The 55,261-nt window shown below is 60.4% G+C and carries 56 protein-coding genes and 1 tRNA gene (2 of these 57 cut by a window edge); 22 read left to right on the forward strand and 35 right to left on the reverse strand.

From position 1 onward, the window contains the following. The 3 genes from PAF17_RS10040 to PAF17_RS10050 form a co-directional block, all read left to right on the forward strand. A protein-coding gene (locus PAF17_RS10040; protein ID WP_408636401.1) for a Do family serine endopeptidase crosses the window boundary here: on the forward strand, positions 1 to 1,336 show its 3' portion. 221 nt of this gene lie to the left of the window's left edge; 1,336 of the gene's 1,557 nt are visible here — the last part of the coding sequence; the start codon falls outside the window, past its left edge; its stop codon occupies positions 1,334 to 1,336. Positions 1,337 to 1,439: 103 nt separating this feature from the next. After that, on the forward strand, positions 1,440 to 1,763 hold the full coding sequence (locus PAF17_RS10045; RefSeq protein WP_271888958.1) for a 2Fe-2S iron-sulfur cluster-binding protein: 324 nt from the start codon (positions 1,440 to 1,442) through the stop codon (positions 1,761 to 1,763). A gap of 485 nt (positions 1,764 to 2,248) precedes the next feature. Further along, positions 2,249 to 2,908, forward strand: coding sequence for a sugar transferase (locus PAF17_RS10050; protein WP_271888959.1), 660 nt, complete (start codon positions 2,249 to 2,251; stop codon positions 2,906 to 2,908). Positions 2,909 to 3,223: 315 nt separating this feature from the next. Here PAF17_RS10050 and PAF17_RS10055 read toward each other — a convergent pair whose 3' ends face one another. From PAF17_RS10055 to PAF17_RS10065, 3 genes are all read right to left on the reverse strand, one after another. Further along, complete coding sequence (locus tag PAF17_RS10055; RefSeq protein ID WP_271888960.1) at positions 3,224 to 4,405, reverse strand: vWA domain-containing protein; 1,182 nt, start codon at positions 4,403 to 4,405, stop codon at positions 3,224 to 3,226. Continuing rightward, positions 4,405 to 4,569, reverse strand: a complete 165-nt coding sequence (locus PAF17_RS10060) for a hypothetical protein (protein ID WP_271888961.1) — start codon at positions 4,567 to 4,569, stop codon at positions 4,405 to 4,407. The genes PAF17_RS10055 and PAF17_RS10060 overlap by 1 nt, the downstream gene beginning before the upstream one ends. 72 nt (positions 4,570 to 4,641) lie before the next feature. Next, on the reverse strand, positions 4,642 to 5,952 hold the full coding sequence (locus tag PAF17_RS10065; RefSeq protein WP_271888962.1) for a GH1 family beta-glucosidase: 1,311 nt from the start codon (positions 5,950 to 5,952) through the stop codon (positions 4,642 to 4,644). 136 nt (positions 5,953 to 6,088) lie between these two features. On the opposite strand from PAF17_RS10065, the gene PAF17_RS10070 reads away from it, so the two are divergent. Continuing rightward, entirely contained in the window at positions 6,089 to 6,454 is a 366-nt protein-coding gene (locus PAF17_RS10070; RefSeq protein WP_271888963.1) for a YigZ family protein, read from the forward strand. Between the two features lie 6 nt (positions 6,455 to 6,460). On the opposite strand, the gene PAF17_RS10075 is transcribed toward PAF17_RS10070, so the two are convergent. From PAF17_RS10075 to PAF17_RS10120, 10 genes are all read right to left on the reverse strand, one after another. Further along, complete coding sequence (locus tag PAF17_RS10075; protein WP_271888964.1) at positions 6,461 to 7,030, reverse strand: thioredoxin family protein; 570 nt, start codon at positions 7,028 to 7,030, stop codon at positions 6,461 to 6,463. Positions 7,031 to 7,042: 12 nt separating this feature from the next. Continuing rightward, positions 7,043 to 7,780: a cytochrome c biogenesis CcdA family protein gene (locus PAF17_RS10080; protein WP_271888965.1), complete on the reverse strand. Its 738-nt coding sequence runs from the start codon at positions 7,778 to 7,780 to the stop codon at positions 7,043 to 7,045. Positions 7,781 to 7,879: 99 nt separating this feature from the next. Further along, positions 7,880 to 9,370, reverse strand: a complete 1,491-nt coding sequence (locus PAF17_RS10085) for a mannitol dehydrogenase family protein (protein ID WP_271888966.1) — start codon at positions 9,368 to 9,370, stop codon at positions 7,880 to 7,882. Between the two features lie 164 nt (positions 9,371 to 9,534). Continuing rightward, positions 9,535 to 10,536, reverse strand: coding sequence for an ABC transporter ATP-binding protein (locus PAF17_RS10090; RefSeq protein ID WP_271888967.1), 1,002 nt, complete (start codon positions 10,534 to 10,536; stop codon positions 9,535 to 9,537). Between the two features lie 12 nt (positions 10,537 to 10,548). Further along, the gene (locus PAF17_RS10095; protein WP_271888968.1) at positions 10,549 to 11,379 is read right to left on the reverse strand and encodes a carbohydrate ABC transporter permease; all 831 of its coding nucleotides are present in this window, start codon (positions 11,377 to 11,379) and stop codon (positions 10,549 to 10,551) included. A gap of 14 nt (positions 11,380 to 11,393) precedes the next feature. Beyond that, positions 11,394 to 12,266 carry a carbohydrate ABC transporter permease gene (locus PAF17_RS10100; protein WP_271888969.1) on the reverse strand — a complete coding sequence of 291 codons (873 nt, stop codon included), beginning with the start codon at positions 12,264 to 12,266 and terminating at the stop codon, positions 11,394 to 11,396. Between the two features lie 136 nt (positions 12,267 to 12,402). Continuing rightward, positions 12,403 to 13,734, reverse strand: coding sequence for an ABC transporter substrate-binding protein (locus PAF17_RS10105; RefSeq protein WP_271888970.1), 1,332 nt, complete (start codon positions 13,732 to 13,734; stop codon positions 12,403 to 12,405). Positions 13,735 to 13,882: 148 nt separating this feature from the next. After that, positions 13,883 to 14,854 carry a sugar-binding transcriptional regulator gene (locus PAF17_RS10110; RefSeq protein ID WP_271888971.1) on the reverse strand — a complete coding sequence of 324 codons (972 nt, stop codon included), beginning with the start codon at positions 14,852 to 14,854 and terminating at the stop codon, positions 13,883 to 13,885. Beyond that, positions 14,851 to 15,519: an HAD family hydrolase gene (locus tag PAF17_RS10115; RefSeq protein ID WP_271888972.1), complete on the reverse strand. Its 669-nt coding sequence runs from the start codon at positions 15,517 to 15,519 to the stop codon at positions 14,851 to 14,853. Before PAF17_RS10115 ends, PAF17_RS10110 begins: the two co-directional genes overlap by 4 nt. 50 nt (positions 15,520 to 15,569) lie before the next feature. Next, positions 15,570 to 16,106 carry a hypothetical protein gene (locus PAF17_RS10120; RefSeq protein WP_271888973.1) on the reverse strand — a complete coding sequence of 179 codons (537 nt, stop codon included), beginning with the start codon at positions 16,104 to 16,106 and terminating at the stop codon, positions 15,570 to 15,572. A 330-nt stretch (positions 16,107 to 16,436) separates the two neighbouring features. Between PAF17_RS10120 and PAF17_RS10125 the strand changes: the two genes are divergently transcribed. Beyond that, positions 16,437 to 16,513 (forward strand) — tRNA-Ile (locus PAF17_RS10125). Positions 16,514 to 16,595: 82 nt separating this feature from the next. Here PAF17_RS10125 and PAF17_RS10130 read toward each other — a convergent pair. The 4 genes from PAF17_RS10130 to PAF17_RS10145 all read right to left on the reverse strand — a co-directional run bounded on the left by PAF17_RS10130 (position 16,596) and on the right by PAF17_RS10145 (position 21,235). Then, complete coding sequence (locus PAF17_RS10130) at positions 16,596 to 17,795, reverse strand: dipeptidase (protein WP_271888974.1); 1,200 nt, start codon at positions 17,793 to 17,795, stop codon at positions 16,596 to 16,598. An 82-nt stretch (positions 17,796 to 17,877) separates the two neighbouring features. Then, a complete protein-coding gene (locus PAF17_RS10135; RefSeq protein ID WP_271888975.1) occupies positions 17,878 to 19,701 on the reverse strand; it encodes a M3 family oligoendopeptidase in 1,824 nt (607 codons plus the stop codon). Between the two features lie 56 nt (positions 19,702 to 19,757). Continuing rightward, positions 19,758 to 20,699 carry an adenosylcobinamide-phosphate synthase CbiB gene (gene cbiB / locus PAF17_RS10140; RefSeq protein WP_271888976.1) on the reverse strand — a complete coding sequence of 314 codons (942 nt, stop codon included), beginning with the start codon at positions 20,697 to 20,699 and terminating at the stop codon, positions 19,758 to 19,760. Further along, entirely contained in the window at positions 20,696 to 21,235 is a 540-nt protein-coding gene (locus tag PAF17_RS10145; RefSeq protein ID WP_271888977.1) for a histidine phosphatase family protein, read from the reverse strand. The genes cbiB and PAF17_RS10145 overlap by 4 nt, the downstream gene beginning before the upstream one ends. 185 nt (positions 21,236 to 21,420) lie before the next feature. Here PAF17_RS10145 and PAF17_RS10150 point away from each other — a divergent pair, with 185 nt between their 5' ends. The 8 genes from PAF17_RS10150 to PAF17_RS10185 all read left to right on the forward strand — a co-directional run bounded on the left by PAF17_RS10150 (position 21,421) and on the right by PAF17_RS10185 (position 29,463). After that, on the forward strand, positions 21,421 to 22,584 hold the full coding sequence (locus PAF17_RS10150; RefSeq protein ID WP_271888978.1) for an isovaleryl-CoA dehydrogenase: 1,164 nt from the start codon (positions 21,421 to 21,423) through the stop codon (positions 22,582 to 22,584). Continuing rightward, positions 22,581 to 23,063 carry a lysozyme inhibitor LprI family protein gene (locus tag PAF17_RS10155; RefSeq protein WP_271888979.1) on the forward strand — a complete coding sequence of 161 codons (483 nt, stop codon included), beginning with the start codon at positions 22,581 to 22,583 and terminating at the stop codon, positions 23,061 to 23,063. Before PAF17_RS10150 ends, PAF17_RS10155 begins: the two co-directional genes overlap by 4 nt. Position 23,064: 1 nt before the next feature. Continuing rightward, positions 23,065 to 24,669, forward strand: a complete 1,605-nt coding sequence (locus PAF17_RS10160; RefSeq protein ID WP_271888980.1) for a carboxyl transferase domain-containing protein — start codon at positions 23,065 to 23,067, stop codon at positions 24,667 to 24,669. A 144-nt stretch (positions 24,670 to 24,813) separates the two neighbouring features. Continuing rightward, entirely contained in the window at positions 24,814 to 26,739 is a 1,926-nt protein-coding gene (locus tag PAF17_RS10165) for an acetyl/propionyl/methylcrotonyl-CoA carboxylase subunit alpha (RefSeq protein ID WP_271888981.1), read from the forward strand. Continuing rightward, positions 26,739 to 27,392, forward strand: a complete 654-nt coding sequence (locus PAF17_RS10170) for a glutathione S-transferase family protein (protein WP_271888982.1) — start codon at positions 26,739 to 26,741, stop codon at positions 27,390 to 27,392. Before PAF17_RS10165 ends, PAF17_RS10170 begins: the two co-directional genes overlap by 1 nt. Then, entirely contained in the window at positions 27,385 to 28,248 is an 864-nt protein-coding gene (locus tag PAF17_RS10175) for a hydroxymethylglutaryl-CoA lyase (protein ID WP_271888983.1), read from the forward strand. Before PAF17_RS10170 ends, PAF17_RS10175 begins: the two co-directional genes overlap by 8 nt. After that, entirely contained in the window at positions 28,241 to 29,023 is a 783-nt protein-coding gene (locus PAF17_RS10180; protein WP_271888984.1) for a crotonase/enoyl-CoA hydratase family protein, read from the forward strand. The genes PAF17_RS10175 and PAF17_RS10180 overlap by 8 nt, the downstream gene beginning before the upstream one ends. Before the next feature lie 29 nt (positions 29,024 to 29,052). Next, the gene (locus tag PAF17_RS10185; RefSeq protein WP_271888985.1) at positions 29,053 to 29,463 is read left to right on the forward strand and encodes an SRPBCC family protein; all 411 of its coding nucleotides are present in this window, start codon (positions 29,053 to 29,055) and stop codon (positions 29,461 to 29,463) included. A gap of 76 nt (positions 29,464 to 29,539) precedes the next feature. Here the strand turns inward: PAF17_RS10185 and glyA are convergent, their stop codons facing one another. Then, complete coding sequence (glyA, locus tag PAF17_RS10190) at positions 29,540 to 30,835, reverse strand: serine hydroxymethyltransferase (protein ID WP_271888986.1); 1,296 nt, start codon at positions 30,833 to 30,835, stop codon at positions 29,540 to 29,542. Between the two features lie 189 nt (positions 30,836 to 31,024). On the opposite strand from glyA, the gene PAF17_RS10195 reads away from it, so the two are divergent. Further along, positions 31,025 to 31,786 (forward strand): NAD kinase, encoded by a 762-nt coding sequence (locus tag PAF17_RS10195; protein WP_271888987.1) that lies wholly within the window; start codon positions 31,025 to 31,027, stop codon positions 31,784 to 31,786. 4 nt (positions 31,787 to 31,790) lie between these two features. Here the strand turns inward: PAF17_RS10195 and PAF17_RS10200 are convergent, their stop codons facing one another. The 3 genes from PAF17_RS10200 to PAF17_RS10210 all read right to left on the reverse strand — a co-directional run bounded on the left by PAF17_RS10200 (position 31,791) and on the right by PAF17_RS10210 (position 34,979). Next, on the reverse strand, positions 31,791 to 32,813 hold the full coding sequence (locus PAF17_RS10200; protein ID WP_271888988.1) for a hypothetical protein: 1,023 nt from the start codon (positions 32,811 to 32,813) through the stop codon (positions 31,791 to 31,793). Between the two features lie 83 nt (positions 32,814 to 32,896). Next, on the reverse strand, positions 32,897 to 33,805 hold the full coding sequence (gene rpoH / locus PAF17_RS10205) for an RNA polymerase sigma factor RpoH (protein ID WP_271888989.1): 909 nt from the start codon (positions 33,803 to 33,805) through the stop codon (positions 32,897 to 32,899). A 148-nt stretch (positions 33,806 to 33,953) separates the two neighbouring features. Continuing rightward, a complete protein-coding gene (locus tag PAF17_RS10210) occupies positions 33,954 to 34,979 on the reverse strand; it encodes an RluA family pseudouridine synthase (RefSeq protein ID WP_271888990.1) in 1,026 nt (341 codons plus the stop codon). Here PAF17_RS10210 and PAF17_RS10215 point away from each other — a divergent pair. Next, complete coding sequence (locus tag PAF17_RS10215) at positions 34,978 to 35,313, forward strand: DUF6476 family protein (protein ID WP_271888991.1); 336 nt, start codon at positions 34,978 to 34,980, stop codon at positions 35,311 to 35,313. The genes PAF17_RS10210 and PAF17_RS10215 overlap by 2 nt on opposite strands. Here the strand turns inward: PAF17_RS10215 and PAF17_RS10220 are convergent. After that, positions 35,301 to 35,552, reverse strand: coding sequence for an accessory factor UbiK family protein (locus PAF17_RS10220; protein ID WP_271888992.1), 252 nt, complete (start codon positions 35,550 to 35,552; stop codon positions 35,301 to 35,303). The two genes, PAF17_RS10215 and PAF17_RS10220, sit on opposite strands and share 13 nt — an antisense overlap. 117 nt (positions 35,553 to 35,669) lie before the next feature. Between PAF17_RS10220 and lgt the strand changes: the two genes are divergently transcribed. Genes lgt through pgeF form a run of 3 tightly spaced genes read left to right on the forward strand, consistent with a single transcriptional unit; the run spans position 35,670 to position 38,369 of the window. Further along, positions 35,670 to 36,557 carry a prolipoprotein diacylglyceryl transferase gene (gene lgt, locus PAF17_RS10225; RefSeq protein ID WP_271888993.1) on the forward strand — a complete coding sequence of 296 codons (888 nt, stop codon included), beginning with the start codon at positions 35,670 to 35,672 and terminating at the stop codon, positions 36,555 to 36,557. Beyond that, positions 36,554 to 37,612, forward strand: a complete 1,059-nt coding sequence (locus PAF17_RS10230) for a class I SAM-dependent methyltransferase (protein ID WP_271888994.1) — start codon at positions 36,554 to 36,556, stop codon at positions 37,610 to 37,612. Before lgt ends, PAF17_RS10230 begins: the two co-directional genes overlap by 4 nt. After that, positions 37,596 to 38,369, forward strand: coding sequence for a peptidoglycan editing factor PgeF (pgeF, locus tag PAF17_RS10235; protein WP_271888995.1), 774 nt, complete (start codon positions 37,596 to 37,598; stop codon positions 38,367 to 38,369). The genes PAF17_RS10230 and pgeF overlap by 17 nt, the downstream gene beginning before the upstream one ends. Positions 38,370 to 38,386: 17 nt before the next feature. Here pgeF and PAF17_RS10240 read toward each other — a convergent pair whose 3' ends face one another. Together PAF17_RS10240 and PAF17_RS10245 are read right to left on the reverse strand one after the other, a co-directional pair. Continuing rightward, positions 38,387 to 39,445 carry a hypothetical protein gene (locus tag PAF17_RS10240; RefSeq protein WP_271888996.1) on the reverse strand — a complete coding sequence of 353 codons (1,059 nt, stop codon included), beginning with the start codon at positions 39,443 to 39,445 and terminating at the stop codon, positions 38,387 to 38,389. 29 nt (positions 39,446 to 39,474) lie between these two features. Continuing rightward, positions 39,475 to 39,975, reverse strand: coding sequence for an Lrp/AsnC family transcriptional regulator (locus tag PAF17_RS10245; protein ID WP_271888997.1), 501 nt, complete (start codon positions 39,973 to 39,975; stop codon positions 39,475 to 39,477). A 159-nt stretch (positions 39,976 to 40,134) separates the two neighbouring features. Here PAF17_RS10245 and trxB point away from each other — a divergent pair, with 159 nt between their 5' ends. Together trxB and PAF17_RS10255 are read left to right on the forward strand one after the other, a co-directional pair. Next, on the forward strand, positions 40,135 to 41,133 hold the full coding sequence (trxB, locus tag PAF17_RS10250) for a thioredoxin-disulfide reductase (protein WP_271888998.1): 999 nt from the start codon (positions 40,135 to 40,137) through the stop codon (positions 41,131 to 41,133). A gap of 120 nt (positions 41,134 to 41,253) precedes the next feature. Next, positions 41,254 to 42,207, forward strand: a complete 954-nt coding sequence (locus PAF17_RS10255) for a bifunctional sulfate adenylyltransferase/adenylylsulfate kinase (RefSeq protein WP_271888999.1) — start codon at positions 41,254 to 41,256, stop codon at positions 42,205 to 42,207. 77 nt (positions 42,208 to 42,284) lie between these two features. Here PAF17_RS10255 and PAF17_RS10260 read toward each other — a convergent pair whose 3' ends face one another. The 4 genes from PAF17_RS10260 to PAF17_RS10275 form a co-directional block, all read right to left on the reverse strand. Next, positions 42,285 to 43,079 (reverse strand): sulfotransferase domain-containing protein, encoded by a 795-nt coding sequence (locus PAF17_RS10260; RefSeq protein ID WP_271889000.1) that lies wholly within the window; start codon positions 43,077 to 43,079, stop codon positions 42,285 to 42,287. Positions 43,080 to 43,894: 815 nt separating this feature from the next. Further along, positions 43,895 to 45,193 (reverse strand): sensor histidine kinase, encoded by a 1,299-nt coding sequence (locus PAF17_RS10265; RefSeq protein ID WP_271889001.1) that lies wholly within the window; start codon positions 45,191 to 45,193, stop codon positions 43,895 to 43,897. Next, positions 45,190 to 45,855, reverse strand: coding sequence for a response regulator transcription factor (locus PAF17_RS10270; RefSeq protein ID WP_271889002.1), 666 nt, complete (start codon positions 45,853 to 45,855; stop codon positions 45,190 to 45,192). Before PAF17_RS10270 ends, PAF17_RS10265 begins: the two co-directional genes overlap by 4 nt. Continuing rightward, positions 45,855 to 46,262: a PepSY domain-containing protein gene (locus PAF17_RS10275; protein WP_271889003.1), complete on the reverse strand. Its 408-nt coding sequence runs from the start codon at positions 46,260 to 46,262 to the stop codon at positions 45,855 to 45,857. Before PAF17_RS10275 ends, PAF17_RS10270 begins: the two co-directional genes overlap by 1 nt. Positions 46,263 to 46,401: 139 nt before the next feature. Here PAF17_RS10275 and PAF17_RS10280 point away from each other — a divergent pair, with 139 nt between their 5' ends. Beyond that, a complete protein-coding gene (locus PAF17_RS10280) occupies positions 46,402 to 47,202 on the forward strand; it encodes a hypothetical protein (protein ID WP_271889004.1) in 801 nt (266 codons plus the stop codon). 52 nt (positions 47,203 to 47,254) lie between these two features. Here the strand turns inward: PAF17_RS10280 and PAF17_RS10285 are convergent, their stop codons facing one another. The 7 genes from PAF17_RS10285 to PAF17_RS10315 all read right to left on the reverse strand — a co-directional run bounded on the left by PAF17_RS10285 (position 47,255) and on the right by PAF17_RS10315 (position 54,749). Further along, a complete protein-coding gene (locus PAF17_RS10285; protein WP_271889005.1) occupies positions 47,255 to 48,241 on the reverse strand; it encodes an ABC transporter substrate-binding protein in 987 nt (328 codons plus the stop codon). A gap of 22 nt (positions 48,242 to 48,263) precedes the next feature. Continuing rightward, positions 48,264 to 49,049 (reverse strand): ABC transporter permease, encoded by a 786-nt coding sequence (locus PAF17_RS10290; protein ID WP_271889074.1) that lies wholly within the window; start codon positions 49,047 to 49,049, stop codon positions 48,264 to 48,266. 143 nt (positions 49,050 to 49,192) lie between these two features. Further along, on the reverse strand, positions 49,193 to 50,110 hold the full coding sequence (locus tag PAF17_RS10295; protein WP_271889006.1) for an ABC transporter permease: 918 nt from the start codon (positions 50,108 to 50,110) through the stop codon (positions 49,193 to 49,195). Next, on the reverse strand, positions 50,103 to 50,966 hold the full coding sequence (locus tag PAF17_RS10300; protein ID WP_271889007.1) for an ABC transporter ATP-binding protein: 864 nt from the start codon (positions 50,964 to 50,966) through the stop codon (positions 50,103 to 50,105). The genes PAF17_RS10295 and PAF17_RS10300 overlap by 8 nt, the downstream gene beginning before the upstream one ends. Further along, entirely contained in the window at positions 50,903 to 52,354 is a 1,452-nt protein-coding gene (gene hydA, locus PAF17_RS10305) for a dihydropyrimidinase (RefSeq protein WP_271889008.1), read from the reverse strand. Before hydA ends, PAF17_RS10300 begins: the two co-directional genes overlap by 64 nt. Next, the gene (locus PAF17_RS10310; RefSeq protein WP_271889009.1) at positions 52,351 to 53,481 is read right to left on the reverse strand and encodes an acyltransferase family protein; all 1,131 of its coding nucleotides are present in this window, start codon (positions 53,479 to 53,481) and stop codon (positions 52,351 to 52,353) included. Before PAF17_RS10310 ends, hydA begins: the two co-directional genes overlap by 4 nt. Beyond that, positions 53,478 to 54,749, reverse strand: a complete 1,272-nt coding sequence (locus PAF17_RS10315; protein WP_271889010.1) for a Zn-dependent hydrolase — start codon at positions 54,747 to 54,749, stop codon at positions 53,478 to 53,480. Before PAF17_RS10315 ends, PAF17_RS10310 begins: the two co-directional genes overlap by 4 nt. Positions 54,750 to 54,966: 217 nt before the next feature. Between PAF17_RS10315 and PAF17_RS10320 the strand changes: the two genes are divergently transcribed. Beyond that, positions 54,967 to 55,261, forward strand: partial view of a TetR family transcriptional regulator C-terminal domain-containing protein gene (locus PAF17_RS10320; protein WP_271889011.1) — the start only. 323 nt of this gene lie beyond the right edge of the window; the window shows 295 of its 618 coding nt (coding positions 1–295); its start codon is at positions 54,967 to 54,969; its stop codon lies off the right edge, out of view.

Consider the following 55,261-nt stretch of genomic DNA (forward strand, 5'->3'; position numbering starts at 1 on the left):
GGTGGCGCCGGCGGTTGTGAATATCACCACGACTGCGGTCGTGGCCGCGCCGACGGGCGGACAGGGACCGGTGTTCCCGGAAGGTAGTCCGTTTTCCGATCTGTTCCGTGAATTCGGCTTTCCCGGCATGCCCGGACCTGACGGCCAGCAACAGCGCCGCCAGCCACAGCGTTCGAACGCGCTGGGATCGGGTTTCGTGATCTCGTCGGACGGCTTCATCGTGACCAATAATCACGTGATTGACGGCGCCGATGAAATCGAAATCGAGTTCTATTCGGGCGAGACCCTGCCGGCCGAGGTGGTGGGCACCGACCCCAACACCGACGTCGCATTGCTGAAGGTCAAGGGCGAGGATGCAATTCCCTTCGTGAAGTTCGGCGATTCAGACGCAGCGCGCGTTGGGGATTGGGTCTTGGCCTTGGGGAACCCACTGGGGCAGGGCTTCTCGGCAAGTTCGGGCATCGTATCGGCACGCAATCGCGAGCTTTCCGGAACCTATGACGATTACCTGCAGACCGATGCCGCCATCAACCGGGGCAACTCGGGTGGGCCGCTTTTCAATCTGAAGGGCGAGGTCATCGGGGTGAACACGGCAATTCTGTCGCCGAACGGAGGGTCGATCGGGATCGGCTTTTCCATGGCGTCGAATGTCGTATCCAAGGTTGTCAGCCAATTGCAGGAATATGGCGAGACCCGGCGCGGTTGGTTGGGCGTGAAAATCCAGGATGTGACGCCTGATATGGCCGAGGCCCTGGGGCTGGCCAGCGAACAGGGGGCGATGGTCACCGATGTTCCGGACGGTCCGGCCAAGGATGCGGGCGTCAAGGCTGGTGACGTTATCATCGCCTTCGATGGCGCCGAGGTCGAAGATACACGGGGCCTCGTTCGTCGGGTCGCCGAGGCTCCTGCGGGTGAAGCCGTGGATGTCGTCGTGCAGCGCGCCGGAGGCGAGGAAACACTGAGCGTGACCCTGGGGCGGCGCGAGCTGGCCGAAGGGACCGCCCCGGACAATCAACCGCAAACGCCAAGCGAATCCGATCTTCTTGGCATGACCCTTGGTACGCTGACACCCGATATGGCCAGTGATATGGGGCTGCCGGCAGACAGCAAGGGGTTGGTCGTCAACTCGGTTGATCCCGAGAGCGTCGCCGCCGAAAAGGGTCTGTTGGCCGGAGATATAATCGTCGAGGCAGGCCAGCAACCGGTCATTGACCTTGGTGATCTTGAGGATCGCATCGACGAGGCGCGCGAAGCCGGGCGCAAATCGTTGCTGGTTTTGATCAAACGTTCCGGAGAACCGCGTTTCGTCGCGCTACCGATTGGCAGTGACAACTGATTTCGGTTAACAAGGCGTCAACATGGGGGCGGGCCGCAAGGGCTGCCCCCCTTTGAATGGTTGGGAATGGCCCTCGTGGCGCGTGGCTAGGAAAGTAGATGGCATGGCAAAGATTACATATATCGAGCATGACGGAACCAAGCATGATGTTGACGTCCGTCCGGGAATGACGGTCATGGAAGGGGCGCGCGACAATGGGATCCCCGGGATTGACGCTGATTGTGGCGGTGCCTGTGCCTGTTCGACATGCCACGTCTACATCGACCCGGCATGGGTGGACCGCCTGCCTGCGCGTGACCCGATGGAAGAGGATATGCTGGATTTCGCATATGAACCCGACCCGGTGCGCTCGCGGCTGACATGCCAGATCAAGGTTACCGAAGAGCTGGATGGCCTTCAGGTTCAGATGCCCGAGCGTCAGATCTGACCTTATCGATATCGGTAAGCACGGCGGTATGAACTATCGCCGATCGACGCCCCTGTGCTCATTCGCGGGGGCGTTTTTCTTTGTTCAGGATGCTGAAAAAATGGCGACGCATCGGTTGCGGTTTCCGGTGCCGAATCGAGAACTTTCCACTGTCCAATTTCTTTGCATGTACAAAATGAACCAGTAACAACCTTAGCGCGAATTAATTTCACCAAAGGGGCGTAATAGGTGTTTTTCTTGGTCTGACCTGTCCTAAAAGGCAGGTCATTCCTCAACTATTTAAAGTTTTAACGATGGGCGGAAACGTGCCGACATGTTAATGTCTAAGCAGTCAAGATACTTCCTTCTTTCAGACAGCTGGCAGGGTTTGGCCGGTTTCGACGAAAGGCATGTTCGTTCATTTTGTTGCGCAGTTGTTTGCGAAGCGGATGTGGCAAGGGGTATTAGTTGTAGTCGGTGTGAGTATAATGACGCTGGAAAATCAAATGGTTGCCGTTGTTCCTGTTACTGGGTTGGAAGCTGTCAAGTATTCGAAACCCTGGTTTTATCGTAAAACCCTCAAACGTCCTCTGGATATTTTGCTTGTACTTCTGGGTGCGCCGCTTGTCCTGCCGCTGATTATTGTTTTGGCAATTGCAGTGCTGCGTGACGGCGGAAATCCGTTCTATTCACAGGAACGGGTTGGCCGGAACGGCAAGCGCTATCGCATGTGGAAGTTGCGCAGTATGGTCGTTGACGCGGATCGGCGTCTTTCGGCCTATCTGGACGAAAATCCTGATGCCAAGCGCGAATGGGACGAAACCCAAAAGCTGCGCGATGACCCTCGAGTGACCCGGTTCGGGCGCGTTCTGCGGCGGAGCTCTCTTGATGAACTGCCCCAGCTTTGGAATGTGCTGCGGGGCGACATGAGCCTGGTTGGACCGCGGCCGATGCTGCCGGAACAGCAGTGCATGTATGAAGGCGATGGATATTACGCGCTGCGTCCGGGGATCACGGGCTTTTGGCAGACCGAAGGTCGCAACGCCACGTCATTTGCCGATCGGGCCTGGTATGACGACGTATATGAACGCGACCTGTCGTTGAAAAGCGATGCGACGATCCTGTTTCGCACCTTCGGTGTCGTGGTTCGTGCGACCGGCTGCTAAGGGCATTCAAGCCTTGCTGAAATATTCAGGCCGCCCCGGACGGGCGGCCTTTTTCATGCTGGCGACAGATTGTGATCGGGCGTGCATGTGACGGCCCAGTTTTTCGGTGATCACGCGTGGGTCGGCAATCGGCCGGTGGAGCCGGTTTTGCAAGGGTTATGGCGTTGCCCGCAGCGTCCGGCCCGAGGTCATTGGTCAGGGGTGCTTGACCGGGCTTTGCTTTGAAGATGTCGATATTACCCGGGCAGCATGACGGCGCTATTGAACATGATCATTGCTATGCGACAGCCGCCCAACATGGAAGGCGATGGCGCACTAGCCTAGGGCCTTCATCGCCTGGGTCAGCCCCTGCAAGGTCAGCGGCATCATGCGATTTTCAAAGATCTGCCCGATCATCGCGATGGATTGGGTGAAGCCCCAATGTTCCTGCGCGATCGGGTTCAGCCAGACATGGTTGGGCCATGTCTCACAGGCGCGACGCAACCATATTTCGCCGCTTTCGTCATTCCAATGCTCGTTCGCGCCGCCCGGAACCGCGATTTCATAAGGGGACATGGCGGCATCGCCGACGAAGATGCATTTATAGTCACCGCCAAATCGATGCATCACATCCCAGGTCGGGATCTGTTCGGTCCATCTGCGGTGATTGTCTTTCCAAAGACCTTCATACAGGCAGTTATGGAAATAGAAATGTTCCAGATGCTTGAACTCGGCCCGTGCTGCCGAGAACAACTCATCGACCATCCGGCTGTGGCTGTCCATGCTGCCGCCGACATCCAGAAACAGCAGGACCTTGACGGCGTTGTGACGCTCGGGCCGGGTCTGGACATCGATATAACCGTGATCGGCCGTGGCGCGGATCGTGGCGGGCAGATCCAGTTCTTCATTCGCTCCGTGGCGGGCCCATTGGCGCAAACGTTTCAGCGCCACCTTGATATTGCGGGTGCCAAGTTCGACCCTATCGTCGAAATCGCGAAATTCGCGTTTGTCCCAGACCTTGACGGCGCTGCGATGGCGGCCGTGATCCTGCCCGATACGCACCCCTTCAGGGTTATAGCCATAGGCCCCGAAGGGCGACGTGCCGGCGGTGCCGATCCATTTGTTGCCGCCCTGATGTCGCGCCTGTTGTTCAGCCAGTCTTTCGCGCAGTTTTTCCATCAGGGCTTCGAAGCTGCCGCTGCCCTCGACCTTGGCGCGTTCCTCCGCGGTCAGGATCTTTTCGGCCAGCTTTTCCAGCCATTCCCGTGGAATGGATTGTTCATGCACCAGCGCTTCGATCGGAATATGTTCCAGACCCGCGAAGCTTTCCGAGAAAGCGCGGTCGAACCTGTCCAGATGTCGTTCGTCCTTGATCAGGGCAAGGCGGGCAAGATGATAGAACCCGTCAACCGACCAACCGGCGATGCCGGCCTGAAGTCCGCCCATCAGATCAAGCCATTCCCGCAGCGACACCGGCACTCCGTGTCGGCGCAAACTGTCGAGAAAGGGGATGAACATCACGCCATCCGGTCGATGAACACGGTAACAAACAAGCCGAGAACGGCGAATGCCAGGCCGAACGCTGTGGCATATTGCGCCTTGTCCCGTGCGTTGCCGCCCAGTTTTCCGGCCCGGTACCAGCCAAAACCAAATCCGATGGCAAAGGCGATGATGACGATCATGACGGCCTCATTTGAATTGCTTTCCCAGCAGATAGACGCTGTGCCACAGGCGTGCAACCACGCCGGCGCCGATCAACCCAGCATGTCGCGAAACGCATGCCAACTGGCCTTGGGCGTGCGGGCAAGCGTGTCGTAATCGACATGGACAAGCCCGAAACGCGGGCCATAGCCATGCGCCCATTCATAATTGTCCAGAAGGGACCAATAGAAATAGCCCTGCAGATTGACCCCCTGATCCATCGCTGCCTTGGCCGCACGCAAATGATCGCCAATAAACACCACGCGATCGGCATCGTCGCGAATATCCTTGGCCGGGGCCAGGGCCATTCCGTTTTCGGTGACCAGGATCGGCAGATCGCCGGCATGATCGCGGGACAGTCGCAGCAAGAATTCGGTCAGCCCTTCGGGGCGGATCTCCCATCCCATCTGTGTTTTGGGCAAGGGGCCGGTTCCCGGGCGGTCATTGGGCCAGAGACCGGGGGAGTGTCCGTGCAGATTCCGGGTGTAATAGTTCACGCCAAGCCAATCCAGTGGCGCCGCGATCAGGTCCATGTCATCCTGCCAGCCGGACGGCAGATACGGTTGTAATCCATCCAGGGCGGCTTCGGGATAGCCTTGCCCCACGATCGCGCGGATGAACCATTGGTTATAGATGGCGTCCTGCCGATCTGCCGATTGTTGTGCGGCAAGGCTGTCATCTGCCGGATGAGAGGTTTCGAAATTCAGCACGATGCCCAGGTTGCGCGCACCTTCCGAGCGTAATACCTGAACACCCTGTCCATGGGCCAGCAGCACATGATGCATGGCACGGGCTGCGGCACGTATGTCGCGCATGCCGGGTGCATGGTGGCCCAGAAAATGAGAGAGCCAGGCAATGCACCAGGGTTCGTTCAGGGTGGCGGTGCTTGCCAGCCGGTCGCCCAGCCTCGCCTGAACGGTTTTAGCGTAATCGGCGAACCAGGCGGCAATATCGCGATTTCGCCATCCTCCCTGATCGGCCAGTGCGGCGGGCAGATCCCAGTGGTACAATGTCAGGAACGGTTGCAGCCCGCGCTGCAGCATGCCATCGACCAGACGGTCATAAAAATCCAGCCCTTGCGGGTTCAGCTTGCGTCCGTCGGGCATGACCCGCGCCCAATTGGTGGAAAACCGATAGGCATCAAACCCTGCATCGCGCACAAGATCGAGATCGGTTTCCCACAGGTGATAATGATCGCATGCGCGGGCGCCGCCGCTGTTATCGGCGATATTTCCGGGGGTCGCGGCAAAGCTGTCCCAATGGGATGGACCTGCATTGCCAAATGCCGAGCCTTCGATCTGATAGGCTGCGGTTGCCGCGCCAAAGGTGAAGTTCGTGGGAAAGTCTGAGCGGTTCGGCAGCATCGGGACGGCTCCTGTCGGGACAGGCGCAGCCTGACATGTCTGCCTGCTTTGGGAAACCCCGCCAAGGGGTGCCAATCGTCGCAGTGGATGCTATCTGGATCGACATTTCGGAAATGCGGGTCGGTCGCGGGGGCGAATGCAGGTATTTGACAAGATTATCTCGGATCGCGGGTCACGATATGCGGTGTCTGGTGGGGCGGCCTCCAACCGGGCCGAGGTCGCGGCCCTGTTGGGACAGCTGAAGCGGAACAAGCGTTTTGCCAAGGCCACGCATAACAGTTGGGCGGCGATCCTTTCGGGTGAGCCGGTCAAGGATGACGACGGAGAATCCGGCGCAGGCAGCCTGATGTTGCAGATGCTCGAACGGGCCGGGTTGCAGGATCATGTCGTCGTGGTGACCCGCTGGTATGGGGGCAAGCATCTGGGTGGCGACAGGTTCCGCCATGTCGCCGATGCGATGCGTCACTATCTGCGCGAAACCGGCCATCAAGACCCAGAGTAACGCGGCCTAATCCTGTGTGGCCAGCTTTTCGACCATGTAGCGCTGGAAATTCTGTTCCTGTTCATAGCCGTGTTCACGAACCCACTGAAACAGGAACAGCGTGGTGCCTTTTTCAAACGCGCCGGGCATGGTGGCAACTGCCGCTTGTGCGGCGGTCATGTCCTGGGGAACCTCTTCGGGCATGAACAGCATGGTTGGGGTGAACATCGTTCCCCAGCGATTTGCCATCTTCTTTTCGCTCAGTTCGGTGCCGTCGAAATCGGTCACTTCGACATCGCCGAACATGTTCAGCTGCACGACAAAATAGTTGTCGGCGATATAACCGGCGATCTCGGGGTCCGAGAAGACCTCTTCATGCATGCGCGTGCAATAGATGCAGCCGCGCTGTTCGATGATGATCATCAGCCGCTTGCCTTCGGAATTGGCTTCGCTCAGGTCTTCGCGCAGATCCTTGAAGGTCTCGCGGATCCAAGGCTGATCATGCAATCCGTCATCGCCCAATGTCGCGGCCCCCAGCGGTGTTGCCAGGGTTGCCCCAAGAAAGAGCGCGTTCAGGGTGGATCGAAGAAATGTCATCTTGTCCTCGTCTCAAATCAGGGTGGAGGTCCAGTCAAAGTTTCGGATCATCCAGTCAGCGATCAGGTTCACCGTATTCGTGGCAATCAGCAAGGCGAACAGGATCAGCATAACACCCATGACGCGTTCGACATGCCGCAGATGTTTACGGTTTCGAGAGGCCCAGGACAGAAACGGTTTGGCAAAAAATGCCGCCAGCACGAAAGGCAGGGTCATCGAAAGGCCATAGACCAGCAACAGCGTGCCCCCGCGCCACAGATCCTGAGAGACCGAGGCCACCATCAGAATCGCGGTCAGGGCAGGGCCGACGCATGGCGTCCAGCCAAAGCCAAAGGCAAGCCCCATGACATAGGCGCCAAGAACCGAACTGGGCCTTGCGGGGCCTTCGACGCGGGCCTCGCGATACAGGAACGGGATTTTCAGAACGCCAAGGAAATGCAGCCCGAACAGCGTCAGGACAATGGCTGCCAGATAGGAAAGCGGTTCCCGCCACTGGGCGAAGACCTGTCCAAGGGCCGTTGCCCCAAGGCCCAGCAGCACGAAAATCGTCGTGACGCCAAGGGCAAAGGCAGCGGCCGATATCACCAGCCTTCGCTGGGCACCGGCCGGGACCTGCCCATCGCCGCGCAGTTCGGCCATCGAAATGCCCGCCATATAGGACAGGTAGAAAGGCACCATCGGAAGGATGCAGGGCGACAGGAATGACAGCAAACCGGCAAGCGCGGCGCCCCAGTATCCGATGTCAAGCATTGTGCCGCCCTTTCGTCCAGACCGATATGAACCCGCCGAGTGATAGCAGAACATGGCGCAAACGAAAGGGCGACCGGGTGCCGTCAGGCGTTCCGCGTGTCAGGTTGCCGCGGTGGTTTTCGTCAGTTGCAGGTAATCGGCTATTGCCGCGTAAGTGCCATGCTCCTGCACGAACCGCAGCCGTGCGGCAAATTTCTCGCGAAAACGAGGATTGTCCGCAAGGTTTCCGAACACTGCCGGATTGTTCAGGAAGGCCAGTGGATCCCGGCGCGATTCCAGGGCCAGATCACGAAGCATCCGGTGATTGTCGTCATTGGGCGCGATTGCATTGCCGGTTTCGTCCGTACCCTCGCAATAGCGACACCAGAACGCGACCTCCTGGGCAAGCCCGTCTATGGTCGCGTCGTTGTGCAACCGTTCGGCCAGGGTCGGCAGAATGAATTTTGGCTGGCGGTTCGAGCCGTCAAGGCACAGGCGTGCGATGGTATCCCCGATTTCGGGATTGGCGAAGCGTTCAACGATCTTGTTCAGATAGCTGGCAAAGCTGACGCCGTTGATGGGGGCAAGCGTCGGAATGATCTCGTGGCTTTCGACGGCCCTTAGCCAGGCGGCGATCTGGGGATCGGCCATCGCTTCGTGCACGAAGTGATGGCCGAGCAATGCGGATGGATAGGCGATTGCCGCATGGCCCCCATTCAGGATACGCAGCTTCATCAGCTCGTATTTGCCGACATCCGCGACAAATTGCGCCCCGACCTGTTCAAGTGGTGGGCGTCCTTGGGGGAAATTATCTTCCAACACCCATTGGCGAAATGGTTCGCAGACCACGACCGCATCATCCCTGACCCCAAAGCGGTCACGCACCAGCGCCCTTTCACGATCCGATGTTGCCGGCGTAATGCAATCGACCATTGAATTGGGAAAGGCGACGTTCCGATCCACCCATTGCGCCAGATCCGCGTCGCTCAGCCCGGCGAGGCCGATGACGGTGCGGGCACAGACATGGCCGTTTTCGGGCAGGTTGTCACAAGACAGGACCGTGAAGGGTGCCAGCCCTGCCAGACGGCGGTTGCGCAGGGCGGCCAGAATCATGCCGAACACGCTGCGTGGTGCATCGGGGTGGCTGGCATCATGCGCCATGTCGGGATGCGTGGCGTCAAAGCCGTCGGTCTTGGCATCGACATAATAGCCGCCCTCGGTGATGGTCAGCGACACGATGCGGATCTCAGGGTTGCTCATTGCGGCGATAACGGCCGCGGGATCGATGGGGGTGAAATCGATCATTGACCCGATCACGCGGGCGTTGAGGCCCTTTGGATCAAGCTCGATCAAGGTGGTCAGCCAATCCTGACCTTCCAGCCTGTCCCGCATCACCTGATCGCCCGGGCGCACGCCGGCACCCACCAAGGCCCAGTCCTGACCTTCCCCCAGCGCAAACAGACGGTCCAGATAATAGGCCATATGTGCGCGGTGAAAATTGCCCACGCCGATATGCAGAATTCCCGGTGACAGGTTGCTGCGGTCATAGCCCGGCGCTTCGACCGGAGCGGGCAGGTTTTCAAGAGCGGTAAGCGACAGGGTGGTGGCCATAGCGGAGCCTTTCGTCAAAGACCTGCCATGCCGCTGCAAAACGCGCGGTGAACAGGCGGTCATGGGCCATGAATGCGGCGCAGGGAATTCGCCATGCGACAGAGGGTGTTCAGAATGGGATCGGGCATCGCCAGGAACGATGCCGCAATCAATCGGCGCAGGGATCAGATCCGATCGCCATTCGCGTCGAAGCGATGGATCTTGTCCTCGGCCGGGGTAAGCCAGACCGTGTCGCCGTGGCGCAAGGCGACCTCGCCATCCGCGCGCACGGTCACGGCCTCGGCCAGACCGGTGTCTTCGACATAGAAGAACGTGTCCGAGCCCAGATGTTCGCTGACCCCGATCCGGCCTTTCCATTTGCCGTTCTCGGCGGAAACCCCGATATGTTCGGGGCGGACACCTATAGTTTCAGCGCCGTATTCCGCTGCGGCCGCGCCGGTAAACAGGTTCATTCTGGGGCTGCCGATAAAGCCCGCGACGAACACGTTTCGGGGGTTGCGATACAGTTCCAGCGGGCTGCCGACCTGTTCGATCCGTCCCGCATGCAGCACGACGATCTTGTCCGCCATGGTCATTGCCTCGACCTGATCATGGGTGACATAGATCATCGTCGTTTTCAGGCGGTTGTGCAGCTCGCTGATTTCCAGCCGCATGCCGACCCGCAACGCTGCATCCAGATTTGACAGCGGCTCGTCAAACAGGAAGGCCGAAGGTTCCCGGACAATGGCCCGGCCGATCGCGACACGTTGGCGCTGCCCGCCTGACAATTGACCCGGCCGGCGATCAAGATAATCGGTCAGGTTCAGCGCCTTTGCGGCATTGTCGATGCGGCGCTTCTGTTCGGTTTCGTCGATGCCGGCCATCCGCATGGGAAACGCGATATTCTTGCGCACAGACATATGTGGATAAAGCGCGTAGGATTGAAACACCATCGCCAGACCGCGCCGTGCGGGCGACAGCGGGGTGGCGTCGGAGCCGTCGATCAGAATGCGGCCGTCGCTGACATCTTCGAGACCGGCGATCAGCCGCAGCAATGTCGATTTGCCGCAGCCCGAGGGGCCGACAAACACGACGAATTCGCCATCCTCGATATCAAGGTTCAGGGGCGGGATGACTTCGACATCGCCGAAACGCTTGGCCACGCCTTCCAGGGTAATGCGTCCCATGATTTGTCTCCGTTACTTCACTGCGCCAAAGGTCAGGCCGCGGACAAGTTGTTTCTGGCTGAACCAGCCAAGGATCAGGATCGGTGCGATGGCCATGGTCGAGGCCGCGCTGAGTTTTGCGTAAAACAGGCCCTCGGGGCTGGAATAGCTGGCGATAAAGGCGGTCAGCGGGGCGGCGTTCGCCGCCGTCAGGTTCAGGGTCCAGAAGGCTTCGTTCCAGGCGAGGATCACGTTCAGAAGCAGGGTAGAGGCAATGCCGGGCACCGCCATCGGCGTCAGCACATACAGGATCTCGGATCGCAATGTCGCCCCATCCATGCGCGCGGCTTCCAGGATCTCGCCGGGTATTTCGCGGAAGTAGGTATACAGCATCCAGATGATGATCGGCAGGTTGATCAACGTCAGAACAATCACCAGACCCGTGCGTGTGTCCAGAAGCCCGGTGTCACGAAACAGAAGGTAGAGCGGCACCAGAACGCCCACCGGTGGCAGCATCTTCGTTGATAACATCCACATCAGCACGTCCTTGGTGCGCTTGCCCGGCACAAAGGCCATGGCCCAGGCGGCGGGGATCGCGATGATCAGGCCGATGACGGTCGAACCGAGCGAGATGACCACCGAATTCCAGAAATGCCGGAAATAGTTCGAGCGCTCCTGAACGGTTGCATAGTTTTCCAGCGTCCAGTCGAACATCAGAAACCGGGGTGGGGTGGCCACGGCCTCGGCCTCGGTCTTGAAGCTGGTCAGAACCGTCCAGAAGATCGGAAAGAAGATCAGCAATCCGATCGTCCAGGCGATGACCGTGGTGATAGCCTTGCGGCGCGGGGTGATAGCGCGTGCCATGGTCGTTTACCTCCTCACGCGTCAAGATTCTTGCCGATCATCCGCATCAGGAAGATCGCAACGATATTGGCCAGAATGATCGCAACCACGCCGCCCGCCGAACCGAGACCGACATCGAACTGCAACAGCGACTGCACATAGACCAGGAAGGTCAGATTCGTGGTCGCGGTGCCGGGGCCGCCATTCGTGGTGACAAGAATTTCTGCAAAGACCGACAACAGGAAGATCGTCTCGATCAGGATGACCACGGTAATGGCGCGCGACAGGTGGGGCAGAATGATGAACCAGAACCGCTTGAGTGGTGGCGCGCCGTCCATTTCGGCGGCTTCCAGTTGCTCGCTGTCCAGCGATTGCATCGCCGTCAGCAGGATAAGCGAGGCAAATGGCAGCCACTGCCAGCTGACGATGCCGATGATCGACATCAATGGGGCGGCGGTCAGGAAATCGAAGGGCTGCAAACCAACCGATTTGAACAACCAGGCAAATATTCCGTTGACGGGATTCATGAACATGTTCTTCCAGACCAGCGCTGAAACCGTCGGCATGACAAAGAACGGGGCCAGCACCAACAGGCGCACGATGCCCTGTCCCCAGAAATCCTGATCAAGCAGCAACGCGATCAGCACACCGCCGACGACGCTGACAAACAGCACGCCCCCGACCAGCAGCAGGGTATTCACAAGTGCCGATGTAAAGGCCGGATCGCTGAAGAAATACTGATAATTCTCGAACCCGGCCCAGCTTTCCATGCCGGGCATCAGCAAGTTGTAGCGAAGCAGTGAGAAATACACGGTCATCGCCAGCGGCACGATCATCCACATCAGCAGCAGGATGACGGCGGGCGAGATCATCAACCGGGCGGCGGTCTTGGATGCCTTGGTTGCCATTGGTTTCGCCTTTCAGGTTGCACGGTTCAGCCCCTTTGCCATCTTGGCAAAAGCGAACCGCTGCGGCGTCGGGGAAAGTTCCGGAATATGAAAAAGGCGGGCCGTTCCGGGGAAAGGGCGGCCCGCCAGGACGACCCTAGTCGATATAACCCGCCCGGGTCATTTCGCGGGTGGTCAGCTGCTGGGCGTTCTGAAGCGCCTGCTCTGCGGAAATCTGTCCGGCAAGCGCGGCCGAGAATTGCTGGCCGACAAGCGTGCCAATGCCCTGGAATTCAGGAATGGCCACGAACTGCACGCCGGTATAGGGGACAGGATCGACGGTTGGGTTGGTGGGATCGGCTGCCTGAATGCTTTCCAGCGTCATCTGTGCAAATGGCACTTTCTGGTATTCCGGGTTTTCATACAACGATTTGCGCGTTCCCGGCGGGACATTTGCCCAACCTTCCTTTTCGGCGATCAATGCCGTGTATTCCTTGGATGTGGCCCAAGCGATGAATTCTTTGGCTGCGTCAACCTTTTGCGATCCCGAGGGAATGCCAAGCGACCATGCCCACAACCAGTTTCCGCGCTTGCCCAATCCCATATCGGGTGCAAGCGCAAATCCGACCTGATCTGCGACCTTGGATTCCGCGCCATTGGTCACGAAGGATGCAGCGACGGTCGCGTCGATCCACATGCCGCATTTGCCTTGCTGGAACAGTGCGAGGTTTTCGTTAAAGCCGTTGCTGGATGCGCCCGGCGGGCCGAAATTGTTCATCAGGTCAAGATAGTCGGTCAGCGCATTCTTCCACGCCTCTCCGTCGAACTGGGGCTGCCAGTTTTCGTCGAACCAGCGCGCGCCATAGCTGTTGGCCATCGCGGACAGAAAGGCCATGTTCTCGCCCCATCCGGCCTTGCCACGCAGGCAGATCCCATAGACCTCGCCCTCCTTGTCGGTCATGGCTTCTGCGGCCTGCCTGATGAATTCCCATGTGGGGGCATCGGGCATTTCGAGACCGGCTTGTTCGATCAGGTCGGTGCGATACATCACCATCGAGCTTTCGCCATAAAAGGGCGCAGCGAACAATTCGCCGTCGACGGTCAGGCCGTTGCGGATGGCGGGCAGCAGGTCGTCGACATCATATTCCGCCGGCAGATCATTCAATGAGACCAGCCAACCCTGTTTGCCCCAGATCGGAACCTCGTAGGTGCCGACGGTCACGACATCATATTGCACGTCGTGCTTGCCGCCGCTGGTCGCGACATCGGTCGTGACGCGCTGGCGCAGGACGTTTTCCTCAAGCGTGACCCATTCCAGCTCGATACCGGGATGTGACGCCGTGAATTCGTCGGACAATCCCTGCATTCGGATCATGTCGCCATTATTCACCGTGGCGATGGTCAGTGTCACCGTGTCCTGGGCAAAGGCCGTTCCGCTGATGGCGCATAGTGCGGTTGCGCCCATCACGGCGCGCAAAGTCGTCTTCATGATTATCCTCCCTTACGTGTGGGCATATGCCAACGCGATGGGCAAATATTCGGACATGGACATGATTCTGTCAAGAAAATATCTCGACGGACCTCATTTCGCGGGCGGCGAAATAAGGTTAGAGAATTGAAATTAAGGCGAATATCGTTCAGGTGGATGCGTGGTGGGAAAGCAGCCGTTCGGCAGTGGCCTCGGAGGTGATCAACCCGTTGACCAGCTTTCCAGTCAGTGCCGCACGCATCGCGGGCAGTTTCGTTTCGCCCGCAGCGACGGCAATCACCCGGTTCGCAGGTGATTGAGGCAGGGGGGCTGATGCAACACGTGCGTTGAAATCGCAATCGATGATGCGCCCGTTCCTGTCATAGACCCAGCTTGTGATTTCGCCGGTCGCGCCGGCGCGGACAAGCTGATCCATTTCGTCTTCGCTGGCGAAGCCATCGACGAAAAGCGGTGCGCTCCGGTCCATCTGGCCTATTCCCACAAGCGACAAATCCGCCTGTTCGCATAGTGAGATCGTGTTTCTCACCGCTTCCTGATGCTGCATCGCAAGAAGCTCGGCCGGGTCCCGTGCCAGAACGGGCAGAGGATAGGGGTAATGGGGCGCGTCGATACGCTCGGCCAGCCTGATCGTTGCGTTATAGGGCGATGCAGAACCGTCTTGCATCATGTTCCCAAGGCGGGAAACAACGACATGCTGCGGGCAGGACATCCGTGGCAATTGTTCGACCATCGCCTTCAAGGCCCGTCCGGTGCCCAGGCTGACGATGCGGCGTTCGGGCGATTTCAACACGCGTTCCAGCTCTGCGGCGGCGGCGATTGCAGGGCCGGTCAGCAGATCGGGCGCGTCCGGGTCGGAAGGAACCACCTCGCAGGACGCCAGGCCGAACTGATCTTTCAGCGCCTTGGCCAGATCCATGCAACGCGCGATCGGGTGATCAAGGCGGACCTTGATCAGCCGCTCGCTGATGGCCATTGCAACCAGACGCTGTGCAGATTGACGGCTTACGCCTAGTTTGCGCGCGATTTCATCCTGGGTGTTGCCGGCGACGTAATACAGCCATCCGGCCCGCGCGGCGTCGTCAAGGCGGGTGGCCTCGGGATTGAAACGTCCTGCGTTCACGACTTGACGGCCCTTTTTTCCAAGCATTCCAACACATGCTCAAATTCATTCCAATTGTCAAAGACCGGGACATTGCCGGCGGGATGAACCTGATCCTTCAGATGCGCCCCGCCAACGTAATGCAGCACCGACATGCCTGCGGCCAACCCCGCTGCAATGCCCGGGGCGCTGTCTTCGATGACCACGCAATGCCGGGGGCTGACCTGCATCCTGTCCGCAGCGAACAGGAACAGGTCGGGCGCGGGCTTGCCGTGCCGGACTTGACTTGCGGTAAAGACATTCGGGCCAAAGACTTTGGCCAGACCCAGAATCTCCAATGTGCGGGCGACGCGCGGCGGGCTTGAAGATGTTGCGATGCAGATCGGCATGTCCAGGCGCGAAAGCAGTGCCGCAAGCCCCGGGGTAGGCGTCAGGTTGTGTTCAAAGCGTTCAAGCAGCCTTGTCCGGTAGCGGGCTTCGAAATCCGCAGGAAGCGGCGCGCCAAAGCGGTCACGAAGGCTTGCCGCGACGGTGGGAAAGCTGCGGCCCAGAAAATCGCGTCGCACGTCGTCTGGGGTGATACGAATGCCGATCTCGGCAAGCTGGTCGATCAAGACCAGAGCCGAAAGGACTTCACTGTCCGCGACGACGCCGTCGCAGTCGAAAATGACAAGCTTTGGGGGCAAGCGGATCTCCTGCACGTTCTCGGGTCAGCTTACCCGGTGCGGTGATCTTCTCAATATGCTTCGGAATTTTGATTGTGGTCGCGGTCCTGAGCAAACCGGCTGGCCAAAACCAAACCGGCCTGCGCCAGACCCAGCGCATAAAGCAACAGCCCTGCAACCCAGAGTTCCAGCCGCAGCACATGGTCGATGGTCATTGCAAACAGGCCCGGCACGCCCTGAGAAACGGCATAGACGAGGCCGTCGGAATGGGTTTCAGCCAGGTTCAGAACCGCCCCGATCTGATACGAGGGCGAATCGCCATGCATCAGCAGCGGGATATGAAAATTCTGCAAGAAAATCATCGCCAGCCCCAAAGAGATCATGGCCACTGAAACCAATGATCCAAATTTATCGCGGGCGGACGGTTCCAGATCGCCATTGTCCGATGTGGAAAACAGACTGGGCAGAACGGCGGCAAGTATCCCAAGATTACCGGCCAGCCAATAACCGATCAGCGCGGCTTTCCAGCCAAACCCAGAGGCGAATGCCAGAATGGCAGCCAGCGTTCCGCAGCCGATTGCCACAATCATTGCGGGAACGATCAGCATGCCGTCACCATTGTCTTGCAGATCCGGTTTGCGGGGCCTGCGGACCATATCGGACGGACAAATTCAACATCAGTCATCGGCTGGCGGGATGCCTGAACCCGCCATGAGCGTCTGCGATGTGTTTCTGGCCGCTTCAATAAGTACATGTTTATAAAATAGGTGAAATTCGCTCGTCTGTATACATGTGATGCAACTTGCGCGTGAGTTTTTATGCCTGCGGTGGAATCTTGCCGAAACAGTCCGTGTATCGCCGTCAAAGGGCGTGTTTGCCTGACCATATGCAGTAGCTTGACGGCCCCGCAGAGTGCGATTAGGCAGTGGTGGCTGCGTGGGCCTGTAGCTCAATTGGTTAGAGCAGGGCGCTCATAACGCCTTGGTTGGGGGTTCGAGTCCCTCCGGGCCTACCAGCGGTGATTCGCGGATTCAGGCTGATCGCGTCAGTATCCGATTTGTGCATGTCATTGGTCGAAAACGGCACCGGTTGCGGTGTCAGGCCCCGTTTTCACCCGATTGTGAGGGCAGGACCTCGGCAAGATAGCGCATCATGTTCCCACCCATGACCTTTTCGATCTGTTGTTCGGTCAGTCCCTCATCCAGCAGCGCCTGAGTCAAGAATACCAGATGCGCGGCATCGAAAGGGGCGTCGACCGAACCGTCATAATCCGACCCCAAAGCCACATGATCTTCGCCAAGCAGCGCAATGGCCGCGCCGATCGCACCGGCAATATCCGTGGGTGTCGCACCACAGACGACATCGGACCAGAATCCGATTCCGATGATGCCGCCCTTCGCGGCAATCCGTTGCATCAGCCTGTCATCCAGGTTGCGCGGCGTCCGGCAATGCGAATGGATGCCCGTATGGGAAAGCAGCGGACGTGCGCCATCTATGTCCAGCACGTCCTCGACCATCTGCGGTGAAGCATGGGCCAGATCGATAATCATGCCCTTTTCCATCATGCGCGCCACGACATCATATCCGAACTGGCTAAGCCCCGATCCTGTGCCGCCCTTGCCGTGCAAGCTGCCGCCAAGTTCGTTGTCAAAGAAATGGGTCAAGCCGATCAGGCGGAACCCGGCGTCATGGAACAGGTCGATATTGGCAAGATCACCTTCAAGGGGATGACCGCCTTCGGCCCCCAGAATCGTGCCCAGAACCCGCTGTCCGTCGGCGCGGTCGGCCAAAAGCCGCGCGAGGTCTTGGCGGCTGCGAATGACGCGCAGCCTGTCGGGGGCGCGATCGACCATTTCTTGCAGGGCTTCGGCTTGAACCAGGGCACGTTCGCGCAGTGAAAACCACGATCTCACCGGGCGCAGCTGGCCCATGAATAGCGGGGTGATGTTGTCGGCGGCGCCGGTTTCGTTTTCGTCGTAATTCTGGCCGCGCGGGCTTTTGGTGACAGTGGTCAGCACCTGCACCGCGACATTGCCATCCAGCAGGCGGGGCACGTCGGTATGCCCCCTTTCGCTGCGTTTCAGCAAGTCTCGGTCCCACAGCAAGGGGTCGGCATGCAGATCGCCGATGACCAGACGTTGATGCAGGCTTTCGGCCCTGCCGGTGACCGGCCAGCCATCTTCGGGCATGCGCAGTGGGTTCAGCGCGGTTTCGACATAGCCCGGCGCCAATGAGAAAAAGGCGACCAATGCGGCGATCAACAGACCGGCAAGAACGATGAGAATTCGTTTTAACATTCGTCGTCCTGTCCTTGATCGGGGCCGGGCGGCAATTCCTGAACCGGGCGCGGCTGGCGCGACCGGTTCAGCTTAGTCGTGGTCAGGCGTCTTTCTCAAGTGCTTCCAGCTCGTCGATGAAACCTTCGATCATCGACAGCCCCTTGTCCCAGAATGCCGGATCTGATGCGTCCAGACCGAAGGGTGCCAGAAGTTCGGAATGGTGCTTCGAGCCTCCGGCCGACAGCAGGTCGAAATACTTGGACTGGAAGTCGGGCAGACCTTCTTCATAGGCCGCATAAAGCGCGTTCACCAACCCATCCCCGAAAGCATAGGCATAAACATAGAATGGCGAATGCACGAAATGGGGGACATAGCTCCAGAAGGTTTCATAGCCGGGCATGAATTCGAATATCGGCCCAAGGCTTTCGGCCTGCACGCTCATCCACAGGGCGTTGATGTCATCCGGCGTCAGCTCGCCCTCGGCGCGTGCTGCATGCAGCTTGCATTCAAAATCATAGAAGGCGATCTGGCGCACGACCGTGTTGATCATGTCCTCGACCTTGCCGGCAAGCAGCGCCTTTTTCTGAGCCGGATCGGTGGTTTTCGCCAGCAAGGCGCGGAAGGTCAGCATCTCGCCGAAGACCGAGGCCGTTTCGGCAAGAGTCAGCGGTGTCGAGGCCAACATTTCCCCTTGTTTGGCGGCAAGCCGCTGATGCACGCCATGACCCAGTTCATGCGCCAGCGTCATCACGTCGCGTGGTTTGCCCAGATAGTTGAGCAGGACATAGGGATGCACGGTCGTGACGGTCGGATGTGCGAATGCGCCGGGGGCCTTGCCCGGTTTGACAGCCGCGTCGATCCAGCCCTTGTCGAAGAACGGCTCGGCCAGCTCGGCCAGCTCGGGGGCGAAACCGGCATAGGCATCCAGAACGGTGCTGCGTGCCTCGGACCAGTCGATCGTGCGCGGGGCATCGGTCGGCAAGGGGGCATTGCGATCCCAGACCTGCAGCTTGTCCAGACCCAGCCATTTGGCCTTCAGCGCGTAATAACGGTGGGACAGGCGCGGATAGGCCTTGGTGACGGCATTGCGCAGCGCCTCGACCACCTCGGGTTCGACATGGTTCGACAAGTGTCGGCCATGCTGGGGTGACGGCATCTTGCGCCATTTGTCCTCGATGGCCTTTTCCTTGGCCAGAGTGTTGTGGATGCGCGCGAACAGCTTGATGTTCTGACCAAACACCTTGGCCAATGCCTCGGCTGCGGCCTGCCGCTGCGCGCGGTCGTGTTCGGTCAGCAGGTTCAGCGTTGCTTCCAGCCCCAATGTTTCACCATCGACGGTGAATTCAAGCCCGGCCGTCGTTTCGTCAAACAGGCGGTTCCAGGCGGCCGCACCTACGACCGAGTTGTCGTGCAGGAACTGTTCCAGTTCATCAGACAGCTGATGGGGGCGCATCGCCCGCATGCGATCAAACACTGGCCGATAGCGTGCCGGGCCATCATCCGCGGTGAACATCGCTTCATAGACATCATCCGGGATCCGGTTGAATTCGAGGCTGAAGAAGACCAGCGCCGTCGTGATGTCCGTGATCTGGGCCTGCAAATCCCCCAGCATCTTCGCGCGGTCGGCATCGGTGGTGTTCTGATAATAGCGCAAGCCGGCATAAGACATTACGCGCCCGGCAATGATGTCGATCTGTTCGTATTCGGTGATACAGGCCAGCATGTCCGATGGGCTGAGTTGGGCCAGCTTGCCCTGATAACGTTCGGCGAACTGCGAAACCTGAGCGGCAAGCGCCTTGAGGTCGGATTTCAGCTCGGGCGAATCCGGCGCGGGATATAGATCGTCCAGATCCCATTCCGGCAAGTCGCCGAAACCGCCTGCCTTTGCCTGATCGCCTGCGTCAAATGTTATTGGTCCTGCCATCGGAATGTCCTTTCAGCTTTTGCATAGATGTGGACCGCGCATGGATGGATCGCAAGTCATCGGGTGATCAGAAAAACACCCGCCATCAAGATCGCCGCAAGGATCATGGCGCGACGATAGAGCCGCAATGCCTGCGCGACGGTGTGCGCATCAGGGTCCTTTGCCTTGCCATTCAACCAAGGTTCGTTGGCCACGCGATCAGCATAGACCCGCGGTCCCGACAGCCTGATGTCCAGGGCCTTTGCCATGGCGGTTTCCGGCCAGCCGGCATTGGGTGATCTGTGGCGGATGGCGTCACGTCGCAGGCCGGCCCACCGGGTCTTTCCGCTGGCCAGCACGATCAGCAATGCGGTCAGCCGCGCGGGGATCAGGTTGGCCACATCGTCCAGCCGCGCGGCAAAGCGACCAAAGGCTTGGTGGCGTGGGGTGCGATGGCCGATCATCGAATCCAGCGTGTTGATCGCCTTATAGGCCGCCACGCCGGGCAATCCTGCGACACAGGCCCAGAACAGCGGTGCGATCACGCCATCCGATGCGTTTTCGGCCAGGCTTTCGATGGCGGCGCGCGACAGCTCGGCTTCGGTGGCCGCCGACACGTCGCGCCCGACGATCATGGATGTTGCCTGGCGGGCGGACGTGATGTCCTTGCGTTCCAAAGCCAGGGCGACCGCGCGCACATGTTCATCCAGAGATCGCGCTGCAATCAGCGGCCATGCAACGATACCTGCCAGGATCGGCCCCAGAAACATGTGCCCCGATACCGCCCGTCCCAGCGCGACTTGCAGGGCGATGGCCGGCAGCAGGGCTGCGCCGATGACGGCCAGACTGACCAGGCTGCCACGTATGGCCCTGTGCGCCCCGGAATTCAGCCGGTGATCCAGCCACGAAATGACAGCGCCTAGCCAGACAACCGGATGCCCGATCTTGCGAAACAGACGATCAGGCCATCCGATCGCGACATCGAGCAGCAGGGCGATCAAGGCGGTCAGGATGGTCATGTTGCGGTCATGTTGACGAAATCAACCCCCCAGGACCTGCCCGATTTGCGCAGCACCGTCAAAGACAGCGGAGCGACCGAAAATGACAGGGCCGCAGGTCCGACCACCAATGCCAGTGCGGCACGAACGGTTCCGGCATGGGCGATCAACAGGCTATCCGTTGCCAGTTCCTCGATGGCCTGCTGCACGCGTTCGGCCATGTCGTGAAAGCTTTCGCCGCCCGGAGGGCGATGATTGGCCAGCTGCGCAACCGGCAAGGGGCCCAGATCGGGCAGTCGTGCGTATGGCAGGCCCTCCCAGGTGCCGAAATCCTGTTCCCAGAAGCGGGCATCGACAGGCGCATTGTCAAAACCCAATGCCCCCGCAGTCTGGCGGCAGCGCTGGGCGGGGCTGGTCACGATCTGTGTCGAGCGGTCGATGCGGTCCGCAATCCATGCCAGTGCATTCTGGTCCGAACAATCGGCATCGACATCGGTTCTGCCCGCCAGACGACCCTGTGTCAGGGCGGGGGCATGGCGCAGGATCTGCAATTTCACCGGGGCCTCGTTATCGGGTTCGCGCCGTATTCGGCACAAGATGACGTTTTGTGTCGAAAGGGGCAAGGCAGGGATGTTGACGCATGGCATCCTGGAAGCGCAGGCTTTGCTTGACGCAGCGCCACGGGATGCGGTAAATACAGTTTAAATGAACAAGCGTTCAATAAATCAGGAGGAGTGCGACGATGTTCACGCGTGGGATGGAATTCGATCTGGGAGAGGATGTTAACGCCCTGCGCGACATGGTTCACCGTTGGGCGCAAGACCGGGTCAAGCCGATCGCGGCGGATGTTGATCGCAACAATGAATTCCCCAATGATCTTTGGTCGGAAATGGGCGAGCTGGGCCTGCTGGGCATCACCGTGTCCGAAGAGTTCGGCGGATCCGGCATGGGGTATCTGGCTCATGTCATCGCGACCGAAGAAATCGCCCGAGCATCGGCATCGATCAGCCTGTCCTATGGCGCCCATTCGAACCTGTGCGTCAATCAGATCAAGCTGAACGGCACGGCCGAACAAAAAGCCAAATATCTTCCCGATCTTTGTTCGGGCCAGGCGGTCGGCGCGCTGGCCATGTCCGAAGAGGGCGCGGGCAGCGATGTCGTCAGCATGAAGCTGCGGGCTGAAAAGAAAAACGACCGGTATGTGCTGAACGGCAACAAGTATTGGATCACCAACGCGCCCGATGCAAAGACGCTGGTCGTTTATGCCAAGACCGACCCCGAGGCCGGCAGCAAGGGCATAACCGCCTTTATCGTCGAGCGGGGCATGAACGGTTTTTCCACCGGCCCGCATTTTGACAAGCTGGGCATGCGTGGTTCCAATACCGGCGAGCTGATCTTCGACAATTGCGAGATCCCATTCGAGAATGTTCTGGGTGAAGAGGGGCGCGGTGTGCGCGTGTTGATGTCGGGGCTGGACTACGAACGGCTGGTGCTGTCGGGAATAGGCACCGGGATCATGGCCGCATGTCTGGACGAGGTGATGCCTTATCTGCGCGATCGCAAGCAATTCGGTCAACCGGTCGGGTCGTTCCAGCTGATGCAGGGCAAGATCGCCGATATGTATGTCGCGCTGAACACGGCGCGGGCTTACGTCTATGAGGTTGCGCGCGCTTGTGATGCAGGCAAGGTGACACGTCAGGATGCTGCGGGCGCGGTGCTTTATGCCAGCGAGCAGGCAATGGTTCAGGCGCATCAGGCGGTTCAGGCGCTTGGCGGTGCCGGCTTCCTCAGCGACAGTGTGGTCAGCCGCCTGTTCCGCGATGCAAAATTGATGGAAATCGGGGCGGGCACCAGTGAAATTCGCCGAATGCTGATCGGGCGCGAGCTGATGGGTCTGGTCGGATGATCCGCGATCGGGGGATCGCTGGTGCCGCGATCATGGTGCTGGCGGCGCTGCCCGATGTCGCGTCGGCGCAAGAACTCGCGGTGGAACCTACGATCGTTGATGCCTGTTTCGCAGCGACCGAAACAAGGGATGTTGATCCGCCATGTATAGGTCGCGCCGCCGAAGCTTGCCAGAACGATGCCCCAGAGGGCCATACCACGCTTGGGACATCGCAATGCCTGATGGGCGAACGCGATGTCTGGGACGCATTGCTGAACCGCGAATATGCCGCGCTTCGAAATTCGCTAGGCGAAACGAACCCGTCTGCCGAATCTCTGCTGCAGGCACAGCGGGCCTGGATCGCCTTTCGGGACGCAGATTGCAGATACGCCTATGATCGCTGGCATGGTGGATCAATGCGCGTGATCGCTTCAGCAGATTGCCAGATGCGCCACACCGCGCGTCGAACATTTGAACTTCGTGACCTGCAGGGGTTTTAAGATGAAATTGAAAAGCCAAGCCCTGACCAATTCCGATGCTTATCGTGCCAACCGGCAGGCGCATCTGGCGCTTCTGGATACCGCGCGTCAGGCGGCGCAGGCCGCTGCGGCGGGTGGCGGGGCCAAGGCGATGGACCGCCATGTCAGCCGGGGCAAGATGCCGCCGCGCGAACGGGTGGCCAATCTGCTGGACCCCGGCTCGCCCTTTCTGGAAATCGGCGCGACGGCGGCCCATGACATGTATGACGGCGCGGCTCCCGGCGCGGGCGTGATCGCGGGCATCGGGCGGGTGCATGGGCAGGACGTGATGGTCGTGGCCAATGACGCCACGGTCAAGGGCGGCACCTATTACCCGATGACGGTCAAGAAGCACCTTCGCGCACAGGAAATCGCCGAGGAATGCCACCTGCCTTGCGTATATCTGGTCGATAGCGGCGGTGCGAACCTGCCCAATCAGGACGAAGTGTTCCCCGACCGCGACCATTTCGGGCGCATCTTCTACAATCAGGCCCGGATGAGCGCGAAGGGCATTCCCCAGATCGCCGTTGTGATGGGGTCCTGCACGGCGGGCGGCGCCTATGTTCCCGCCATGTCCGACGTGACGATCATCGTCCGCGATCAGGGCACGATCTTTCTGGCCGGCCCGCCACTGGTCAAGGCCGCCACGGGCGAGGTGGTGTCTTCCGAGGATCTGGGCGGCGGCGATGTCCATACCCGCCTGTCCGGCGTTGCCGATTACTTGGCCGAGGATGACGCCCACGCGCTGGCCCAGGCCCGCCGCGCCATCGCCAATCTGAACCGCCGCATGCCCGACAGCGTCGTCTGGCAATCGTCCGAGGATCCCGCCTATGATCCTGACGAAATCCTGGGCGTCGTGCCGGCCGATCTGCGCACGCCCTATGACATCCGCGAGGTGATCGCCCGCACCGTCGACGGCAGCCGCTTTGACGAGTTCAAGGCCCGCTTCGGCGAAACGCTGGTGACCGGCTTCGCCCATGTTCAGGGTTGCCCGGTCGGCATCGTGGCCAATAACGGCGTGTTGTTCAGCGAGGCCGCCCAGAAGGGCGCGCATTTCGTCGAACTGTGTTCGCAACGCGGCATCCCGCTGGTCTTTCTGCAGAACATCACTGGCTTCATGGTGGGACGCAAATACGAAAACGAAGGCATCGCCCGCCACGGCGCCAAGATGGTCACCGCCGTCGCCACCACCAATGTCCCCAAGATCACCATGCTGGTCGGTGGCAGCTTTGGGGCGGGCAATTACGGCATGTCGGGACGGGCCTATTCCCCGCGGTTCCTGTGGACCTGGCCCAACAGCCGCATCAGCGTCATGGGCGGCGAACAGGCCGCGGGCGTTCTGGCCACCGTCAAGCGCGACGGGATCGAACGGCAGGGCGGCAGCTGGTCACCCGAGGAAGAGGCCGAGTTCAAGCGCCCCACGATCGAGATGTTCCAGCGGCAGTCCCACCCGCTCTATGCCTCAGCGCGCCTGTGGGATGACGGCATCATCGACCCGCGCCAGACCCGCGATGTGCTGTCGCTGTCCTTGCGTGCATCGCTGAACGCCCCGATCGAGCCGACGCGTTTCGGCATATTCCGGATGTGATGGTCGCGATGCCTGTCACGGACCGCAGCATGGCCGTCGCCAGAATGCGCAAGGCTGCGACAAATACCGGGCGGGCATCGACAATGTTTTCCACAAGGGCACGCCGCCATGCATCGGCCAGCCTTATTCAGCGAAGGTTCTGATATGTTTTCCAAGATCCTGATCGCCAATCGCGGTGAAATCGCCTGCCGGATCATCGATAGCTGCAACCGGATGGGTGTGGCCACCGTGGCCGTGTTTTCCGACGCAGATCGTGCGGCGCGCCATGTCGCCATGGCAGATGAGGCCATTCACATCGGCGGGCCGGCCCCTGCGGAAAGCTATCTGATGGCGGATCGCATCATCGCCGCAGCCAGGGATACGGGCGCAGAGGCGATCCACCCCGGCTATGGCTTTCTCAGCGAGAACCCCGATTTCGTCGATGCGGTCGAGGCTGCGGGGCTTGTCTTTATCGGACCCTCGGCCAAGGCCATTCGCGCGATGGGTTTGAAAGACGCCGCCAAGGCCCTGATGGAAGAGGCGGGCGTTCCCGTCGTGCCGGGCTATCATGGCAGCAATCAGGACCCGGCGCATCTGGCGCAGCAGGCGGATGACATCGGCTATCCGGTGCTGATCAAGGCCGTCGCGGGCGGCGGCGGCAAGGGCATGCGCCGCGTCGATGATCCCAGGGATTTCGCCGACGCGCTGGCCTCGGCCCAGTCCGAGGCGAAGAACGCTTTCGGCAATCCCGATGTGCTGATCGAGAAATACGTCCTGCAACCCCGCCATATCGAGGTGCAGGTCTTTGGCGACGGCCACCGCGCCGTGCATCTGTTCGAACGCGACTGTTCGCTGCAGCGTCGCCACCAGAAGGTGATCGAGGAAGCCCCGGCTCCCGGCATGACCGCAGAGATGCGCAAGACCATGGGCGCCGCCGCCGTCCGCGCGGCCGAGGCGATCGGCTATAAGGGTGCGGGCACCATCGAATTCATCGTGGACGGTTCCGACGGGCTGCGCAGCGACGGGTTCTGGTTCATGGAGATGAACACCCGTCTTCAGGTCGAGCATCCCGTGACCGAGCTGATTACCGGGGTTGATCTTGTCGAATGGCAGCTGCGCGTGGCCGCCGGCGAGCCGCTGCCCGCCCGTCAGGAAGATCTGACCATAACGGGGCATGCCTTCGAGGCACGTCTTTACGCCGAAGATGTGCCGGCGGGGTTCCTGCCTGCGACCGGGCGGCTGGCGCATCTGCAATTCCCGCCATCGGCGCGCATTGAAACCGGTATTCGTCAAGGAGACACGATCAGCCCATGGTATGATCCGATGATCGCCAAGGTCGTGACGCATGGCGCCACCCGCGCCATTGCGTTGCGCGCGCTGGAATCCGCGCTTGTCGATACCGAGGTCGCGGGCTCGGTCACCAATGTCGATTTCCTCATCGCGCTGACCCGTCATGACGGGTTCCGCAAGGGCGAGGTCGATACCGGCCTGATCGGGCGCGATCTGGACGACCTGATTGCCGCCGCCGAACCCGATCCGCGCGCGCGTGCGCTGGCCGTGATCGGCCTTGCCGGTCTGGCCGATGCCGATGTGAAGGGCGGCGCGACCATGTGGCAACCGCTGCGCCGGACCATCGCCTGGGAAGGCGGTCAGGCCATGCTGGAGGTGCTGGGTCCGGGCGCGGCGCGGGTCGATCTGGGCGACAGCATCCATGAGGTGCGCTGGCAGGGCGACCGCTGGTGGGTCGATGACGCGCTGCGCCGCAACCGGATCGTGTCGCATGACGCCGGGATCAGCGTCTTTGGCGGCCGGACGGTGCATCTGACCCGTCACGATCCGCTGGCGCGTGACGCGGCCTCGGCGGGCGGCGATGCGCTGACCCTGTCGCCGATGCCGGGGCTGGTAAAGGCCGTTCATGTCAGCGCGGGACAGGATGTGAAGGCAGGCGACAGGCTGACCGTGCTGGAAGCGATGAAGATGGAACACAGTCTGACCGCCGCCCGCGACGGCACCGTGGCCGAGGTTCTGGCCCAGGCCGGCGATCAGGTCGAGGCCGGCGCACCGCTGATCCGTCTGGAGGAGGAAGACTGATGGTCCGTTTGCATCATGTTGGCGGGTCCCGCTCGATGCGGGTTTTGTGGCTGCTTGAGGAACTGGGGCTGGACTGCGATCTGCAGAACTGGTCGCTGACGGATGGCAGCCTGCGCCGCCCGGAATTCGTCGCGATGTCGCCCGCCGGACGTATTCCCGCATTGGAAATCGACGGGCGCTCGATCTTTGAATCCGGCGCGATCATCCAGTATCTGACCGAGCGTCAGGGCCAGTTGGCCCCCGCGCCGGGCGATCCCGAGCGCGCGGATTTTCTGGAATGGATCGGCTTTGCGGAAACGCAGGCCAATATCATTCAGGCGCTGAACATCCATCACATCTTTCTGCGCCCCGAAGCGGCGCGGTCGGTCCCGTTGATGAAACTGGACACGAAACGGTTGGCGGTGACGGCGGCCGCGTTAGAGCGGCATCTGTCGGATCACGACACGCTGCTGGCCTCGGGGTTTTCGGCCGCCGATTGCATGCTGGGCTTTAATATGTTGGCACTGTTCCGTTTTCTGCCGGAAGGCGACTATCCCAATCTGACCGCCTATCGCGACCGGATGACCGCCCGCCCGGCCTATCGCCGGGCCGAGGAACGCGGCGGGCTTGATGCGATCTATGCGCAGGATTTCTATCAGGTGCCCCATGGCTGAGAAGGTCGAAATTTTCGAGATGGGCCCTCGCGACGGGTTGCAGAATGAAAAGCGCCTGATCCCGGCCGCCGACAAGATCGCACTTGTCGACCTGCTGTCGCGATGTGGCTTCCGGCGGATCGAGGTGACCAGCTTTGTCAGCCCGAAATGGGTGCCGCAAATGGCCGATGCCGCGCAGGTGATGGCCGGGATCACGCGCGCGCCCGGCGTCAGCTATGCCGTGCTGACCCCGAACATGAAGGGATACGAGGGCGCACGCGCGGCCCGCGCCGATGAGGTCGCGATCTTTGCCAGCGCCTCGGAAGGGTTCAGCAAGGCCAATCTGAATGCCACCATCGCCGAAAGCCTTGATCGCTTTCGCCCGGTGGCCGAGGCCGCGCGGGCCGACGGCATCCGGGTGCGCGGCTATGTCAGCGTGGTGACCGATTGCCCCTACGACGGACCGACGTCGCCCGAAAATGTCGCGCGTGTCGCGGCCGCGCTGCGCGATATGGGCTGCTATGAGATCAGCCTTGGCGACACGATCGGGCAGGGTCGTCCCGAAACAATCGATGCGATGTTGTCGGCGGTCCTGAAAGAACTGCCCGCCGAACAGCTGGCCGGGCATTATCACGACACTGCCGGGCGGGCGCTGGACAATATCGCGGCCAGCCTCGCACGCGGGCTGCGGGTGTTTGACGCGGCAGTGGGCGGTCTGGGCGGCTGCCCCTATGCGCCCGGTGCGAAAGGCAATGTCGCGACCAAAAAGGTGGCGCGGCAGCTGGCGGCCTCGGGCTATGAAACCGGGCTGGACATGGAACTGATCGAACAGGCTGCCGACATGGCGCGCGGCCTGCAAGGGGGCGGCGATGTATAACACGATCAAGATCGAGACCGATGCGCGGGGCGTGGCGACGCTGTGGCTGTCGCGGTCGGAAAAGCATAACGCCCTGTCCCAGGAAATGATGCAGGAACTGACCGATGCCGCGACGCGTCTGGGTCAGGATCCCGCGGTGCGGGTTGTCGTTCTGGCCGCCGAGGGCGCAAGTTTCTGTGCCGGTGGCGATCTGGCATGGATGAAATCGCAGATGCAGGTCGATGCCGAAACCCGCCGTGACGGGGCGCGGGTGCTGGCCGGGATGCTGTCGGCGCTGAACCTGCTGCCGAAACCGCTGATCGGCAAGGTGCAGGGCAATGCCTTTGGCGGCGGCGTCGGCATGATGTCGGTCTGCGATATCGCCATCGCCTCGCGCGATGCGAAATTCGGCCTGACCGAGGTCAGGCTGGGCCTGATCCCCGCCACCATCGGTCCCTATGTTCTGGCCCGCATGGGCGAGGACAAGGCGCGGCGGGTGTATTTTTCGGGGCGGATCTTCGGCGCGGACGAGGCGGTCGGTCTGAACCTTGCGGCCCGCGCCGTGCCGCTGGCCGATCTGGATCAGGCGGTCGAGGATGAGGTCGCGCCGTTCCTGTTGGGTGCGCCGGGGGCGATCGCCGCCGCCAAGGCCCAGTGCCGCGCCCTTGGCCCGCGCATCGATCAGGCGGTGATCGAGGACAGCATCGACCGGCTTGTCGCCGCGTGGGAAGGCAGCGAGGCCCCCGAAGGGATTGGCGCATTCTTCGACAAACGCAAACCGATATGGCAGGCTTGATCCGACCCTGACAGGGAAAGGATCGCATCATGAAGATCACGGTCGAGGCGCTGGTCAAGGCGCCCGTCGAAACCGTCTGGCGCTGCTGGACCACGCCGCAGGATATCATGGCGTGGAACGCCGCGTCGGACGACTGGCACACGACCGCCGCCACGGTCGATCTGCGTGAAGGCGGCCGGTTTTCCTCGCGGATGGAGGCCAAGGACGGCAGCATGGGCTTTGATTTCGCGGGCATCTATCGCCGTGTCGAACCGCCCCGTCTGTTGCAGGCGGTGATGGAGGACGGGCGCGAGATTCTGGTCGAGTTCCTGCAGCAGGACGGTGCCGTTCTGGTCCGCGAAACCTTCGATGCCGAGGACCAGCATCCTGCCCAGATGCAGCGGCAGGGCTGGCAGGCGATCCTTGATCGCTTTGCCGCCCATGTCGAAAGCGTGGCCTGAACGTCGCCCGCCATCCAGGCATGAAAAAGCCCCGCTGCACTGCCATGCAACGGGGCGAGGCGTTCTGCTATAGAACTTACAGACCGGCGTAAAGCGGGAAACGCGCGCAAAGTTCCGAAACTTCGGCCTTTACCTTGGCTTCGACCTCGGCATTGCCCTCATCGCCATTGGCGGCCAGACCGTCGACGACCTCGACGATCCAGCGGGCGATCTGGCGGAACTCTTCTTCCGCGAAGCCGCGGGTGGTGCCGGCGGGGGCGCCCAGACGGATGCCCGAGGTGACGAAGGGTTTTTCCGGGTCGAAGGGCACGCCGTTCTTGTTGCAGGTGATGTGGGCGCGGCCCAATGCGGCCTCGGTCGCCTTGCCGGTCACGCCTTTCGGGCGCAGGTCGGCCAGACACAGATGGTTGTCGGTGCCGCCCGACACGATGTCGATGCCGCCCTTCATCAGCTCATCCGCCATGGCCTGCGCGTTCTTGACGACCTGCGCGGCGTAATCCTTGAACTCGGGGCGCAGGGCCTCGCCGAAGGCCACGGCCTTGGCGGCGATCACATGCATCAGCGGACCGCCCTGCAGGCCGGGGAACACGGCGCTGTTGATCTTCTTGGCGATGTCGGCGTCGTTGGTCAGCACCATGCCGCCACGCGGACCGCGCAGCGATTTGTGGGTGGTGGTGGTCACGACATGCGCATGCGGCAGCGGCGAGGGATGCTGACCACCCGCGACCAGACCGGCGATATGGGCCATGTCGACCATCAGATAGGCGCCGACCTCATCCGCGATCTTGCGGAACGCGGCCCAGTCCCAGACGCGGCTATAGGCGGTGCCGCCAGCAACGATCAGCTTGGGCTTGTTCTGACGGGCGCTTTCGGCGATCGCTTCCATGTCCAGCAGCTGGTCCTGCTGACGCACGCCATAGCTGACGACGTTGAACCATTTGCCCGACATGTTCACGGGCGAACCATGGGTCAGGTGACCGCCGGAATTCAGGTCCAGACCCATGAAGGTGTCGCCCGGCTGCAGCAGCGCCAGGAACACGGCCTGGTTCATCTGGCTGCCCGAATTGGGCTGGACGTTTGCGAATTCGCAGCCGAACAGTTCCTTGGCGCGTTCGATCGCCAGATTTTCGGCGATGTCGACATATTGGCAGCCGCCGTAATAGCGCTTGCCGGGGTAACCTTCGGCGTATTTGTTGGTCAGAACCGAACCCTGCGCCTCCATCACGGCGCGGCTGACGATGTTCTCGGATGCGATCAGCTCGATCTCGTCGCGTTGGCGGCCAAGTTCCAGGCCGATGGCTTCGGAGATTTGGGGATCACGGCTGGCCAGCGTTTCGGTGAAGAAACCGGTTTCGCGGGTGGGTGCGTTCATCTGTTTCGCATCCTCTCAGGCTAGGGGGCTGCAGGAATGGCGCTGTCATAGCGCAAGCCTGCCAAGGCTGAAAGCGACAAAACGACACCACGGCAACGAATGGCGGCACTTGTGCCAGGCAGGTGGGGGGGCTTGCCATCCCCGCGGTCGCGTCCGATGCTGCGTCCGGATCAAAGGAACGACGATACGATGACGCCTGCCATTCATTTCACCGCAAGCCATGCCGATCTCGCGCAAGAGGCATTGCGGCGGCTTTCCCTGCGCTATGGAAATTCGGCATTGGCCGAGGCCGAGATCGTTGTGGCTCTGGGCGGCGACGGGTTCATGCTGCAAACGCTTCACGCCATTCAGGGGCGTGACTTGCCCGTCTATGGCATGAATCGCGGAACGGTCGGGTTTCTGATGAACAGTTATTCCGACGAAACCTTGATGGAACGGCTGGGTGCCGCGGAAGAGGCGGTGATCAACCCGCTGCGAATGACGGCGACATGCGCCGATGGTTCGTTGCAGGAAGCCCTTGCCATCAACGAGGTCAGCCTTCTGCGCGAGGGACCGCAGGCCGCCAAGCTAAGGATCCATATCGACGGGCGCACAAGGATGGAAGAACTGGTTTGCGATGGCGCATTGGTATCCACGCCGGCGGGATCGACGGCGTACAACTATTCCGCGCATGGTCCCATTCTGCCTATCGGTTCCGAAGTTCTGGCCCTGACCGCGATTGCCCCGTTCCGACCCCGCAGATGGCGGGGGGCATTGTTGCCCAAGGCTGCGCAGGTCGAGATCGAGGTGCTGAATCCCGAACGGCGCCCGGTCATGGCGGATGCCGATTCGCGCTCGGTGCGCCATGTCACGCGTGTCAGCATCAAGAGCGCGGCGGATATTCGTCACCGGTTGCTGTTTGACAGCGGGCACGGGCTGGATGAACGCCTGTTGCGCGAGCAATTCGTCTGACCCGTCACCCGGCGCAGATCTGTTGCAGGGCCAGCCATTGCGGATCGGTCAACAAGGGTTTGCCAGTGGGCGCGGTTCGGGCGGGGTCGTTTTCGATCAGGGCCGGCACGCTGGCCCCGGTCGGATCAAGCGTCCGGGCATATGCTTCGCTGCCAAGGCCGCGTTCGGCCAGCTGTTCAAGCAAGATGTCGTCTTGTGGCCGCGGCAGGTTGCGTGACAACAATTCCTCGCCATAGCCTTCCATTGCGCTTGCCGGAATGTCCCCCAGCGTCATCAGGCGCAAGACCGCGCCAAGCCCGGCATGTTCAAGCGCGTCGCGTGTGACCCGAAGATCGTCGGTTGCCAGACCCGCGGCGACGATATGGCCTGCCGCGGCCTCTGGGCCTGCGGCACCAACCAGAAGATCCCCTCCCAGAACATACAGATTGCCGGGCAGCCTCAGCGCGCCGTTCAGTGCGCCGGGAACGACCTGAAGGATGGCGTTGTCCTCGGCCAGTTTCGGCGCCAGCCAGTCAAGCACGGCCCGGCCCGATTCGCGCTGACAGATGCTGCCGGTGCTGCGTTCGATATCGGTCAGGACCGCCTCGCCGATCTGGCGGGTCTGGGCCGGCGGCGCGATGCGGGCGGCGTGGTGGATGATGGCGTCGGGAAGCCAGATCACCAATCCGGCCAGCATGAGAACGGCTGCGATCACCGTCAGCACGCCCCGCAGACGCCCCGGATGCGCCCGGTGCATGGCGATGGCGCGCTGGACACGCTCGATCGCTTCGATCATCAGGGGATCGTCGATCTCGACCGTTTCATCGGCGCCTTGCGATCCGGGGGCATAGATCGCCGGCATCTTGCCCGCGTTAAGCCGTGTCACGGCTGGCAGGGACCAATGCGACAGCGGGCGTTCCGATTTGGGGTCTGACAGGATCAGCGTGGCATCGCCGACCGACACGATGACTTCGCGCAAGCGGGCATCGGGCGTTTCCCGCCACGATCCCTGAGCCTCGAGTCTTTGAAATTCCGTCAGCGCGGTCATGTGTATTGGTCTGCCTGCCTGTCAGGCGACCATAGCGTGAACCTGCGGCAGGTCAATGATTGCCGCAGGTCGAGCCGGTCTTGTCATTCCGCGGTATCGGGGATCTTCATGCCCTTTTCCTGTGCCAGAACGCGCATGCGGTCCTGAAGTTTTTCAAAGGCGCGCACCTCGATCTGACGAATGCGTTCGCGCGAAACGTCATAGCGGCCGGACAGGTCTTCCAGCGTCATGGGGTCATCGCGCAGGCGGCGTTCCATCAGGATGTCTTTTTCGCGGTCGTTCAGCGCGTCCATCGCATCGATCAGCATTTGCCGCCGGGTGTCCAGTTCTTCGGTCTCGGCATAGCTTTCGGCCTGATTTGCGTCTTCGTCTTCCAACCAGTCCTGCCATTGGGCGGTCGAATCACCATCCGCCGACCCGACCGTCGCGTTCAGCGAGGCATCACCCCCCGACATGCGGCGATTCATCTCGATCACTTCGCGTTCGGTCACATTCAGATCATTGGCGATCTGCTTGACGTTTTCGGGCCGCAGATCACCGTCTTCCAGTGCGCCGATCTTGGACTTGGCCTTGCGCAGGTTGAAGAACAGTTTCTTCTGCGCACTGGTGGTGCCCATTTTGACCAGCGACCATGACCGCAGGATATATTCCTGAATCGATGCGCGGATCCACCACATCGCATAGGTCGCCAGCCGGAATCCCTTGTCGGGGTCGAAACGCTTGACCGCCTGCATCAGCCCGACATTGGCTTCAGAAATGACCTCGGCCTGGGGCAGACCGTAGCCGCGATAACCCATCGCGATCTTTGCGGCCAGGCGCAAATGGCTTGTTACCATCTTGTGCGCGGCCTCGCTGTCCTCATGGTCGACCCAGGCCTTGGCCAACATGTATTCCTCTTCCGGTTCCAAAAGGGGAAACTTGCGGATTTCCTGAAGATAGCGGTTCAGCCCCTGTTCGGGGCTTGGCGCGGGAAGGTTACCGTAATTTGCCATGTCAGTGGCCTTTCGCAGAGTTCGGGCAACGCACCCACCTAAACCACGGTTCCGCCGTGAGGGGGCCGGACATTAGGATGGTCGGGTTTCGCGAACTATTCTGTCCTGTTTCGAAGGCGCTGTAACGTGGTGATGAATCACGATCCTGTCAAGGTGCCGTGTTCCGCAGATCGTCCAGCAAGGCCTGCATATCGTCGGGCAGGGCGCTGTCAAATGACATCGCGTCCCCGCTGACGGGATGGTCAAAGCCCAGATGGGCTGCGTGCAGGGCCTGCCGGGGAAAGGTCGAAATCGCCTGCGCCGCCGATCCCAGCGCCTTGCCGGTGGCGCGTCTTGCGCCGCCATAAACCGGATCGCCGACCAGCCCCAGGCCGGCATAGGCCATGTGGACCCGGATCTGATGTGTTCGCCCGGTTTCCAGCCGGCATTCCACCAGCATTGCCGCAGGCGGACTGCCGAATGATTGCAGCAGGCGTGCGCGGGTCACGGCGTGACGGCCCTTGTCGAAATAGACGGCCTGCTTCTGACGGTCGGTCGCGTGCCGTGTCAGCCGAGAGGTGATCTTGAGCACCGCACCATCTTCGAAGCTGATCCCGGCCAACCCGCGCAGCCTTGGATCGGCGCCGTCGATCACGCCATGCGCAATGGCAAGATATTTGCGTTGCGCGCTATGGGCTTCGAACTGGGCTGCCAGCCCGTGATGCGCGCGATCGGATTTTGCCACGACCAGCAATCCCGACGTATCCTTGTCGATCCGATGCACGATGCCGGGACGGCGCTCGCCGCCGATGCCTGACAGGCTGTCCCCGCAATGGGCCAGCAATGCATTGACCAACGTGCCCGAAGGGCTGCCGGGCGCTGGATGGACGACCATTCCCGCCGGCTTGTCGACAACGACCAGATCCTGGTCTTCATAGGCGATCTGCAGCGGGATTGCCTCGGGCAGTGTTTCGACGGGTTCGGCGCTTGGCAGGGCGATGTGATATTGATCCCCTTCGCGGACGCGGGCCTTGCCGTCGCGCACCACGCCTTCGGGGCCGCTGATTGCGCCTTGCTGGATCAGCCGCGCCAGCCGTGATCGTGAAAGCGCGGCTTCTGCTGGCACAGCCATGGCAAGCGCCTTATCAAGCCGTTCGGGCGGCTGGGCCGGGATGGTGATAACGAGGTTGGACATGAGCGAAGATGATAACGACTGGAATGCGGCTGCGAAAGCGGTGCCGGAACTGAGATTTCTAAAGACCCTTGTGACCGGCCTGACCCTTGTCATGGGGCTGGGAATGGTCGCAATCGTCGCATTGTTGTGGCTGCGACTGGGTCAGCCGGTCCTGCCCGATCTGCCTGACAACATCGATCTGCCGTCCGGCACCACCGCAACCGCCATTACCTTTGCCGGCGAGCGGATCGTGGTGATGACCTCTGACAGCCGCGTCCTGGTCTATGACAGGGCAGGGCGCTTGCATGGCAGCGCCGCGCTTGATGTCGCGGTGCCGGGGGATCAGTCGCCCTGACGCCCGGCCTCGATCGCGTCGAGACGCGCCTTGAGTTCGGCGTTTTCGGTGCGGGCCTTGATCGCCATGTCGCGCACGGCTTCGAATTCTTCGCGTGTCACGAAATCGCGATCGGCCAACCAACGCTCGATCCAGCCGTTCATGGCGGTTTCGGCCTCGGATTTGGCGCCTTGTGCGACACCCATCGCATTTGTCATCAGCTTCGAGAAATCGTCGAAAAACTTATTCTGTGTCGTCATTTGGCGTGACCCTTGTGGCTTGGTTGCCCCCTATATGGGCCGGTCGGTGTCCGGGTTCAATGTTGACACTGCCCACGGCGCAGCTAGCGTGCGCGGCGAATCCGACACCGAGGCCCCATGATCCCCTTTCCCAATATCAGCCCCGAGATTTTCACGATTGAACTGGGCGGCCTGTCGCTTTCGCTGCGCTGGTATGCGGTCGCATATCTGGCAGGATTGCTGATCGGCTGGCAGCTGATGATGCGCATGATGCGCAGCCAGCGTATCTGGGGCGATGGTGCGCCGATGAAACCGGAAGAGGTCGATGACCTGCTGACCTGGATCATCCTGGGTGTCATCCTTGGGGGGCGTCTTGGATTCGTGCTGTTTTACGAACCGGGATTCTACCTGTCCAATCCGGCCGAGATCCTGAGGATCTGGCAAGGCGGGATGAGCTTTCATGGCGGGTTCGCCGGGGTTGTCCTTGCCTCTTGGTGGTTTTGCAGGTCGCGCGGTATCGCGCCGATGCGCTTGGCCGATGCGATGGCGGTGGTTGCGCCGATCGGTCTGTTCTTTGGACGGATCGCGAATTTCATCAATGCCGAACTGTGGGGGCGGCCGACCGATCTGCCGTGGGGCGTCGTGTTTCCGGGCGAGGCTGCGCAATCCTGTGTCGGTGTGGCCGGTTTGTGCGCGCGACATCCAAGCCAGCTGTATGAGGCGGGGCTTGAAGGTGTTCTGCTGGGGCTGGTGTTGTGGGCCATCCTTCGGCGTGGCGGCCTGATGCGCCCCGGTCTGTCGCTTGGCGTGTTTCTGACCGGCTACGGGTTGGCGCGGATGTTCGTCGAACTGTTCCGCGTTGCCGATGCGCAATTCATCACGCCAGACAATCCGCTGGGGCATGTGGTCGGCGGGCCGGTGATCGGTCTGTCGATGGGGCAGCTGCTGTCATTGCCCATGGTTCTGGTCGGGCTGTTCTTCATGGTGCGGGCCAGGCGCCGCCCTGCGGTGGCCGAAACCGCATGACGGCGCTTGCGGACATGATCGTGCAGCGCATCAGGGCGACCGGCCCGATGACCATTGCCGATTACATGGAGCTTTGCCTTATGCATCCGCGGCACGGCTATTACGCGACCCGCGATCCATTCGGTCGCGATGGCGATTTCGTGACCGCGCCAGAGATGTCGCAGATCTTCGGCGAGATGTGCGGTCTGGCTTTGGCGCAGGCTTGGCTGGATCAGGGTGCGCCCAGCCCTTTTACCCTGTCCGAGCTTGGGCCGGGGCGTGGCACCCTGATGAATGACATGCGTCGCGCGATACAGGCGGCACCGGGTGCCCGTGATGCCGCGCAGATCGCCCTGGTCGAACGTTCACCATATTTGCGTCAGCGGCAGCGCGAAACGCTGGGACCGGTGCTTCATGTCGACGATGTGACGCAACTGCCTGAACAGCCACTGTTTCTTGTGGCAAATGAGTTCTTCGATGCGCTGCCGATCCGTCAGTTTCAGCGGGTCGAGACCGGGTGGGCCGAGCGTGTGATCGGGTTGGACGATGCCGGGTTGCGCTTCGGGCTTGCTCCGGCGGTCGATCTGCCCCGCAGCGGCAATATCGGTGACGTGATCGAGGATTGCGCCGCCGCAACGGCGATCATGACCACGCTTGCACGCCGAATCGCAAGGCATGGCGGTGCCGCGATCATCATTGATTATGGCGGTTGGAACGGGGTCGGTGATACGTTTCAGGCCGTGCGCGGCCACCGCCCGGAAAATCCGCTTGCCAATCCCGGTGACGCCGACCTGACCGCGCATGTCGATTTTGCGCCCCTTGCGGCGGCAGCGTTCCGCGCCGGGGTGCAGGTGTCGCGCCCGATCCATCAGGGGGATTGGCTGCTGTCGCTTGGTGCCGAGGCACGGGCGCGTAAACTGGAGGCAGCCGGGGACCGGGGCGCGATGTCTGCGCTAGCACGGTTGACGCATGCCGATGAAATGGGTCACCTGTTCAAAGCAATGGCCATCTGGCCGAAAGGGGCACCCGCGGTGCCCGGATTCGACGTTCTGGGGCAGCATGCAGACAACGCTTGAGATTCTGACCCATCCGCTGCTTGGCGATGTGAAACATGGGTTTTTCACCCGCAAGGGCGGGGCATCCTCTGGCCTGTTCGCAGGCTTGAATTGCGGTCGCCGTTCCAGTGATCAATCTGATATGGTGATGGTCAATCGTGGTCGTGTCGCAACGGCAATGGGGGTGGCACCCGATGCCTTGGCGACGGTCAAGCAAGTGCATTCGGCGGATGCCGTGGTATTGGGCGACGGTCTCGATCCTGCGCAGGTGCGTGACGTCAAGGCGGACGGCATCGTGACGACGCGGCGCGACGTGGCCTTGGCGGTTCTGACAGCGGATTGCCAACCGGTTCTCATGGCAGATCGCGACGCCGGGGTTATCGGCGCTTGCCACGCCGGTTGGCGTGGCGCATTGGCGGGTGTGATCGAGGCGACGGTTCAGGAAATGCGCAATCTCGGTGCCCGGAATATCCGCGCCGTCATAGGCCCTACGATCAGCCAGTCCGCCTATGAGGTCGGCGAGGATTTCATGCAGGATTTTCTTGCCGAGGATCCGGAATTCCATCGCTTTTTCAGCGGCGGCCCGAACGGTCGGCCGATGTTCGATCTGCCATCATTCGGACTGTCCAGATTGCGTGATTGCGGGGTCGAGGCCGAATGGTCGCGCCACTGCACCTATTCCGACCCCGAGCGTTTTTTCAGCTATCGGCGGGCAACCCATGAGGGGCAGGCCGATTACGGCAGATTGATTTCGGCGATATCGCTCAGGTTTTCGTGAATTCTGGGAATGATGCGTTATGCCCTGTTATAGCTGTTCTTTTTCAGGGCTGATCTTATGATCAGATTTGCCATTGCCCCGATCAGCGCAGCGATTTGACCCAGCAGAAGTCCGATCAGTCCAAGGGCGGTCAGTGCCAGATCCGAGAAACGGCTCAGCAATCGAAGGCTTTTTGATTTTCCAAGAACATTCAATGATTTGCGCGTGTTTTTTCCAGTTACTTCTGACAACCTTGCAAGTTGCCTCAGCTCTGACGGGTTATCGGCAAGGCGCAGGATGGGAATGATCTCGGGGACCGAGCTGTGCCGCGCGATGATACCAAGATCTGCAAGAATTTCACCAAGGTCACTTGTCGGCCTTGCGCCCCGCGCGACATCTTGCAGGGCCTTTTGCATGCCGGGCGACAATGCTCGTGCCCGTCGGGCACTGCGCAGTATCGTGGCGGATGCCTTGACTGAAACGGTGCTGCCGGCACTGATCAATGCGCCACCTGTTGCCGCCAGGCCAACCGACGCCAGCGCGACCTCGACCGTATCGACCTCGGCCCCGGTCAGTTTCGCCTTGGCCTGTCGCGCCAACGCCGCAACGTCACCGGCAGGGGACATCTCGAACGGCACTGCGCAAGCCGCGACCATTTGCAGGCTGGGGCAATCATTCAGGTCAATCATGCAGCGACCACAATCATTCACCGTCGCCAAGACGCCTTGGTGTTCCTGTTGAAGCTGGTCAGCGCGGGCGGTCAGATCTGCGGGGAGGGCGATACCGTGATCCTGTGCCAAGGACCGCAACAATGTCAGCTCTTGCAGGTCGCGATTGAGCAAGGCGGTTTCGACCCGTGGCGCCAGCCAATCCTCCGTGACTGTTCCGGCAACGGCGGTTTCAATCTGCAATCTGGCCTGATCTGCCGACGCGGCAACATAAGGGGCGAGAAACGGGTTTCGGGACAATGTCCAGATCAAGGCGGCAATAGTTACGGCGGTCCAGGACAGCAATGCCACTCGGGCGATGGCGCGCAAAAGATCAAACGCTGTTTTGTTTTTGTTGCGTGAATCGTCCTTCGGCGCCCGCAGGGTCATCAGGCGGCCGGCAGGTGCAGGAACGGGGATCAGCCTGCCTCGCGAATGCGGGCCTCGACGACCTCGAAGGGCACGCCGGGTTCGTCTTTTGCGCCACGAATGACAAGCGAAGTCTTGACGCTGGCAACATTGGGCGCGGCGGTCAGATCATCGGTCAGAAAACGCTGAAAGGTCGACAGATCGGGTGAAACGCATTTCAGGATAAAATCGATCTCGCCGTTCAGCATGTGGCATTCGCGCACAAGCGGCCAGTCCTGGATCAGCGTCTCGAATGCCGACAGGTCGCGTTCCGATTGTGATGCAAGCCGCACCATCGCAAAGACCTGAACTTCAAAGCCCATTTCCCGCGAATCGATATCGGCGTGATAGCCGCGAATGAAGCCCATCTCTTCCAGTGTGCGGACCCGACGCAGGCAGGGCGGGGCCGAAATCCCGACCCGTCGGGCCAACTCGACATTGGTCATGCGCCCGTCGCTTTGCAGTTCGGCCAGAATCTTGCGGTCGATCTCGTCCAGTTTTGCGCCGGCCATGCTGCCCGTTACCCCTTGGTCTTCTGATTTGCCGGAAACTACAATGTGCGCCCCTGACGCGCAACATTGTTTCTGTGGATAGCTTGGGTTCGCAGGCATTGCAGCGGCGGCCGGGGATGTTTACCTAAGCCGCCAACGCAAGATCGGGGAACTAGGCTGATGACTGACAGCACGCATGTGAAACTTTTGATCGTCGGGTCGGGGCCTGCGGGTTATACGGCCGCCGTCTATGGGGCGCGCGCCATGCTGGAGCCGATGCTGATTCAGGGGATGCAGCCCGGCGGACAGCTGACCATCACGACCGAGGTCGAGAACTGGCCTGGCGAAACCGAAATCCAGGGTCCCGACCTGATGGTCAAGATGGAAGAGCATGCGCGTCAGATGGGGACGAATATCGTCACGGATATGGTGACGCGGCTGGACCTGCAGCAGCGCCCCTTTGTCGCCGAATGCGACAGCGGCAAACGGGTGACGGCTGATGCCGTTGTTCTGGCGACGGGCGCACAGGCGCGTTGGCTGGGTCTGCCAAGCGAAGAAAGGTTCAAGGGTTTCGGGGTCAGCGCATGTGCAACTTGTGACGGATTCTTCTATCGTAACCGCGAAGTGCTGGTGATTGGCGGCGGCAATACCGCCGTTGAAGAAGCGCTGTTCCTGACCAAGTTTGCCAGCAAGGTAACCTTGGTGCATCGTCGTGATAGTCTGCGCGCGGAAAAGATCCTGCAGCAGCGTCTGTTCAACAATCCGAAGGTTGAAATCATCTGGGATCACGAACTGACCGAAGTTCAGGGGACCGAAAATCCGATGGGTGTCACCGGTGCCGTGCTGACCTCGACCAAGGATGGAGCGACTCGGCAGGTTACCGCTGACGGGGTGTTCGTTGCGATTGGCCACGCACCGGCAAGCGAACTGGTCAAGGACCAGCTCGAATTGCATAACGGCGGCTATGTAAAGGTCGAAGCCGGCTCGACCCGGACGTCGGTTCCCGGGGTGTTCGCGGCTGGCGATCTGACCGACCATGTGTACCGTCAGGCTGTGACCAGCGCCGGAATGGGCTGCATGGCGGCATTGGATGCCGAACATTTTCTTGCCTCGATTGACGAGGCCGGTGCACCCGATCCTGCCCATGGCGAATTGCCCGAAGACGTGCCTGTCAGCTGATCCGGATCATGGATATTGCGGGCGCAAGCTGTCCGCAATATCCGCAGGCCGGCAAGGGTGCCTTGTCTTTGCCGTGTGCCCAAATGCCTGTCCCATTCTCAAAGGAATGAATCGCCGAACATGTCAGCGCCCCATCAGATCCGTATCCCCCAGCTATTCGTATCGCCCGAGTCCGCCCTGGCGCTCGAAGAGGATGCGGGTCGGATCTTGTCCTGGACCCTGAGCGAAGCCCAGGCCAGCGAACTGGACTTGTTGATGAATGGCGGCCTGTTCCCCTTGAAGGGGTTCCTGAGCCAAGCCGACTATGACAGTGTTCTGTCCGATATGCAGCTGTCCTCGGGGCAATTCTGGCCCATGCCGCTGACCCTGGATGTTACCACCGCCTTCGCGGATGATGTCGAACCCGGAATGGATATCGCGTTGCGTGACTGCGATGGTGCGGTGTTGGCGATCATGTCGGTGACGGATAAATGGCGGCCTGACCGGGAACATGAGGCGAGAACAGTCTTTGCGTCATCGGCCTCGACGGATCCCCGTGCGCAGACATTTCTGCAAACGACCCGACCGATATATCTGGGCGGAAAGGTCAAGGGCATTCGGGCTAGGACAACGGAAAACCAGCCCCTCATGCCGTCTGGTCCCAATGGCTTGCGATCGTATTTTCATGAACATGGCGCCATGTCTGTCGCGTTCCATGCGATAGATGAAAGGCTGGATGCGGGGCGGATCGCTGAACTTGTTGCTGCCGCACGGGATGTTCAGGCGAAATGTCTGATCCACCTTGTGGCTGATTCAAGCATAGCTGGGCAAGCTGATGACATTGCGGGTCAATATGCCACGGCCGACAACGCCGCTTCAGCGATACAGCCATTTGTCGTTTCGGCGGAACATCTTCGGCCCGGGGCGGGGCTGCGCTATCTGTTGTGGCTGGGCCTGATCGCGCGCAATCATGGTGCAACGCATGTCTTGATCCCGCGCGACACAAACCTTGCGCCGCACGCGCGGGAAAAGAGTTTGCGACAGCTTTCTGCGTCACTGGGCAGTCGGGCTGGTGTCACATTCGTAACGCTTTGACATCCCACTCGGGAAGGGCTGCCGGACACGCAAGGATTCATTCCAGCCGGTCGGAACCACAATTCGATGGTCCGGCCTCATGCGTGATCGAGGATGCCTTCGAATTTCGTGCCGACCAAAGCTGCGGCGCATTCGCCGCGATTCCTGATCATCTGGGCCGGTGGGCGTTTTACAATCTTGTTCATGCGGATGCTGGTTGACACATGCGGCAAGTCCAGAAAGCGAAAAACCTCGTCTATGATCTTCTTTCGGCGTGGCTCGGATGAATAGAACTCATCATATCGGATCTTGTAGACGCGATCTTCCGGCACTCGGTTCAGGGTTTTCTTCAACAGGTCATTTTCGGCGGAAATCGTGGTCAGGTGATCGGCAATTCGCGTGGGGTCCACGTCAATTGGCTCGGGCTCTTTCTGACCGTCCTTGTTGTGAAACACGACACCCGTCTGGTTCAGCAACTGCCATGAAACGAAACGCCCCAGGACATCATCGCGCAGCAACCCGATCACCTTCACGTCATGGCGCGTCTGGGGCCAGTTTTCCTGACCATGCTCCGACATCAATGTTGCGAATTCCTTGAAGCCAAGGGTCTTGATGCGCCCTAGCGGTTTTGCCTCCCTGGGTTTCAGCCGCAGCCATCGACCTGCGGTCCGACCCGCAACAAGTCCACGCAGCAATCCCGATTTCCGGGATACGCCGTCCAGATAGGCGGATGTGTCATTGGGGTACAGGTTCAGCCGGTCACGGATCTGGCGCACCCGGTTCCATTTTCCAAGCACTTCACCGATGTTCAGCGCATTGGGATGCTGGTTCAGCAAGTTCACAAGTGTATTCGAACCACTCCGGCCAAGTGTCAGAACAACGTGTCTTTGCATATGTTCCCTGTCATTTCTTGCGGCGTGCCCCGCGGAGGTCAATCCTTACACATCATACGGGCTTCGGCCTACGCGTCGAGCCTTCTGGCGGGGCGGTCATCCCAGCTTCGGAAATGTGTCACATTCACGGCAATCCAAAACCCTCGGGATGAATTTCGCGGCAATGTCGGCTGCAAAAAAGAATGAAGGGTGCGGGAACCTGCGATCGATCCATATTCGGCAGACGGCGCAGTATGGTCGGGAACAACTGACATGAAGGGTGCGGACGACAGGGTTGGTTCCTGATCCGCGACCATTTCGCCGCTCTGCCGGGTTTTGACCCGGGTTTCATGCCTGGCGGCTTTTCGCATTTGGCCGGGATCTTTCCGCCTGCAAGCGGAGCCAGCAACCGATGCCATGAGTCCGGAGGTTTCCATTGCGATAGCTACTCCCGGCGCCCACCCTGCTGCGGGCCAGTTCCGACCTGCAGTTCCGTGACCGCCGGATCGGTTGTCCGGGACGCGGTGGGCGAGGTGCCAGCACGTGCGCCGCGTATTGTTTTCGATCGCGATGCGTGCCCGGCTGCCGTTCTCCGCTGGGTGGATGCCGTATCTCTTGACCAGTCCGACCGTTGTCAGACCCATCGCTTGGGTCACTTTCGCATTGAACTTGGCACAATGGCGCCTGCGTTTGGCCATCCCGGCACAATTTTCCCCCGGCGCAAAAGCTTGGCGGCCGGCCCCAGGTTTCGCAACCACCTCTGAAAATGTGGCCCGGCTTTCTTTCTTGGTTAGGGCGCAACAAGACTGTGCCTTGCCATTGCGTTCCAGAAAACTTCAGGCCGGCAGGTCGACGATTGCCGCCAGACCCCCCATTGACGAGCGCTCAAGGCGTAACTCGCCCCCATGCAATGCGGCCAGATCTGCTACGATCGACAGCCCCAACCCCGAACCAGACAGGCCGAATTCATCCAATCTACTGCCCCTGATCATCGCCTTGGGGACGTCTGTCTGCGCCATGCCCGGTCCATCATCCTCTATGCACAGGACCAGACGATCGCCGGGGAAACTGACCGTTATGCCGATCTGCCTGCGCCCCCATTTCACAGCGTTCTCGGCCAGGTTCCCGATTATTTCTTCCAGATCTTGGCGCTCGCCGGAAAAGGTGGCACCTTCGGGGCAGACGATCCGTGCCGTCATGTTCTTGTCCTGCAATGGCCAACGCAACACCAACAGGATGTCGTCGATAACGGGGCGCAGCTCACAACGACGGCCCATTTGCTTCGGTCCCGCCTGACGTGCCCGCCGCAGGTGCCATCCGATCAACCTGTCCATACGTGCGATCAGCGTCTGGCCATTGTGATCCGATGGCAGTTCATTTGCCAGGGCCGCCAAAGGGGTTTTCAGCGAATGGGCCAGATTCCCCAAATGGTGGCGCGACCGGCTCAAATGGGTGGCGTTCTGGTCGAGCGCAGCATTGATTTCATGCGTCAGCGGTTGCAGCTCGGCGACGTCCGGCAAGGGAATCCGATCTTCCTTGCCCTCGCGAACATTGCGCAGGTCGTCGCCCAATCGATCCAGACTGCGCAGTCCGGCTGTCACCTGAACAAGGCTCGCGGCGGCCAGACCGACCCCAAGAACGATAAGCGAAAAGGCCAGAGGCGCACGAATTTCGCGCAGGCTTTGTTCGATCTCGGATTGTGGCGCGGTCACCGTGATGGCAATCGGCTCTTCGGCGTCCGGGATCGTAATCTCGCGGCGCAATACACGCAATGGCGCGCCATCCGCGCCAGTTCCGCTGCCACCGACATAGCTGCCCGTTGAACCGGTCAGGCGTCCATCCAACAATGAAGCAGAACGCGCGACGATGCGGCCTCCGCTATTGACCTGCCAGTACCAACCACTGAATGGCAGACCAAAGCGTGGATCCGCCGGCAGGGTGGACAGGCTGACTTCTTCTTCGGAATCAATACCCAATGACCCGACCAAGGCATCTGCTACGGCAAAGGTTTCTGCATCGAAGCGATCGGTCACGAACTGGTTCAACAAATGCGAGATAAGGAGAAATGCCGCCAGCAATGCGGCCGACAACCACACTCCTGCCAAAAGCAGCAATCGACCGCGCAATGACTTCATCCGGCCGAACTCTCCAGCACATATCCTTCGCCCCGGCGCGTGGTGATCAACCCATCGCCGATCTTCTTGCGCAACCGGCCGATGACGACTTCGATCGATTTGAAATCGCGATCCGTTTCGGCTTCGTACAGATGCTCGGACAATTCGGTGCGGGTGATGATGCGGTTCTGATGGTGGATCAGATAGCTTAGAATACGGGTCTCGAATGATGTCAGCTTCAGCGGACTGCCATCGCGGGTAATCACACCCAGCTGCGTGTCCAGTGACAGCGGTCCCGCCACGATGATCGATCGGCTATGTCCGGCCGCGCGGCGGATCAGCGTTTGGGCACGCAAGATAACCTCGTCCAGCCGGAAAGGCTTGACCGCATAGTCATCTGCTCCGGCCCGAAACCCCGCAACCTTGTCGGTCCAGTCGCCACGAGCCGTCAGGATCAGGACCGGCATGGTCACACCCTGATTTCGCCATCGTGTCAGCACTTCTATTCCGGACATTCCCGGCAAACCAAGGTCCAGTATTGCCACGTCATAGGTTTCGGTCGCTCCCATGAACTCGCCATTCGTGCCATCCTCGGCGTGGTCGATGGCAAAACCCGCCTCGTGAAATGCCGATATCAGCTGTTGGGCCAGAACCTTGTCGTCCTCGACAATCAATGCGCGCATCAATTCTTGCTTTCGTTGTTCAAAGGTTTTCCGACGGGTTTCAGCGCCTCCAACTGGCCGCGACCGGCCACGTCCAGGAAACGGCCGTCGCGCGCGTCCATCCGAATTCTCAGCAGGTTTTGCTGCGGCGTGATAATCCTGAACTCGTAGATCAGCGCCGCCCCCAGATCGCGCTCTCTGGGTGTGGGCCGCATGATATTGACCCCGATCAAGCGACCCCGATAGCGTTCGCTGACCCGTTTGGCCAGCTTGTGAAAGGGCAGGGGGCGGAAATCCTGGGCCGCTGCGGCGCCCGGAAACGATTGCGGGGCGATCGCCATATGCGGAGCCAGAACAGGGCTATCGCGCGGCCAGGTCATGGCGGCTGCGATGGTCAGGCAGGTGCAGATCAGAAGACGGCGTTTCATGTCGCTATCTATGCCGCCCCGCGACCAAATGGAAACCAAACGAGATGTTGGCATTTCATTCGGCAAGGCCCAGTTAGAACGTGATTCGTGCTGACAGCCCAAGCCGGGTTGTCGGAATGAACTCTACAAGGACGATATCATGAGCAGCAGATTTTTCACCACGACCGCAACCTCGATCGCGTTGATTGCCGTTTTGGGCGGTGCCGCCTTTGCACAGGACACTGCCGAGAGTTTTCAGATCCCAGAGGTTCTGGATGCCCTGAACCTGAATGATGTCGAGGTCAAGGACGGGCCTCGTGGCGGAACCAGGATCGAAGCCGAACTGCCCGATGGTGGCGAGATCATGGCAATCCTCGACAAGCAGAACAACGTGATGATGATCAAGGGTGATGATGCGGCGCTGCCTCAGTCGGTTCTTGATCAGATGCTGCCCCAAGCCGTTCGCGACAACGCAATTCTGTCGCAATTTGCGGTCATCGACCGTGTGGCAGGACATGAAGGACGGGCGATGGTCGCGGGTCAGGATGCAGATGGCGAAGAGCTGCGCGCCGGCTTTGATGCCGATGGCCGTCTGATGCGTTTCGGGCGGGGTGACGAGGATCATGGCCCCAAGCACCGCGGGAAACATCACCGCAAAGGTGGTGATCACGACAAGGGTGAGCGCGGTGGAATGCATGGCAAGCATGGCGATCATCACCGTGGCGATCACGGTCCCGAGGGGCACCGCAAAGCGGATGGCGACCATCACAACGAGCGGGCGATGAAGCGTATCGATTCTGCGGCCATCGACCAGAAACTGGGTGATGCGGGTTATACTGATCTAAGAGACCCACGCCCGGCCGGCCCGCGTATCCAACTGGATGCGGTCAACCCGGCAGGTGAGGCCGTCACGCTGGATCTCGATCGTGAAGGTGATGTGCTGCGCGAAGTTGCACGCTGATCGCAGGGATGGACAGGGGGGGGCTTTCCCCCCTGTCTTGCAGGGGGTTGGATCAGTTCAGGGCCTTGTCCGTAATGGCATGGGTCCAGGCGCCTTCGGGCTCTTTCGAGATGACCGGATCAGAGCCACCTGCCAACAGGGTTTCCACGGTGCGCTGGTAATCTGCCTGATCCAGCGTGCCGTTCGAACCGGCCGTCAGCTTGGCGACCTCGCTCATCATGCGGGTCTGATGCTCGATGGTCTGGGCGCCCGTCTCGTCATTGTCCAGCACGATTTCGGCCGCTTCATCAGGGTTTTCCTCGGCGTATTTCCAGCCTTTCATCGAGGCGCGGACGAAACGTGCCAGTTTGTCGACCATTTCGGGATCGTCCAGATTCTGTTCCAGCGTGTAGAGCCCGTCTTCAAGCGTCGCGACATCCTGATCTTCGTATTTGAACGTCACCAGATCGTCCTCGGTCAGTCCGGCATCCAGCACCTGACCATATTCATTATAGGTCATGGTGCTGATGCAGGCCGCCTGTTTTTGCAGCAAGGGATCGACGTTGAAGCCCTGTTTGAGAACCGTCACCCCATCTTCGCCGCCCTCGGTCGAAAGCCCGAGCGTGTTCATCCAGCTGAGAAACGGGTATTCATTTCCGGCGAACCAGACCCCAAGCGTCTTACCCGCGAAATCGGTTTGTGGGTCCGATACACCGCTTTCTTTCAGGCAGGTCAGCATCATGCCCGAAGATTTATAGGGCTGTGCAATATTGACCAGCGGCAGCCCTTTTTCGCGCGCTGCCAGCGCGGCGGGCATCCATTCCACGGTGACATCGGCCCCGCCCCCGGCCAGAACCTGCGTCGGCGCAATGTCGGGGCCGCCGGGTTTGATGGTGACGTTCAGGTTCTCTTCCTCGTAGAAACCTTTGTCCTTGGCCACGTAATAGCCCGCAAACTGTGCTTGGGTTACCCATTTCAGCTGCAAGGTCAGGTCATCTGCCGCGCTTGCCACAGATGCAGACGATGCCAATACGGCTGCGGAAATCATCAGATATTTCATTCGTCACTCTCCTGTTGGGGGCTCAGGCCCGTTTATTGCGCTGAGACGGGTGCCAGAATGTCACCTTCTTTTCGAGCAGCGCGACAATACCATAGAACAAGGTGCCGGCGATTGCGGCGACCAGAATTTCGGCCCAGACAAGCGGCAGGTCCAGCCGCCCGACCGCGGTCGAGATGCGAAAACCCATTCCCTTGGTCGGGCTTCCGAAGAATTCGGCCACGATGGCGCCGATCAGGGCCAGCGTGGAGGTGATCTTGAGGCCGTTGAACAGGAACGGCATTGCAGCTGGCATCCGCAACTTCCACAAAGATTGCCAATAGGGGGCGGCCCAGGTTGCCATCTGGTCCCGCTGCATCTGGTCGGTTGCTGCCAGTCCGGCGACCATGTTCACCAGAATTGGAAAGAACACCATGACCACAACCACCGCTGCCTTGGATTGCCAGTCGAAACCGAACCACATCACCAGAATTGGCGCGATTCCGACGATTGGCAACGCGGCGACAAAATTTCCGATTGGCAACAGGCCGCGTTGCAGGAAGGGGCTGCGGTCTATGGCGATTGCGGTCATGACCGCCGCCACCGCCCCCATGAGCCATCCCGTCAAGGCACCTTTCAGGATGGTTTGGACGAAATCGGTCCACAGGATGGCGGCATTCTGCAAGACACTGATCCCGATCTGACTGGGGGGCGGAAGTATGACCGATGGAATCGCAAAGATCCGGCAGCTCAGTTCCCAGATCAACAACAAGGTTGCGCCAAAAATAATCGGGGTCAGGACACGCGCGAATGGCAGGTTCAGACTTGTCATGGCGACGTTCAACGTCCAGGCGATCAGCCACAGCAAGACGACCGGAAACAGGGGCGGCGCAATGGCGGCGGCCAGGATCAGAAAGGGGGCGGCCAACAGCGTTGGCATCATCTCGCGTCGGAATTCCTGTCGGGATACGGGTTTCATCGCGCCAGTCCCATATGCTCAAGTGTTGCTTTCTGGATCATTCCGATCAACGCAACCAGAATTGCGGCAAGGGTGGCGGCGGCAAGCAGCGCGGCCCAGATCTGTATGGTTTGCCCGTAATAGCTGCCCGACAACAGGCGTGCCCCCAGACCGGCGCTTGCCCCCGCAGGCAATTCTCCGACGATCGTGCCGACAAGGGCTGCGGCGACCGCGACCTTCAGGCTGGCAAACAGGAACGGCAGCGATGATGGCAAGCGCAGTCGCCAAAAAACCTGCCGGTCCGAGGCGTTCCAGCTGCGCATCAGGTCCAGTTGCATGGCGTCCGGGGTTCGCAGCCCTTTGACCATGCCGACCAGGACCGGAAAGAAAGACAACCATGCCGCGATGATCGCTTTTGGCAGCAATCCGGTAATGCCGGCGCTGGCAAAGACCACGATCACCATCGGGGCAATGGCAAGGATGGGAACCGTCTGGCTTGCCACGGCCCAGGGCATGACGGACTGATCCATGGCGCGGTTGTGGACAATGCCCACGGCCAGCACGACACCGGCCAGACTGCCGATCGCAAAGCCCGCCAGTGTCGCCGACAAGGTGATCCAGCCGTGATAGATCAGGCTTCGCTTCGAGGTGATCTTCTGGCCGAAAATTCCGTCCCACAAACCGGACGCAACCTGATGTGGTGCCGGCAGGACCGGGCGATCTAGGATCAGTGTCCGCCGCAGGAATTCACCCGATGTCAGATCTTCATCGGCGCGGGCGGCCTGATCCCGGACCCACTCGGCATTCATGCCGATCGCAGCAAGATACCAGATCCCAACAATGACCAGCAAGACGACCAACACCGGCAAGACCCGATCGGCGTGACCGGTACGCCAGCTTGTTTTGTCCGACGGGGCGCGGGCCAGATCAGTCATCGCCATGCCCCTCGCGCAGCCCTTCGCGCACCTCATGGGCGAGGGCGATGAATTCGGCCGAGTCGCGAATGTCCAGGGGGCGATTACGGGGCAGCGGACTTTCGATGATTTTCGTGATCCGGCCAGGGCGCGGGGACATGACGACTATTCTGGTGGAAAGATAGACTGCCTCGGGGATCGAATGCGTGACAAATCCAATCGTTTTGCCAGTCTTGCGCCACAGGTCCAGCAGGGCCTCGTTCAGCTTGTCGCGGACGATTTCGTCCAACGCGCCGAACGGTTCATCCATCAGCAATATGTCGGCGTCAAAGGCCAGGGCGCGCGCAATGCTGGCGCGCTGCTGCATTCCGCCCGACAATTGCCACGGGTATTTGCCGCCGAATCCGGCAAGATCGACCAGCTCCAGCACCCGTTCGATGCGTTGGCGGCGATCCGCCTTGTCAAACCCCATGATTTCAAGCGGTAACGAGATGTTGCCCGCGATGCTCCGCCAAGGGTAAAGGCCTGGCGCCTGAAAGACATAGCCATAGGCACGCGACCGGCGGGCCTGATCAGGGCTTTGGCCATTGACCGAGATCCTGCCGCCAGTGGCGTTTTCCAACGCCGCGATGGTGCGCAGAAAGGTTGTCTTGCCACATCCCGAGGGGCCGATGAAGCTGACGAAATCGCCCTGATTGATGGTCAGATCCACATCTTTCAAGGCATGGATCGGCCCATCGGCGGTCTGGAATGTCAGGCTGACACCCTGAGCCTGAATGACCGGCTGGGCTGGATGTTCCGCGCCCTGCAAATTCAGACCCCCGATGCAGGAATGCCGGACCGTGTAACCGGCCTTGGTGCGGTCAGGTCCTTCCATTGGCTGAGGGCGCGATTGACGGTGCCTCTTGCATTTCGCGGGATGAACTGTCCGTGTCCTTCCTGGCTGGCGATCTTGCCTTCGGTGACCGCAATGACGCCGCGTGTCAGGGTATAGCGGGGCAGGCCCTTGACGGTTTGCCCTTCGAACACGTTGTAATCGATGGCGGATTGCTGGCTTTGCGACGAGATGGTCTTTTCCGCCTCTGGGTCCCAGACCACAAGATCGGCGTCACTGCCGACCAGCACCGCACCTTTGCGTGGATACATCCCCAGAATCTTGGCACTGTTGGTCGAGGTCGCCGCAACGAATTCGTTCGGTGTCAGCCGTCCCGTATTGACCCCGTGTGTCCAAAGCATCGGCATTCGATCTTCCAGACCGCCGGTTCCATTCGGGATCTTGGTGAAATCGCCAACGCCGTAACGCTTTTGTTCGGTCGTGAAGGCGCAGTGATCCGTCGCCACGACCGACAGGCTGCCGGATTGCAGTCCGGCCCAAAGGCTGTCCTGATGCTGTTTGTTCCGGAACGGGGGCGACATGACGCGCCGCGCGGCATGGTCCCAATCGGTGTTGAAATATTCACCTTCGTCCAGTGTCAGATGTTGGATCAATGGTTCGCCCCAGACACGCTTGCCCTGCTGGCGCGCACGCCGGATCGCCTCGTGACTGTCCTCACAGCTGACATGCACTACATAAAGCGGCACACCGGCCATGTCGGCGACCATGATCGCACGGTTCGTTGCCTCACCCTCGACCTGTGGAGGACGGGAATAGGCATGCGCCTCGGGGCCGGTATTGCCCTCGGCCAGCAACCGGGCGGACAGTTCGGCCACGACATCGCCGTTTTCGGCATGCACAAGCGCGATCCCGCCCAGATCGCCGACGCGGCGAAAGCTGGAAAACAGCTCGTCGTCATTGACCATCAGTGCGCCCTTATAGGCCATGAAATGCTTGAAACTGGTGATCCCGCGTTTGACCACGGCCTCCATTTCATCAAAGACCTGTTCGCCCCACCATGTGATGGCCATGTGATAGCTGTAGTCGCAATGCGCGCGACCGGATTTATTGTCCCACATCTGCAATGCGTCCAGCAGGCCCTGACCGGGCGAAGGAAGGGCGAAATCCACCACCATCGTCGTGCCGCCAGCAAGCGCTGCGCGCGTTCCGCTTTCGAAATCATCGGCCGAATAGGTGCCCATGAAGGGCATTTCCAGATGGGTGTGCGGGTCGATTCCGCCCGGCATGATCATGCAGCCGGTGGCGTCCAGCGTTTCATCGCCAACCAGCCCTTCGGCAATGGCAACGATCTTGTCGCCCTCGATCAGCACATCGGCCTTGTAGCTGAGATCGGCGGTGACGACGGTTCCGTTCTTGATGACGATGCTCATATGCGATCCTCCGGCTGCGACGCTGAAGGTGAAACAATCACCGTTGCGTCATTGGTGGTCAGTGGTGGCGGCTGCTGTCGTTTGTGATGAATGAAGCGCAACAAGGGACGCTCGATCAGCAAATGGGTGATCATGCCGCCCACGGTTCCTGCGACAATCAACAACGAAACCGTTGCCACAGCGCCAAGTTGCAGATGCCCTGCTGTCAGGATCATGGCGCAGGCAATCATGGCAATCGAATGCGCGAGATAGGTTGAATAGGAAGCGTCACCCAGAAAAACCAACCAGCGTGGAAAGCCAATTCCGGTTCTGCGCTCAAGCCCGGCAAGCCCCGCGACGATGGCGGCAGAGGCAAGCCCGTAATAGATCGGGCGCAGCGTTTTCTCTGGCAGTGTGGCGTCATGGGCAATGGTCAGCATGAAGCCGGCAAGCCCTGTGATCAACAGGATGGCCGCCTGGCTTGTCGATATCGTCGTGTGAATAAAAGTTGCGGCTATTCCAAGCAAAAACAATAGATTGTACGGGGAAAGCAGAAAGCTTTGGGGGAAAGCAACGGACATTTGGTCAATGCTGGCATAGGCCAGCGCCGCCAGGCAGGCCAGCCACCAGGCCCCCATCAAGGCAATGCCGATGCCGCCGGCCAGAATGCAGACGGACAGAAGCAGATAGAACAAGAGTTCATGCGACAATGTCCAAGCAACCCTCATCGGTGGGTCGGTCGCGAATGGGGCAAGCGTATAGGCACGCAGATAGGCCATCGGTCCGTCAAGATGCGGATCGATCCGTCCGGTGATGATCTGACCCAGAAGAAAGATAGAAAACAAGACCCAGAACAGCGGATAGATCCGTATGATTCGTTTGGACATGAAGCGCCGCGCCCGTTCCGGTTGTCCGATATCGCGCCCATGAACGACAAACATGATGAACCCGCTCAGCACGAAAAAGAACTCGACTCCGGAATGGCCCGCCGCCAGAATCGGGTTCCACATCTGAACTCCAAGATGTTCCGACATCAGCAAGGGCGCGTGACACAGCACGACATATTGGGCGGCAAAAGCGCGGCCAACCTGCAGGCTTTCCAGATTGACGCGCCCGCCCGCATTGCGGGATGTGGCCGCTGTGCTCATTCCGTGCGGGTCACTTCTGCAGCGTTCAGGACGGCATGCAGCAAGACGTCGGTGCCGGCCTTGGCCCATTCGGGACTGATTTCTTCAGCTTCGTTATGGGACAGGCCGTCAACACAAGGGCACATGATCATGACCGTGGGTGCGACCCTGTTGATCCAGCAGGCATCGTGACCAGCCCCTGAAACGATGTCCATGTGACCATAGCCCAGCCGTCGCGCCGCATCGCGGACCATGCCTGCGAGGCGTTCGTCAAATGTCACCGGATCGAAATGCCCGACCGGTTCAATCGCGATGCCAAGCCCGAGATTGCTGGCGATTTCTGCCGCCTCTTGCTCCAACTGGCTTCGCATCGATGTCAGTTTATCCAGATCGGGGCTGCGGAAATCGATCGTGAAAACGGTCTTGCCCGGAATCACGTTGCGGCTGTTTGGATATACATTGGCCTGTCCGACCGCGCCGACGGCATCGGGTTGATGCGCCATGGCAATGCGATTCACGGCCTCGATGATGCGAGCCATACCCAGCCCCGCATTCACGCGCATATTCATCGGGGTCGATCCGGTATGGGCGTCCTTGCCGGTCAGCGTAACCTCCAGCCACCACAATCCCTGACCATGGGTCACGACACCGATTTCTTTTTTTTCGGCTTCCAGAATGGGGCCTTGTTCGATGTGGTATTCAAACATCGCATGGATGGGCCGTTCGCCCGGTGTTTCCTGACCGCGCCAGCCGATACGATCCAGTTCGTCGCCAAAGCTCTTGCCTTGGGCATCGAGACGACTGTTGGCGTATTCCTCGTCATGCATGCCGGCAAATACGCCAGAGGCCAGCATGGCCGGGGCAAATCGCGTGCCTTCTTCATTTGTCCAGTTGGTAAGGACAATGGGGCGTCGCGTCTGAATGCCCAGATCGCGGATCGTGCGAATGACTTCCAGCCCCGCCAGAACACCCAACACGCCATCATATTTGCCGCCGGTGGGCTGGGTATCCAGGTGGCTGCCGATATAGACCGGATCAAGGTCGGGATCCGCCCCTTCGTGACGCATGAACATGTTGCCCATCCGGTCCACGGTCATTGTCATATCGGCTTGTTCGCACCAATTCCGGAACAAATCCCGCCCCTCGGCATCATCATCCGTCAGGGTTTGACGGTTGTTGCCGCCCGCGATGCCCGGTCCGATCTTGGCCATTTCCATCAGGCTGTCCCACAGCCGATCGCCATCTACCCGAATATTGTCCGCCGAGGATGCGGTGTCGGAAAAGGTCATCACTTGTTCCTTCCTGTCTTGCCGCCCCGTCTTGGTGCGAGGTCGGCTGAATGGGAAAACCGCACAGGCAAGCGTCGGCAGCGACGTCATGAAAACTTTACCAAACGGTCAGTTTGAGGCTAGCACGGTGCGAAAGTCAGTCAAGGATACAAAAACTTGCGGCTGACAAAAGATGAAGCGCTGCCTAGAAATAAAACAGGGCAGTACAGGTTTCAGTATGACGGAAGACTCCAAGCCACCGCTGACGCGCATTCAGCAAAAGAACCGTGACATCATTCTGGAAGCGGCGCTGACGGTGTTTTCGACACGCGGCCTGAGGGGCGCAACGATCGACCGGATCGCGGATGCCGCAGGTTTGTCCAAGCCGAATGTGCTGTACTATTTCGGATCAAAGGATGAAATCTACAGGACACTTCTGACCGCGCTGTTGGATACCTGGCTGGCGCCGATGCTGAATATCGACAGCAACGGGCAGCCGATGGACGAGGTGCTGGGCTATGTCGCGGCCAAGC

Source organism: Paracoccus onchidii (assembly GCF_028294535.1).
Classification (GTDB): Bacteria; Pseudomonadota; Alphaproteobacteria; order Rhodobacterales; family Rhodobacteraceae; genus Paracoccus; species Paracoccus onchidii.

Excerpts from the sequence above, each read along its gene's own strand:
- PAF17_RS10045 (WP_271888958.1), top strand. The coding sequence starts at position 1,440 with ATGGCAAAGATTACATATATCGAGCATGACGGAACCAAGCATGATGTT.
- PAF17_RS10050 (WP_271888959.1), top strand. The coding sequence starts at position 2,249 with ATGGTTGCCGTTGTTCCTGTTACTGGGTTGGAAGCTGTCAAGTATTCG.
- PAF17_RS10055 (WP_271888960.1), bottom strand. The coding sequence starts at position 4,405 with ATGTTCATCCCCTTTCTCGACAGTTTGCGCCGACACGGAGTGCCGGTG.
- PAF17_RS10060 (WP_271888961.1), bottom strand. The coding sequence starts at position 4,569 with ATGATCGTCATCATCGCCTTTGCCATCGGATTTGGTTTTGGCTGGTAC.
- PAF17_RS10065 (WP_271888962.1), bottom strand. The coding sequence starts at position 5,952 with ATGCTGCCGAACCGCTCAGACTTTCCCACGAACTTCACCTTTGGCGCG.
- PAF17_RS10070 (WP_271888963.1), top strand. The coding sequence starts at position 6,089 with ATGCAGGTATTTGACAAGATTATCTCGGATCGCGGGTCACGATATGCG.
- PAF17_RS10075 (WP_271888964.1), bottom strand. The coding sequence starts at position 7,030 with ATGACATTTCTTCGATCCACCCTGAACGCGCTCTTTCTTGGGGCAACC.
- PAF17_RS10080 (WP_271888965.1), bottom strand. The coding sequence starts at position 7,780 with ATGCTTGACATCGGATACTGGGGCGCCGCGCTTGCCGGTTTGCTGTCA.
- PAF17_RS10085 (WP_271888966.1), bottom strand. The coding sequence starts at position 9,370 with ATGGCCACCACCCTGTCGCTTACCGCTCTTGAAAACCTGCCCGCTCCG.
- PAF17_RS10090 (WP_271888967.1), bottom strand. The coding sequence starts at position 10,536 with ATGGGACGCATTACCCTGGAAGGCGTGGCCAAGCGTTTCGGCGATGTC.
- PAF17_RS10095 (WP_271888968.1), bottom strand. The coding sequence starts at position 11,379 with ATGGCACGCGCTATCACCCCGCGCCGCAAGGCTATCACCACGGTCATC.
- PAF17_RS10100 (WP_271888969.1), bottom strand. The coding sequence starts at position 12,266 with ATGGCAACCAAGGCATCCAAGACCGCCGCCCGGTTGATGATCTCGCCC.
- PAF17_RS10105 (WP_271888970.1), bottom strand. The coding sequence starts at position 13,734 with ATGAAGACGACTTTGCGCGCCGTGATGGGCGCAACCGCACTATGCGCC.
- PAF17_RS10120 (WP_271888973.1), bottom strand. The coding sequence starts at position 16,106 with ATGCTGATCGTTCCCGCAATGATTGTGGCAATCGGCTGCGGAACGCTG.
- PAF17_RS10130 (WP_271888974.1), bottom strand. The coding sequence starts at position 17,795 with ATGTTAAAACGAATTCTCATCGTTCTTGCCGGTCTGTTGATCGCCGCA.
- PAF17_RS10135 (WP_271888975.1), bottom strand. The coding sequence starts at position 19,701 with ATGGCAGGACCAATAACATTTGACGCAGGCGATCAGGCAAAGGCAGGC.
- cbiB (WP_271888976.1), bottom strand. The coding sequence starts at position 20,699 with ATGACCATCCTGACCGCCTTGATCGCCCTGCTGCTCGATGTCGCGATC.
- PAF17_RS10150 (WP_271888978.1), top strand. The coding sequence starts at position 21,421 with ATGTTCACGCGTGGGATGGAATTCGATCTGGGAGAGGATGTTAACGCC.
- PAF17_RS10155 (WP_271888979.1), top strand. The coding sequence starts at position 22,581 with ATGATCCGCGATCGGGGGATCGCTGGTGCCGCGATCATGGTGCTGGCG.
- PAF17_RS10160 (WP_271888980.1), top strand. The coding sequence starts at position 23,065 with ATGAAATTGAAAAGCCAAGCCCTGACCAATTCCGATGCTTATCGTGCC.
- PAF17_RS10165 (WP_271888981.1), top strand. The coding sequence starts at position 24,814 with ATGTTTTCCAAGATCCTGATCGCCAATCGCGGTGAAATCGCCTGCCGG.
- PAF17_RS10170 (WP_271888982.1), top strand. The coding sequence starts at position 26,739 with ATGGTCCGTTTGCATCATGTTGGCGGGTCCCGCTCGATGCGGGTTTTG.
- PAF17_RS10175 (WP_271888983.1), top strand. The coding sequence starts at position 27,385 with ATGGCTGAGAAGGTCGAAATTTTCGAGATGGGCCCTCGCGACGGGTTG.
- PAF17_RS10180 (WP_271888984.1), top strand. The coding sequence starts at position 28,241 with ATGTATAACACGATCAAGATCGAGACCGATGCGCGGGGCGTGGCGACG.
- PAF17_RS10185 (WP_271888985.1), top strand. The coding sequence starts at position 29,053 with ATGAAGATCACGGTCGAGGCGCTGGTCAAGGCGCCCGTCGAAACCGTC.
- glyA (WP_271888986.1), bottom strand. The coding sequence starts at position 30,835 with ATGAACGCACCCACCCGCGAAACCGGTTTCTTCACCGAAACGCTGGCC.
- PAF17_RS10195 (WP_271888987.1), top strand. The coding sequence starts at position 31,025 with ATGACGCCTGCCATTCATTTCACCGCAAGCCATGCCGATCTCGCGCAA.
- PAF17_RS10200 (WP_271888988.1), bottom strand. The coding sequence starts at position 32,813 with ATGACCGCGCTGACGGAATTTCAAAGACTCGAGGCTCAGGGATCGTGG.
- rpoH (WP_271888989.1), bottom strand. The coding sequence starts at position 33,805 with ATGGCAAATTACGGTAACCTTCCCGCGCCAAGCCCCGAACAGGGGCTG.
- PAF17_RS10215 (WP_271888991.1), top strand. The coding sequence starts at position 34,978 with ATGAGCGAAGATGATAACGACTGGAATGCGGCTGCGAAAGCGGTGCCG.
- PAF17_RS10210 (WP_271888990.1), bottom strand. The coding sequence starts at position 34,979 with ATGTCCAACCTCGTTATCACCATCCCGGCCCAGCCGCCCGAACGGCTT.
- PAF17_RS10220 (WP_271888992.1), bottom strand. The coding sequence starts at position 35,552 with ATGACGACACAGAATAAGTTTTTCGACGATTTCTCGAAGCTGATGACA.
- lgt (WP_271888993.1), top strand. The coding sequence starts at position 35,670 with ATGATCCCCTTTCCCAATATCAGCCCCGAGATTTTCACGATTGAACTG.
- PAF17_RS10230 (WP_271888994.1), top strand. The coding sequence starts at position 36,554 with ATGACGGCGCTTGCGGACATGATCGTGCAGCGCATCAGGGCGACCGGC.
- pgeF (WP_271888995.1), top strand. The coding sequence starts at position 37,596 with ATGCAGACAACGCTTGAGATTCTGACCCATCCGCTGCTTGGCGATGTG.
- PAF17_RS10240 (WP_271888996.1), bottom strand. The coding sequence starts at position 39,445 with ATGACCCTGCGGGCGCCGAAGGACGATTCACGCAACAAAAACAAAACA.
- PAF17_RS10245 (WP_271888997.1), bottom strand. The coding sequence starts at position 39,975 with ATGGCCGGCGCAAAACTGGACGAGATCGACCGCAAGATTCTGGCCGAA.
- trxB (WP_271888998.1), top strand. The coding sequence starts at position 40,135 with ATGACTGACAGCACGCATGTGAAACTTTTGATCGTCGGGTCGGGGCCT.
- PAF17_RS10255 (WP_271888999.1), top strand. The coding sequence starts at position 41,254 with ATGTCAGCGCCCCATCAGATCCGTATCCCCCAGCTATTCGTATCGCCC.
- PAF17_RS10260 (WP_271889000.1), bottom strand. The coding sequence starts at position 43,079 with ATGCAAAGACACGTTGTTCTGACACTTGGCCGGAGTGGTTCGAATACA.
- PAF17_RS10265 (WP_271889001.1), bottom strand. The coding sequence starts at position 45,193 with ATGAAGTCATTGCGCGGTCGATTGCTGCTTTTGGCAGGAGTGTGGTTG.
- PAF17_RS10270 (WP_271889002.1), bottom strand. The coding sequence starts at position 45,855 with ATGCGCGCATTGATTGTCGAGGACGACAAGGTTCTGGCCCAACAGCTG.
- PAF17_RS10275 (WP_271889003.1), bottom strand. The coding sequence starts at position 46,262 with ATGAAACGCCGTCTTCTGATCTGCACCTGCCTGACCATCGCAGCCGCC.
- PAF17_RS10280 (WP_271889004.1), top strand. The coding sequence starts at position 46,402 with ATGAGCAGCAGATTTTTCACCACGACCGCAACCTCGATCGCGTTGATT.
- PAF17_RS10285 (WP_271889005.1), bottom strand. The coding sequence starts at position 48,241 with ATGAAATATCTGATGATTTCCGCAGCCGTATTGGCATCGTCTGCATCT.
- PAF17_RS10290 (WP_271889074.1), bottom strand. The coding sequence starts at position 49,049 with ATGACAAGTCTGAACCTGCCATTCGCGCGTGTCCTGACCCCGATTATT.
- PAF17_RS10295 (WP_271889006.1), bottom strand. The coding sequence starts at position 50,110 with ATGACTGATCTGGCCCGCGCCCCGTCGGACAAAACAAGCTGGCGTACC.
- PAF17_RS10300 (WP_271889007.1), bottom strand. The coding sequence starts at position 50,966 with ATGGAAGGACCTGACCGCACCAAGGCCGGTTACACGGTCCGGCATTCC.
- hydA (WP_271889008.1), bottom strand. The coding sequence starts at position 52,354 with ATGAGCATCGTCATCAAGAACGGAACCGTCGTCACCGCCGATCTCAGC.
- PAF17_RS10310 (WP_271889009.1), bottom strand. The coding sequence starts at position 53,481 with ATGAGCACAGCGGCCACATCCCGCAATGCGGGCGGGCGCGTCAATCTG.
- PAF17_RS10315 (WP_271889010.1), bottom strand. The coding sequence starts at position 54,749 with ATGACCTTTTCCGACACCGCATCCTCGGCGGACAATATTCGGGTAGAT.